Origin of the sequence: Mesorhizobium sp. M0751, assembly GCF_040320265.1 — a bacterium.
Lineage (GTDB): Bacteria > Pseudomonadota > Alphaproteobacteria > Rhizobiales > Rhizobiaceae > Mesorhizobium.
Genome location: NZ_JAMYPH010000012.1, coordinates 113142 through 170010 on the forward strand (window position 1 = coordinate 113142; position 56869 = coordinate 170010).

Annotated in this window: 52 protein-coding genes and 9 pseudogenes (1 of these 61 running past the window's edge); 33 read left to right on the top strand and 28 right to left on the bottom strand. The window is 60.3% G+C overall.

From position 1 onward, the window contains the following. Both ccoN and NKI19_RS19405 read right to left on the bottom strand, forming a co-directional pair. Positions 1 to 540, bottom strand: the 5' end (the start) of a protein-coding gene (ccoN, locus tag NKI19_RS19400; protein ID WP_352567102.1) for a cytochrome-c oxidase, cbb3-type subunit I. It extends 1092 nt beyond the left edge of the window; the window shows 540 of its 1632 coding nt (coding positions 1-540); its start codon is at positions 538 to 540; the stop codon falls past the left edge of the window. A gap of 592 nt (positions 541 to 1132) precedes the next feature. Continuing rightward, entirely contained in the window at positions 1133 to 1879 is a 747-nt protein-coding gene (locus NKI19_RS19405; protein ID WP_352567104.1) for a Crp/Fnr family transcriptional regulator, read from the bottom strand. Positions 1880 to 2033: 154 nt separating this feature from the next. On the opposite strand from NKI19_RS19405, the gene hemN reads away from it, so the two are divergent. Continuing rightward, complete coding sequence (gene hemN / locus NKI19_RS19410; RefSeq protein WP_352567106.1) at positions 2034 to 3377, top strand: oxygen-independent coproporphyrinogen III oxidase; 1344 nt, start codon at positions 2034 to 2036, stop codon at positions 3375 to 3377. A gap of 355 nt (positions 3378 to 3732) precedes the next feature. On the opposite strand, the gene NKI19_RS19415 is transcribed toward hemN, so the two are convergent. The 6 genes from NKI19_RS19415 to NKI19_RS19440 form a co-directional block, all read right to left on the bottom strand. Then, the gene (locus NKI19_RS19415) at positions 3733 to 3864 is read right to left on the bottom strand and encodes a hypothetical protein (RefSeq protein WP_352567108.1); all 132 of its coding nucleotides are present in this window, start codon (positions 3862 to 3864) and stop codon (positions 3733 to 3735) included. A gap of 26 nt (positions 3865 to 3890) precedes the next feature. Then, positions 3891 to 4145 (bottom strand): DUF5615 family PIN-like protein, encoded by a 255-nt coding sequence (locus NKI19_RS19420; protein WP_352567110.1) that lies wholly within the window; start codon positions 4143 to 4145, stop codon positions 3891 to 3893. Then, entirely contained in the window at positions 4126 to 4791 is a 666-nt protein-coding gene (locus NKI19_RS19425) for a DUF433 domain-containing protein (RefSeq protein ID WP_352508080.1), read from the bottom strand. The genes NKI19_RS19420 and NKI19_RS19425 overlap by 20 nt, the downstream gene beginning before the upstream one ends. A 402-nt stretch (positions 4792 to 5193) precedes the next feature. Then, entirely contained in the window at positions 5194 to 6750 is a 1557-nt protein-coding gene (dgt, locus tag NKI19_RS19430) for a dGTP triphosphohydrolase (protein WP_352508079.1), read from the bottom strand. Between the two features lie 193 nt (positions 6751 to 6943). Continuing rightward, the gene (locus NKI19_RS19435; protein ID WP_352567112.1) at positions 6944 to 8338 is read right to left on the bottom strand and encodes a hypothetical protein; all 1395 of its coding nucleotides are present in this window, start codon (positions 8336 to 8338) and stop codon (positions 6944 to 6946) included. Between the two features lie 207 nt (positions 8339 to 8545). Further along, a complete protein-coding gene (locus tag NKI19_RS19440; protein WP_352508077.1) occupies positions 8546 to 8854 on the bottom strand; it encodes a hypothetical protein in 309 nt (102 codons plus the stop codon). Positions 8855 to 8904: 50 nt separating this feature from the next. Here NKI19_RS19440 and NKI19_RS19445 point away from each other — a divergent pair, with 50 nt between their 5' ends. The 6 genes from NKI19_RS19445 to NKI19_RS19470 all read left to right on the top strand — a co-directional run bounded on the left by NKI19_RS19445 (position 8905) and on the right by NKI19_RS19470 (position 12920). After that, positions 8905 to 9681 (top strand): endonuclease III domain-containing protein, encoded by a 777-nt coding sequence (locus NKI19_RS19445; RefSeq protein WP_352508076.1) that lies wholly within the window; start codon positions 8905 to 8907, stop codon positions 9679 to 9681. Positions 9682 to 9829: 148 nt separating this feature from the next. Next, entirely contained in the window at positions 9830 to 10039 is a 210-nt protein-coding gene (locus NKI19_RS19450) for a hypothetical protein (RefSeq protein ID WP_352567114.1), read from the top strand. Next, on the top strand, positions 10036 to 11241 hold the full coding sequence (locus NKI19_RS19455) for a PfkB family carbohydrate kinase (RefSeq protein ID WP_352508074.1): 1206 nt from the start codon (positions 10036 to 10038) through the stop codon (positions 11239 to 11241). Before NKI19_RS19450 ends, NKI19_RS19455 begins: the two co-directional genes overlap by 4 nt. Then, complete coding sequence (locus NKI19_RS19460; RefSeq protein ID WP_352508073.1) at positions 11238 to 11834, top strand: 7-cyano-7-deazaguanine synthase; 597 nt, start codon at positions 11238 to 11240, stop codon at positions 11832 to 11834. The genes NKI19_RS19455 and NKI19_RS19460 overlap by 4 nt, the downstream gene beginning before the upstream one ends. A gap of 226 nt (positions 11835 to 12060) precedes the next feature. Next, the gene (locus NKI19_RS19465; RefSeq protein WP_352508072.1) at positions 12061 to 12495 is read left to right on the top strand and encodes a nitroreductase family protein; all 435 of its coding nucleotides are present in this window, start codon (positions 12061 to 12063) and stop codon (positions 12493 to 12495) included. A gap of 158 nt (positions 12496 to 12653) precedes the next feature. Next, positions 12654 to 12920 carry a hypothetical protein gene (locus NKI19_RS19470; protein WP_352567116.1) on the top strand — a complete coding sequence of 89 codons (267 nt, stop codon included), beginning with the start codon at positions 12654 to 12656 and terminating at the stop codon, positions 12918 to 12920. 110 nt (positions 12921 to 13030) lie between these two features. Here NKI19_RS19470 and queE read toward each other — a convergent pair whose 3' ends face one another. Genes queE through queC form a run of 3 tightly spaced genes read right to left on the bottom strand, consistent with a single transcriptional unit; the run spans position 13031 to position 14816 of the window. Further along, on the bottom strand, positions 13031 to 13765 hold the full coding sequence (queE, locus tag NKI19_RS19475) for a 7-carboxy-7-deazaguanine synthase QueE (protein WP_352567118.1): 735 nt from the start codon (positions 13763 to 13765) through the stop codon (positions 13031 to 13033). Further along, positions 13762 to 14118 carry a 6-carboxytetrahydropterin synthase QueD gene (gene queD, locus NKI19_RS19480; RefSeq protein ID WP_352549606.1) on the bottom strand — a complete coding sequence of 119 codons (357 nt, stop codon included), beginning with the start codon at positions 14116 to 14118 and terminating at the stop codon, positions 13762 to 13764. Before queD ends, queE begins: the two co-directional genes overlap by 4 nt. After that, positions 14118 to 14816 (bottom strand): 7-cyano-7-deazaguanine synthase QueC, encoded by a 699-nt coding sequence (gene queC, locus NKI19_RS19485; protein WP_352567120.1) that lies wholly within the window; start codon positions 14814 to 14816, stop codon positions 14118 to 14120. Before queC ends, queD begins: the two co-directional genes overlap by 1 nt. Before the next feature lie 611 nt (positions 14817 to 15427). On the opposite strand from queC, the gene NKI19_RS19490 reads away from it, so the two are divergent. The 4 genes and pseudogenes from NKI19_RS19490 to NKI19_RS19505 form a co-directional block, all read left to right on the top strand. Then, complete coding sequence (locus tag NKI19_RS19490; RefSeq protein ID WP_023722055.1) at positions 15428 to 15817, top strand: hypothetical protein; 390 nt, start codon at positions 15428 to 15430, stop codon at positions 15815 to 15817. A gap of 31 nt (positions 15818 to 15848) precedes the next feature. Further along, positions 15849 to 15977, top strand: a complete 129-nt coding sequence (locus NKI19_RS19495) for a hypothetical protein (RefSeq protein WP_023722056.1) — start codon at positions 15849 to 15851, stop codon at positions 15975 to 15977. Between the two features lie 515 nt (positions 15978 to 16492). Continuing rightward, a pseudogene (locus tag NKI19_RS19500) lies at positions 16493 to 17377 on the top strand (IS1380 family transposase); the annotation flags it as partial. A gap of 168 nt (positions 17378 to 17545) precedes the next feature. Next, positions 17546 to 17710 (top strand): annotated as a pseudogene (locus tag NKI19_RS19505) (LysR family transcriptional regulator); the annotation flags it as partial. Here NKI19_RS19505 and NKI19_RS19510 read toward each other — a convergent pair. Next, on the bottom strand, positions 17697 to 18902 hold the full coding sequence (locus tag NKI19_RS19510) for a beta-ketoacyl-[acyl-carrier-protein] synthase family protein (protein WP_352508066.1): 1206 nt from the start codon (positions 18900 to 18902) through the stop codon (positions 17697 to 17699). The pseudogene NKI19_RS19505 and the gene NKI19_RS19510 overlap by 14 nt on opposite strands. Continuing rightward, positions 18903 to 19178 carry an acyl carrier protein gene (locus tag NKI19_RS19515; protein ID WP_352458906.1) on the bottom strand — a complete coding sequence of 92 codons (276 nt, stop codon included), beginning with the start codon at positions 19176 to 19178 and terminating at the stop codon, positions 18903 to 18905. 575 nt (positions 19179 to 19753) lie between these two features. Between NKI19_RS19515 and NKI19_RS19520 the strand changes: the two are divergent. Both NKI19_RS19520 and NKI19_RS19525 read left to right on the top strand, forming a co-directional pair. After that, a pseudogene (locus NKI19_RS19520) lies at positions 19754 to 19855 on the top strand (LysR family transcriptional regulator); the annotation flags it as partial. 97 nt (positions 19856 to 19952) lie between these two features. Next, positions 19953 to 21293, top strand: coding sequence for an IS1380 family transposase (locus NKI19_RS19525; protein WP_352508064.1), 1341 nt, complete (start codon positions 19953 to 19955; stop codon positions 21291 to 21293). 694 nt (positions 21294 to 21987) lie between these two features. On the opposite strand, the gene NKI19_RS19530 is transcribed toward NKI19_RS19525, so the two are convergent. From NKI19_RS19530 to panB, 8 genes are all read right to left on the bottom strand, one after another. Further along, the gene (locus NKI19_RS19530; RefSeq protein WP_352566708.1) at positions 21988 to 22338 is read right to left on the bottom strand and encodes a helix-turn-helix domain-containing protein; all 351 of its coding nucleotides are present in this window, start codon (positions 22336 to 22338) and stop codon (positions 21988 to 21990) included. 326 nt (positions 22339 to 22664) lie between these two features. Continuing rightward, positions 22665 to 24488, bottom strand: a complete 1824-nt coding sequence (glmS, locus tag NKI19_RS19535; RefSeq protein WP_352566710.1) for a glutamine--fructose-6-phosphate transaminase (isomerizing) — start codon at positions 24486 to 24488, stop codon at positions 22665 to 22667. Between the two features lie 816 nt (positions 24489 to 25304). After that, the gene (locus NKI19_RS19540) at positions 25305 to 25715 is read right to left on the bottom strand and encodes a DUF2285 domain-containing protein (RefSeq protein WP_352566712.1); all 411 of its coding nucleotides are present in this window, start codon (positions 25713 to 25715) and stop codon (positions 25305 to 25307) included. Positions 25716 to 25773: 58 nt separating this feature from the next. Further along, a complete protein-coding gene (locus tag NKI19_RS19545; protein WP_352508062.1) occupies positions 25774 to 26148 on the bottom strand; it encodes a transcriptional regulator domain-containing protein in 375 nt (124 codons plus the stop codon). Continuing rightward, positions 26145 to 26795 carry an acyl-homoserine-lactone synthase gene (locus tag NKI19_RS19550; RefSeq protein ID WP_352566714.1) on the bottom strand — a complete coding sequence of 217 codons (651 nt, stop codon included), beginning with the start codon at positions 26793 to 26795 and terminating at the stop codon, positions 26145 to 26147. The genes NKI19_RS19545 and NKI19_RS19550 overlap by 4 nt, the downstream gene beginning before the upstream one ends. Before the next feature lie 93 nt (positions 26796 to 26888). Then, complete coding sequence (locus NKI19_RS19555) at positions 26889 to 27614, bottom strand: LuxR family transcriptional regulator (RefSeq protein ID WP_352566716.1); 726 nt, start codon at positions 27612 to 27614, stop codon at positions 26889 to 26891. A 94-nt stretch (positions 27615 to 27708) separates the two neighbouring features. Beyond that, positions 27709 to 28569 (bottom strand): pantoate--beta-alanine ligase, encoded by an 861-nt coding sequence (panC, locus tag NKI19_RS19560; RefSeq protein ID WP_352453543.1) that lies wholly within the window; start codon positions 28567 to 28569, stop codon positions 27709 to 27711. Continuing rightward, positions 28566 to 29426 carry a 3-methyl-2-oxobutanoate hydroxymethyltransferase gene (gene panB / locus NKI19_RS19565; protein ID WP_352453542.1) on the bottom strand — a complete coding sequence of 287 codons (861 nt, stop codon included), beginning with the start codon at positions 29424 to 29426 and terminating at the stop codon, positions 28566 to 28568. The genes panC and panB overlap by 4 nt, the downstream gene beginning before the upstream one ends. A 172-nt stretch (positions 29427 to 29598) precedes the next feature. On the opposite strand from panB, the gene NKI19_RS19570 reads away from it, so the two are divergent. The 13 genes and pseudogenes from NKI19_RS19570 (at position 29599) to NKI19_RS19630 (ending at position 42498) form a co-directional block, all read left to right on the top strand. Beyond that, positions 29599 to 30567: an NUDIX hydrolase gene (locus NKI19_RS19570; RefSeq protein WP_023722073.1), complete on the top strand. Its 969-nt coding sequence runs from the start codon at positions 29599 to 29601 to the stop codon at positions 30565 to 30567. Positions 30568 to 30633: 66 nt separating this feature from the next. Continuing rightward, entirely contained in the window at positions 30634 to 31608 is a 975-nt protein-coding gene (nadA, locus tag NKI19_RS19575) for a quinolinate synthase NadA (RefSeq protein WP_352508058.1), read from the top strand. Beyond that, positions 31605 to 33146, top strand: a complete 1542-nt coding sequence (locus NKI19_RS19580) for an L-aspartate oxidase (protein ID WP_352566718.1) — start codon at positions 31605 to 31607, stop codon at positions 33144 to 33146. Before nadA ends, NKI19_RS19580 begins: the two co-directional genes overlap by 4 nt. Continuing rightward, positions 33146 to 34000, top strand: a complete 855-nt coding sequence (gene nadC / locus NKI19_RS19585; RefSeq protein ID WP_352484146.1) for a carboxylating nicotinate-nucleotide diphosphorylase — start codon at positions 33146 to 33148, stop codon at positions 33998 to 34000. Before NKI19_RS19580 ends, nadC begins: the two co-directional genes overlap by 1 nt. 94 nt (positions 34001 to 34094) lie before the next feature. After that, on the top strand, positions 34095 to 35093 hold the full coding sequence (bioB, locus tag NKI19_RS19590) for a biotin synthase BioB (RefSeq protein ID WP_352566764.1): 999 nt from the start codon (positions 34095 to 34097) through the stop codon (positions 35091 to 35093). Beyond that, complete coding sequence (locus tag NKI19_RS19595) at positions 35090 to 36229, top strand: 8-amino-7-oxononanoate synthase (protein WP_352492860.1); 1140 nt, start codon at positions 35090 to 35092, stop codon at positions 36227 to 36229. The genes bioB and NKI19_RS19595 overlap by 4 nt, the downstream gene beginning before the upstream one ends. An 11-nt stretch (positions 36230 to 36240) precedes the next feature. Further along, a complete protein-coding gene (gene bioD / locus NKI19_RS19600; RefSeq protein ID WP_031194973.1) occupies positions 36241 to 36876 on the top strand; it encodes a dethiobiotin synthase in 636 nt (211 codons plus the stop codon). Beyond that, entirely contained in the window at positions 36876 to 38141 is a 1266-nt protein-coding gene (locus NKI19_RS19605; protein WP_352566719.1) for an adenosylmethionine--8-amino-7-oxononanoate transaminase, read from the top strand. Before bioD ends, NKI19_RS19605 begins: the two co-directional genes overlap by 1 nt. Further along, a complete protein-coding gene (gene bioZ / locus NKI19_RS19610) occupies positions 38138 to 39121 on the top strand; it encodes a 3-oxopimeloyl-[acyl-carrier-protein] synthase BioZ (protein WP_352566721.1) in 984 nt (327 codons plus the stop codon). Before NKI19_RS19605 ends, bioZ begins: the two co-directional genes overlap by 4 nt. 60 nt (positions 39122 to 39181) lie before the next feature. Continuing rightward, positions 39182 to 39514: pseudogene (panD, locus tag NKI19_RS19615) on the top strand (aspartate 1-decarboxylase); the annotation flags it as partial. 8 nt (positions 39515 to 39522) lie between these two features. Further along, positions 39523 to 39750, top strand: a pseudogene (locus NKI19_RS19620) (NrtR DNA-binding winged helix domain-containing protein); the annotation flags it as partial. A 625-nt stretch (positions 39751 to 40375) separates the two neighbouring features. Next, positions 40376 to 41032 carry an antitoxin Xre/MbcA/ParS-like domain-containing protein gene (locus tag NKI19_RS19625; RefSeq protein WP_352566723.1) on the top strand — a complete coding sequence of 219 codons (657 nt, stop codon included), beginning with the start codon at positions 40376 to 40378 and terminating at the stop codon, positions 41030 to 41032. A gap of 314 nt (positions 41033 to 41346) precedes the next feature. Further along, positions 41347 to 42498 (top strand): porin, encoded by a 1152-nt coding sequence (locus tag NKI19_RS19630; protein WP_352566766.1) that lies wholly within the window; start codon positions 41347 to 41349, stop codon positions 42496 to 42498. A 555-nt stretch (positions 42499 to 43053) separates the two neighbouring features. Here the strand turns inward: NKI19_RS19630 and NKI19_RS19635 are convergent. Then, positions 43054 to 43368 (bottom strand): S46 family peptidase, encoded by a 315-nt coding sequence (locus NKI19_RS19635; RefSeq protein WP_352474685.1) that lies wholly within the window; start codon positions 43366 to 43368, stop codon positions 43054 to 43056. Then, positions 43313 to 44262 (bottom strand): annotated as a pseudogene (locus NKI19_RS19640) (S46 family peptidase). The gene NKI19_RS19635 and the pseudogene NKI19_RS19640 overlap by 56 nt, the downstream one beginning before the upstream one ends. Before the next feature lie 196 nt (positions 44263 to 44458). Here NKI19_RS19640 and groES point away from each other — a divergent pair. From groES to NKI19_RS19655, 3 genes are all read left to right on the top strand, one after another. Continuing rightward, positions 44459 to 44755 (top strand): co-chaperone GroES, encoded by a 297-nt coding sequence (groES, locus tag NKI19_RS19645; RefSeq protein WP_352458515.1) that lies wholly within the window; start codon positions 44459 to 44461, stop codon positions 44753 to 44755. A gap of 65 nt (positions 44756 to 44820) precedes the next feature. Beyond that, positions 44821 to 46476: a chaperonin GroEL gene (gene groL, locus NKI19_RS19650; RefSeq protein ID WP_352566725.1), complete on the top strand. Its 1656-nt coding sequence runs from the start codon at positions 44821 to 44823 to the stop codon at positions 46474 to 46476. 1420 nt (positions 46477 to 47896) lie between these two features. Next, a complete protein-coding gene (locus NKI19_RS19655) occupies positions 47897 to 48979 on the top strand; it encodes an HPP family protein (protein ID WP_352474840.1) in 1083 nt (360 codons plus the stop codon). A gap of 972 nt (positions 48980 to 49951) precedes the next feature. Here the strand turns inward: NKI19_RS19655 and NKI19_RS19660 are convergent. Further along, positions 49952 to 50149: a hypothetical protein gene (locus NKI19_RS19660; RefSeq protein WP_352566727.1), complete on the bottom strand. Its 198-nt coding sequence runs from the start codon at positions 50147 to 50149 to the stop codon at positions 49952 to 49954. Positions 50150 to 50556: 407 nt separating this feature from the next. Here NKI19_RS19660 and NKI19_RS19665 point away from each other — a divergent pair, with 407 nt between their 5' ends. Further along, complete coding sequence (locus tag NKI19_RS19665) at positions 50557 to 52212, top strand: MFS transporter (RefSeq protein WP_352566729.1); 1656 nt, start codon at positions 50557 to 50559, stop codon at positions 52210 to 52212. Between the two features lie 32 nt (positions 52213 to 52244). Further along, positions 52245 to 52794, top strand: a pseudogene (locus NKI19_RS19670) (ABC transporter transmembrane domain-containing protein); the annotation flags it as partial. Here NKI19_RS19670 and NKI19_RS19675 read toward each other — a convergent pair. Both NKI19_RS19675 and NKI19_RS19680 read right to left on the bottom strand, forming a co-directional pair. Then, the gene (locus NKI19_RS19675) at positions 52769 to 53386 is read right to left on the bottom strand and encodes a cold-shock protein (RefSeq protein ID WP_352458545.1); all 618 of its coding nucleotides are present in this window, start codon (positions 53384 to 53386) and stop codon (positions 52769 to 52771) included. The pseudogene NKI19_RS19670 and the gene NKI19_RS19675 sit on opposite strands and share 26 nt — an antisense overlap. A 260-nt stretch (positions 53387 to 53646) precedes the next feature. Next, positions 53647 to 53863 (bottom strand): annotated as a pseudogene (locus NKI19_RS19680) (3-methyl-2-oxobutanoate hydroxymethyltransferase); the annotation flags it as partial. 147 nt (positions 53864 to 54010) lie between these two features. Between NKI19_RS19680 and NKI19_RS19685 the strand changes: the two are divergent. Next, positions 54011 to 54973 (top strand): NUDIX hydrolase, encoded by a 963-nt coding sequence (locus NKI19_RS19685; protein ID WP_352469024.1) that lies wholly within the window; start codon positions 54011 to 54013, stop codon positions 54971 to 54973. Positions 54974 to 54998: 25 nt separating this feature from the next. On the opposite strand, the pseudogene NKI19_RS19690 reads toward NKI19_RS19685, so the two are convergent. Continuing rightward, positions 54999 to 55346: pseudogene (locus NKI19_RS19690) on the bottom strand (transposase); the annotation flags it as partial. Positions 55347 to 55464: 118 nt separating this feature from the next. On the opposite strand from NKI19_RS19690, the gene NKI19_RS19695 reads away from it, so the two are divergent. Beyond that, positions 55465 to 55749: a hypothetical protein gene (locus tag NKI19_RS19695; protein WP_352452632.1), complete on the top strand. Its 285-nt coding sequence runs from the start codon at positions 55465 to 55467 to the stop codon at positions 55747 to 55749. Positions 55750 to 55915: 166 nt separating this feature from the next. Here the strand turns inward: NKI19_RS19695 and NKI19_RS19700 are convergent, their stop codons facing one another. After that, entirely contained in the window at positions 55916 to 56602 is a 687-nt protein-coding gene (locus NKI19_RS19700) for an isopentenyl transferase family protein (RefSeq protein WP_352474847.1), read from the bottom strand. Positions 56603 to 56869: the final 267 nt, after the last annotated feature.

Here is a 56869-nt window from a genome sequence, read left to right on the forward strand (position 1 = left end):
GGGCTCGGCGTATTCGCGGCTCTCGGTAATGCCGAGCAGGTAGCCGGTTGCCGCCATGACGATGAACAGCTGATAGCCCCAGAACACGAACCAGCCGAGATCGCCGCCGAACAGACGCGCGCGGCAGGTGCGCTGCACCACATAGAGAGACGTGCAAATCAGCGCGTTGCCGCCGAAAGCGAACACAACACCGGATGTGTGCAGCGGCCGCAGTCGGCCGAAATTGAACCAGGGCTGGATGTTGAGATCCGGGTAGGCGAGCTGCAGGGCGATGACGACGCCGACCAGCATACCGACGACACCCCAGAACATGGTGGCGATGGCACCGTAGCGGATCGGCCCATCCATGTAAGCGGCGGGGTCGATCGGAACTGTCGGCTTGAACTCCGTGTTGCGCAACAGAATCGCAGTGAAGCCAGCCACGGCGAAGAACAAAACCCACATATGCTGGCGAAAAGGTTCATCTACGCCGAAGCCGGCAGCCACCAGGGCCGCAAACGCAAACAGGCTTAGAAGGACGATCTCTGTGCCGAATTTCATCGCAAGCCCCGATTTCCGATTCCGGCGGGCGCCAAACCGCAGTGCCTTATTGCGCAGCCGTGGCCTGCTCGCCCTGATCCATGTCAGAGCCGCACGATTTTGCTTCGAGCAGCATCGAGTTCGGTGCGATCAGACTGTGGCGATCGAATGTGGAAGCGCAGCACCGGCCGCCACGCTTATGGACAGGCCCGGCGTCCCCGGTCTGGCCGGGTATGGAGGCGATCGCGGGCGTGTGGGAAGCGCGCCTTCTGTGACGCTGGAAAGTAGGCCGATGCCTTGCCGAACGTCGATCGTTTCAATGCCTTGGGACAGCCAGCGCCAGCGTTGCGCTGCCTTCGTGACATTCATGATTCGGGGGAACGGCGATTTTCCCCTGCGTATGAGGCGTATTGACTTCGGCCGAGTGCGATCCTGCCTGGAACAGCCGGTTACACGTCGAGCACCTCGAGATGGATGCTTCGCCGACGAGTTGGCCGAAACGCACCATCGGATGGAGAGCGGGCTGTCGCTATGCGATTTCTTCTAAGCCCAACGCGAGCATGCCCTGCCCCGAACGAAGTAGGTGACGGAGGCCATGCAGCTTCGGTGTCATTCAAACGGCGGTTGCGCCTCGGCCGCCGCAGCGCCGTTCCAGCCGGCTCATGCTGTCCACGGTGACACGGCGGTTGTTCTCGATCCGAATCACGCCGTCCATTCTCAGGCTGGTCAGCTGACGGCTCACGGTCTCGTTTGTAATTCCAAGGAAATCAGAGATGTCGGCACGCGTCATCGGCAGCTCGAAGCACGCCGACCTGGCCGCCGGGTTAACACTGGAATCGATGTTCCGGGCGATCATGAGGAGAAAGCTCGCCACCTTCTCCGGTGCGGTCTTGCGCCCCAGAGTAACCATCCATTCGCGTGCTTCGTCGAGTTCGTTCAGCGTCTGCTTGAGCAGGCGATGCACAAATTCCGGTGATTCCTTCATCATCCGTTCGATGGCCGCTCTCGGAAACGAGCATAGCGAGACAACTGTTGCCGCTTGCGCATTGATCGCGCTTTTCACCTTGAAGGGCCGTCCCAGAAAATCCGGCGCGAACTGGAGGCCGACGATCTGCTGGCGGCCGTCCGAAAGGCTCTTCGTCAGCTTCACCACGCCTGAAAGCACGTTTGAATAGCTGTCGACCGCCTCGGCGTCGCCGATCAGTTCGACCCCCGGCTCGATTTTGTGCCGCGATGAAGTCTTGGCTAGCCGAGCCAAATGGTCTGGTTCGAGCGCACCACAGACACCGCGGTGCCGTGCCTCGCAAGACAGGCAAAGAACGGGAATGCCGGAACTGTGAATATCCTGCCGTAATGTCATTCGATCGGTCTACCGGTCCAGTGCAGGCAGGATAGCAATCGACGGTAGAAAAATCCTTGCGGCAGTTTGTCCGTGCTGAAGGTTGATCGAAATCAGGGCTTAGGCTCATCCAAGCATCCACAGTTCCGGCGACGCAAACACGGTGGACCACGACATGCGACCGGAGCTAGCTGCCAGACTTGGCGAGAATGTCCCGCGCTATACCAGTTATCCGACCGCGCCGCATTTCCATGCGGGGGTCGATGCCGTCGTTTACCGAGGCTGGTTGGAGGCGCTCGAAGGTGGTGACGAGATCTCGCTCTATCTGCACATCCCGTACTGCGACAAGCTTTGCTGGTTCTGTGCCTGCCATACCAAGCAGACACGCCACTACGAACCGGTGACCACATATCTTCGCTCACTGCATGCCGAGATCGCCACCGTCGCCGGTCTTGTCGCAGGCAAGGGCCGCGTGCGTGCCGTCCATTTCGGCGGCGGTTCGCCAACGATGCTCAAACCGGAGGATCTGGTGGCGCTGGGAACCGCCCTGCGCAACAGCTTCACGTTTCTTCCCGGCGCCAAGATCGGCGTCGAAATCGAACCCAATGATATGGACGATGCCCGCCTCGACGCACTCGCCGAAATCGGCATGACCCGTGCGAGCCTCGGCGTCCAGGATTTTGACCCGAAGGTGCAAAAGGCAATTAACCGCGAGCAGGGCTTTTTGCAGACCAAAGCGGTAGTCGACGGCGTTCGTTCGCGCGGCGTCGAATCGGTCAATCTGGACCTGCTCTACGGCTTGCCACACCAGACCAGGGAGAGTGTCGCCTCCACCGTCGCGCAGGCACTGACCCTGGAACCGGATCGGATAGCGCTTTTTGGCTACGCCCATGTGCCGTGGTTCAAGAAACATCAGACGATGATCGACGAGGCATGGCTGCCGGGTCCGGCAGAGCGGTTTGCTCAATCGCAACTTGCGGCGCGGGCGATCGTGGACCAGGGATACGAAGCAATCGGGCTCGACCATTTCGCCAAACCGGGCGATGCCCTCGCGCTTGCCGCCCGCGCCGGAACACTGCGCCGGAACTTCCAGGGCTATACGGAGGATCGCTGCGAGACCTTGATCGGCCTTGGCCCGTCATCCATCAGCCAGTTTCGGCAAGGCTATGCACAGAATATGCCTTCGACCGCCGAGTATGGACGCATGGTTGCACAAGGAGGGCTGGCCGCTGTTCGGGGTATCGCGCTTTCCGACGACGACCGTGTTCGCGGCTGGATCATCGAGCGATTGATGTGTGACTTCGCCTTCTCGGCGATTGAGCTGGTGGAGCGCTTTGGCAAAGCCGGCCAAAGACTTCTCCTCAAGGCGAGTTCCACGGCCCTCCAAGATCCTGCGCGGTTGCTTGAACTTGATGGTGACCGCTTCGTCGTGCCTGCGGAAAGCCGGCCGTTTGTCAGGAGCATCGCGGCAAAGTTCGACAAATATTGTGGAAAGGCCAGGCATTCGGTAGCGGTCTGAGCACCGCTCAGGAACGGTGCGGTTTCAGTCAATCTTGAACCGATTGCGCTACATTTTTTGGCTCTTCATAGGCGAACGTCGCGTCAAGATAGGATTCAGAACGGACCAGTGCGAACGTCTTTGGCATAGCGACGATGTCGTCCAGTCGTGCCTTCCGGCGCCGTAGTTGTTGCGACCCGAGGGCTTGCTACCTTCTATGGCATGCCTAAGTGGTGTTTGTTTTTGTCGTCTGTTCGCGACAGTCTCACTCTGCCGCGGCCAGTCTCGGCAGGTGCCTGTTCGCGCTTCGCGACGACGACAGGACCATTGATGAGATCGGTCCTGCGCCCCCGGCTTGCGGCCTGGTTGGCTTCGATCATTCCTTCGGTAGCGCATAACGGACAACGCGCAACGTTTCCTCGTCTTCGAGGGTCACTTCAAGAACCTGGTTCACAAGATCATCGTCGTCGAGCTCGATCAGAGCCATTTCGAAAAGTTCGACCTGCATGTCGAGATCCATGCCTGGCGGGCCGTTTAGGCAAACAAGCCCTGCGTGGATGGCAACATCTGCATACTGTCTTTGGTGCCCGGATTATCCTTTGGCCCCCTAAAATCCACCGAGTTCTTGGTGACGAAGGTCCAGTCGCCTTCAAGAATGATCGGCTTGAGCTCCCAGTCCTTGAGCCCGGCGAGCCCCAGCCAGACAACGTGGCTGGTCTCGCCATGACCCTTCCCATGCGCAATTTTTGCAAGCTCGGGGGTGAGACATTCATCGATCAGGAACTTCATCCGCCTTCCTAAGTCGCGGAACACGGCGATCGGAAGTGATGACGGAGCCTTTTGGAAGGTCTCCAGTACGAGGACGCCCTCGCAGGGGGTTCGCCTCTGCATAAATCGCCGCGAGCCGTACCTTCTCCGCGTCAAGGCTCGGGTAGGCCCCAAGAATGCGCTCAACCGAATGACCGACAGTGACGGATGCCGCGACATCATACACTGGGACGCGAGTGTTACGGATAACGGGCGTGCCGCTGAGCACGTCATCCGACGACGTGACCATCTCGCGAGCCGCCTCGAGATCGGACAGACGTTCACTCGTGCTCTTCAGGAACGGCGTCAGATCGATCGTCAGAAAGTCGTCACGCACGGTCCAGTCCTCGCGCAGCAGTGCCGCCCAAGCGAGCGAGCGCGAGAGTGTTAGCTTGGGCTCAACCATCCTGATCGCAAACAATCGTTCTTCCGAGGTTAGACGTTTTGCGGTCTCGAAGTAGAAGCTGATGAAGGAGCAGGCTCCGGCCAGGACGTGCCGGCCGTTGTCAACCGATACGAAGGCATCGGGCAGGATGCGTTCATCGATTGCGCGATTGACATCTCGCAGGCTTACACGCGAGACCACGGCGGCCTCGCTTGCCTTCAGCATTTCGGCTACGGCTGCCATGGTCGCTCCTAAGTAAATCTTCCGACGCATCGGAAATATAGAATGAGAGAGTGCCTTTTTCAATGCCTAATGGCGCGGCTGGACGGCGAAACAAGAAAGCCGAACTCAGAGGCTCGGCCACTTGTGAAGGTAAAAATCGGAGCGCCGAGATGCATCCGCGGGCATGAACAAGATCGCGAAGCACCAAGGCGACGCCGCCCATAGAAACTCCAGACGGCGCCAGAACCCCAGGCCAAACTGGAATGAGTCAGGGGCCGTCCGGCATACAGGTCTTCCTAGTGAGCAATCGCCCAGTTCGATAGCGGAACGGTCGCTATGAAGTTGGCCCGCGCCAAGCACGCCGGTCAAACCTACTCGACGGCGTGACTCAAAGCCGCTCATCCTGAAATTCGCCGGTCTCTGTCAGATCGGCTTGAACATGCTTTCCGCTGAGTCGGATTTCAAACGCGCCCAGAACTCAATGGCATACCGATCAGTCATCCCCGCCACGAAATCGCACACTTCGCGGGCCCGTCCAGTGATGTTGTCTGCCTTGTTGAAACGCTCTCTGACGTCCTCTGGCATCAGAATATCGCCCTTGTCAGCCATCAGCGCTTCGAAAAGATCGGTCACAACATCGTAGCCTCGATATTCGCCCAGCTTCACGCGCGGGGCATAGATAGCGGCCTCATAGGTGTACTGTTTCAGGACTTCCTTTCGGCGCAATCGCCCTTTGGACAGCTTCACCTGGCTCTGAGGTGGACATTGCTCGTTGTAATCCAGCTCCACTGACGAGATGAATTCGTGCACCAACTGCGAAGACAACTCTGTGCGGTTGTATGCGTCATCACTGATCAGCCTGGACGTCTTATAAACAGCGGTAAATCGCCTGAACCCTTCCCGCTCGGCCTCCAGCTTCTGTCTTCTGGCCACTTCGGCTGGCTGCAGACTGTCGCCATCCTCTTGGTTGCTCATTTCAGCGCCATCCGGACTCCCAGTCGCATCCACCCCCACGCTACTTCCATCGTTATCGGGCTCGCCCTGGAACAGTCCGGCAAAAATATCGAAGAATACGTCGAGCACATCTTCCTTGCTGACGTCCTCCTTGATCTGCTTCGATACGCTCGCTGCCACCTTTTCCAACAGCGCATCCTTGGTCGCCAGGATCTTCGCAGGGCTTAGGAACCCGACCTTCAGGCAGTCTTCAAGATCGTAGACGGAATATGCAATGTCGTCTGCCAGATCCATTATCGAGCATTCGAGCGACTTGAACTCTTTTCCGCGCTTTAGTTTGAAGTCGCCTATTACTGAGCTTTTGATGTTCTCGACGATCCTTTTTTCCGTAGCGTAGTAGCCCTTCTCAACCTTTGAGCCTTCAGGGCGCACGGCTTTGATCATGTTGTCGTACTTCAGGACAGAGGCCAGCGTCCGATGGCAAAGGTTTAGACCGGCCCTTATATCGCCATCGCCATCGAGAGCTTTGGCGTATTTGACCTTCTTCTCTAGCCTGGTCAGGATTCGCAAGGTTTGGGCATTGCCCTCAAACCCGCCATATTCGAGCATCGCATTGTCGAGCGCCCGTTCACCGTTGTGACCGAATGGCGGATGGCCAATGTCGTGAACCAGACCAGCGGCGAAACACAACCTGACGTCAATAAGTTCAGGCAAAGTAGTCTTGTATGTGTGGTTGATGAACTCGGCTATTCCCTGGGCGATCTGGGCCACTTCAAGCGAATGGGTCAGCCGGCTCCTGAAAAAGTCGGACTCGCGGCTGGGGAATACCTGTGTCTTTCCCTGCTGACGGCGGAAGCTAGCGCTGTGAATGATCCGACCGTGATCTCGGGAGTAATTGTGCCGGTAGTCCTTTTCTTGGGGGTCCGCGCCTCCGCGGACCACCTCCCTGGTTTCATCGTTGCTCGTGTAGAGCTTAATCTTGCTTTTCGGCGCTGTTTTTGACGGGCTCTTTGGCGGTGTTGCCATCGTTCTCTGTCTCTTCTCTCATGCGGCGTTCGAAGCGCATGCGAAGAGCCCTATCCAAGGTTCCGAGCTGCGACTCAGCATCTTTACGAGCGTTTGCGACAGCGGTCAAAAGCATCTTCGTTTCCCTTCGTTTAGCATTGTGGATACTTAATATTTTATCGTGTTCTTATTATGTTCCGTTTTCCCACGAGCGTCAATTAGAGGCTTGGTCAGCAACCAGACGCATTCGCGTCGGCACACTGGCCTGTCGGACGACATCCGCGATGTGACTTGTCAGGCCGACCTCCCCCTCCAGTATCAGGCCATGGCCGAACGGAATCATTGTGAGAGCTACTCGTAGCGCTTCCAAGCCATCTCGAACATCGAAACTTTTCCATTCCGTAGCCTCTCCTGGGACAATTGTTGCACCAGATGAAACGCTGCGCCCCTTGTGTAGTTGCAGCAGCCACGCAGCGCGGCCGTCATATGCCCATTCGAATCTCACCGCACCAAGTTGAGCGGAAGTTCGTTGATAGAGAGTTTCAACTGCACTCAAAACTTCAGGTGGAAGTTCTTGAGGCGCCTTCTTCCCGAGCATGAAAGCGTCGCCGGCGCCAAGAACTCCCTCGACGTGGAGTTGCCCATCAGCGTCACAAATCGCAGCACCCGACCAGGTCGCGGGGACGCCTTCCTGCGCGATGACTGACGCAATTGCACGATGATCAGGGTCCTCCGCATTCAGGAGCTTGAACGGGTCAGTCCAACCTCGAACAGTCGTGAAATGGCCCGGCACCTGTTCGGTCGGACATGTCCGTGTCCAAATTTCGCGGGTGCCTGTACTCTCGCCGAACGAGAATGGAGCGACCCGGCGAGAAATAACTGTCGTTCGCGGCACGGGCACGCCGGCAAGATGACCGATCAGCAACCCGTATGCCTTGTCTCCAAGCATGCGCGAGAAGCCATTTGGCCACCTCGGCTCCACGTCAGCGGCATGCATAGCTTCATTCTCACCGAATTCCCAATATATGACGTGGGATTGACGATAGCCGCGCGGCTTGGGGTGAAGGCTGAACTCAAGGCGCGCGGATTTTGCTGACGCAAAATCGGGACCGAATCCGTAGACTATGTCGAACAGCCGGCGCGCCCAGTCAGAGCGTAGTGTCGCGAAACCCGCTTTCTCGACCCCGCGTGGCGTAACATCGGGACCAAATTCAACGATGTCATCAAGGATCACCCCCGAAACTCCGCCATCGCTGACATCGATAGTCTCGTTGACAATCGTGAACCAGCCTGCGGCAGAGAGACGCTCAACCGCAGCTACGACATCAAGGGGCGAGGAAAGTCCGTAGAGAAACTCGGCACTCTGAGGCTGGTGTTCATTGAAGCTCCGGACGTTGAGCGTGCCTTCGACGCTCCTCAAAAAGAGAGCCCCTATCGCCTCCGCCGGCGTATCGAAGTGCTGATCGGCCGGCAGCCCAGCGAGCCGGGCAAACTGCTGTATCGGAGCCCCGGCTTTCGGTGCGAAGCTAACGAATTGCGCGACATTGAATTGTTCGGCCAGTCGCGCCAGAACAGCATCCTTGCGGAAGGCAGAGGGGCGGTCGCTCATGTGGCTCGATCGATCAGGCATGGCAGTCGGTTCATTGTGCTGGCCCGGAAATGGACACGACGAGAAGGTGTAAGCCCGCCACCTTAGCGCCTTTTGTACGAACTGGACCACCAGCGACGGCTCTATCGTGTGGAAAGAGTGCTTCTTGACGTCGCAGGACGCCAAGTTGCCACCATGCGACGGCGGCCATTATAGACTCGGCGCGCCTCACGACATACCGGCCAGACCGCGAAGAATATTCATTATATGCATTCTTCTTTCCGGTTTTGCTCTAGCAAGGCGCTGAACGATTGCCTCGATCTCCGCACTGGAAACCGCTTCCTTCATAGAATGGGATGAAAGCCAAAATGTCAGCTTCCGCTCCAGCTTGTCGGTCATTTTAGCACGAAGATTCAGGACTTTACTGATGTATGATTGTGTGTAACCACAAGACAATGCCAGCTGGACCTGGCCTACCCCTAACCGGTCCATCGCCTCTCGTATCTCGTTCAGCAGAGCGGTGTTTTCCGTTGTCATTTTGATCAAAATTGGCTATGATTTTTATGAATAATGATTGGGACTGAGAGATGCAACAGGTTATTTCGCTGAAGGATGGGCAGCCGATCTTCCTGCATCTGCCGGATGCCGATGCCGAGGTTATGCCGTCGGTCCCTTGGGGGGATTTCGCGGCAGTGTTCACGCCGGCTTTCTGGGCAACGCAAGTTTGGATGGACGCGCTTGACACGCCTGACGAGAGCGGACTTGGCGAAACGCTTGCAGAGGAAGTGGTCGCGTGCCTTCTAGGCGGGCACGGCGCACCTGCTGAGGTTGGCCTTGCCGCATACGATCGCGTCCGCTCCTATATGCGCGTGAACGGTCCCCGCCTGACTCTAGCGCAGGCGGAATCACTGCTATCAGAACCGCTATCAGTCCTCGGACGATCCGTGAGATACCGGTTCGCAAAGCAACGTGCAGGCTACTTGCACAGATGCCTGGAAGGCGTTGCTATGATTGACGAGGCCCAGTTGAACGACAGAGAGTTGCGCGATAGCCTTTGTACCTTGCCCGGGATCGGTCCGAAGACCGCATCGTGGGTAGTTCGCAATCGTCGACGCAGCGATGATGTCGCTATACTCGACGTTCATATCATCCGCGCCTGCTGCCAAATAGGCGTTTTTCCTGCAAAGGCGAATCCAGCTACCGATTATTTCAGACTGGAGGAGAAATATTTGGATTTCAGCTCTGCGATTGGAGTCCGGGCATCAATGCTGGACGCCGTAATGTGGAAAGTCATGCGAAGCGTACATCCGCGCCTCTTACAAACGTTGATGAATGTTTCGAATCAGGCTCTAGTCCCGAACTAGGCGAGGAGGACCTGACATGAGCGGTGGCGGCGGAGGCAGTGGACGGAGTGATCTCGGTCCCGCTGTCGGAGGGGGATTCGATCAATGCAGCCGCGAGTACCAGGCTCCCGTTAACAGTCCGAAGCCTTCGGTCCTTGGACCGCTTAACGTGGGCAACGTTCTGGATGTCGACGTTGTGGCCATCGGTAGTTTTTCAACGCTTGTCGTACGGGATGCTGGCGGAAACCTCGGCGGGTCGCTCACGTTCGTTGGCTATCTGCAGGTGATCAACTGCATTGTTCAGCAGGCGGTGCTATACAAAGCTGAGATTCTGTCGATCTCCGGCGGCGTCTACACGGTCAGGGTCTACCCGGTGTGAGCCGCGACGTAACCGTTGCGGGCGGCGTCTACCATGAGCGCTGCCTGCAACCCGAATGGGATCGTGTCTTAGGGTCGGCAGGACGCGGCGCGTTTGCGATCGCGCAGCTTGCAGGTGGCCGCGTGCAACTACGAGGTTACGCCAACAGCCGGCTCAGCGATCGGATCGCTGTTGAGGCAGAACTTGCTGACGTCCAACTGAATCTCCTGGGTACCGAGCAGGCAGTCACTTTCGATTATGTCCATACGCTCTCGGTGCCACATATCTCGCCGCCACCGGCATTGCTGAAGAGACTTCCAGATATCAAGGTCGAGAACAACATCGTCATCCGCTATGGGATGATCGAATCAGACGTCATCGTGTCCGCGAACATAGCAGTGTATGACCCTCAATCTGCGTTCGACGCCCAACCGTTCAGGAGAAACGGTTCGTCGGCAGCTAGGCTCGGTGTGGTTCTCAACCGGTTGGAGATGCGGTCCATCACTGGGACCGACAATCCGCGCGAAGGCGCCAATTGGCTGTTTCATAATGACGGCGCCGAAGTCGTCGTCTTGAAGATGGGCGCGCTGGGGGCATTGGTCCTCACGCCCGAGCACCAACAACAGGTTCCACTCTACGAATCGGATTCAGTCTGGAAGCTCGGGTCAGGCGACGTGTTTTCCTCAACGTTTGCCGGTTTCTGGGCGATACATGGGAAGGAACCGGTCGAAGCCGCGGATTTGGCGTCGCGCGCAACCGCTTGGTATTGCAACTCGCGAACCCTTCCACCTCCCACTCCAGATATTTTGATGTCCGCCAGGGCAAAACCGATCAAGCCTGGCTCTGGACGCATTTACCTTGCCGCACCTTTCTTTGACCTTGGACAGCGCTGGCTGGTCGAAGAGGCGCGGCTCGCACTCATTGATGCGGGAGCAGACGTCTTCTCGCCCGTACATGAAATCGGACCCGGCAAGGCCGACGTCGTCGCTCCGGCGGATTTGATCGGTTTGGACGGTTGCGACGTCATCTTTGCGATACTGAACGGCATGGACCCCGGAACTGTCTTCGAAGTCGGGTATGCGAGAAAAAAGGGCATCCCGATCGTTGCACTGGCGGAGAACGAGAAGGAGGAAGACTTAAAGATGTTCGTGGGCTCGGGCACGATGGTCGCGCAGGACTTCGTGACCGCGATCTACAAGGCGATATGGAGCCTGCCTAAATGAAGACGGCATTGCTACTCTCTGGAGGCATGGACTCGGTCAGCATCGCTTGGTGGAAGCGTCCGAACGTTTGCATCACCATCGACTATGGGCAGAAGCCGGCTGAGGCTGAAATCGTCGCCGCTGGCCAGGTCGCGCGCCTCCTCAATATCCCTCACGAAGTCATTTGCGTCGATTGCTCGGCTCTAGGATCTGGGGACTTGGCGGGCAGTGCGCCGTCTGAGGTCGCGCCAGTGTCGGAGTGGTGGCCATTCCGCAATCAGCTCCTGATCACGCTCGCTGGCATGGCTGCGGTGAAGAGCGGCGTAAAACACCTCCTTATCGGCGCCCTCGCCACCGACGGCGTCCACGCCGACGGGCGTCCCGACTTTGTCGAGCATATCTCGAAGCTGCTGGCGCTTCAGGAGGGCGGCATCACTGTAGAAGCTCCGGCTATCGAGCTGGATGCGGTCGAACTGGTGCGAACCTCCGAGATCGACCAAGCGACCCTCGCCTGGGCGCACTCGTGCCACGTTGGGAATTACGCCTGCGGCAGATGCAGGGGCTGCGTGAAGCATTACAATACCTGGTCGGCTCTTGGCTGGACGCCTCACTGAAGAACCTGCTCCCAGGGAGCAGCCTGGTGACTGGTCTGCCTGGTTGCCGGCAGGCGCGGTAATACGTGAGCTTCCAAAGCCGGAAGAGCAGCGCGATCGATCATTTCTAGACGTAATGGAGTCGCGGCGATCTGCCATTGGGGCGCCTGTAAGCTGGCACGAGATTGAAGCATTGCTTTGGTACGCGTGCGGGACTCGCGAATTTCGTGGCATCGGACGTGCCGGCGTGCCTTTGGAACACCGGATTTCACCCTCCGCAGGTGGATTGCACCCCGTCCAGATCATTTATCAAATGTCGAACAGCGATCATGCGGCACGCGCCTATCTGCCCACGAGACACGCTGCAGCTTTCCTCGGCGCCTCATCCCAGGCAGCCGAACTCAACAGAGAGCAGGTGAAAGGGGTATTGGGAACCGCCCCAGGCTGCACCCTTCGGTTGGTGGCAGACCTGTCCAAAATCGATGCAGCCTATGTGAATGGAGAAAGCTTGGCCTGGCGCGATGCCGGTGTTGTTTGCGCGACCCTAAGTTTCGTAGCGGAGTGGCTTGGCCTGCGCTCCAACGTGCTGGGCTTTTCAGGCAACGCCTATCTACCCTTGATCGGGTTTCCAACAAACCGCTTCATGGCAGTCGGGGCTGTGCAAATCTCCAGTTTCGCTTAGCGGGTGCACCAAACGACAACCTGGAGATAGATGCATCGTCTGTGTGGACGCGGTTTTGGCAGTTGTGGCCCGTCGTTGATCCTAAGTGGCCAGTCCGATCCACACTCCCAATTCAACAATCAATCAACGTCTGTTCCGACGGGAACGTCTGAAAGTGAGTGACCGCTTCCCAGCCCATCGCGAACAAGTCTCACGCGCCTCCCTCGCTAAAAGATATCGACCTTGGCCAGACGATCCCTTCCCTAACCGAATATTTCGCAGCTGGTGAGCAGCACCTCTCCTCCTCCGGGCTGGCTCTGTCGGCGCCGCCGCTGCTACAGGCTATTTCGTATATGGTGAAGGCGATCCATTTCGCCGTTTGGTTGGGCATCGTCATTGGTCTGGCTATCGTTGGCCAGGTTTCGCGCCATCAGTCGCGTGATTAGAAAAACGGTCGTAGTCGAAAGCACACAGCGTTCAGTTGCCTTTTCCGGCAGATACCTGACGCATTCTAGCAGAACGTGGGCACTGACACGGCTCAGCGCATGGCCCCCGCCTAGACGCCTCTCTTGTTACCCCAGAGCATAACGTGCAACTGCGGCAGCACGCGGGCTTCGAACCACCTGTCGCGGGTCACCTTTTCAATCAGCCACTCCATGCGTTTCATTATTCCGTCAAGGTCGACAGGCGCGTCTTCATTTCCGGCGCGTGGCGGCGTGTGATTGCCGGGTTGCAGATAGATCGGAAGTCGCGGAAACCTCGCGGCGGCGTCTTTCGCGTAAGCGTAGTCACTGTCGTCGAAAACAACGAGCTTGAGCACGATTTGCGGCTTCTCCTGCGCCGCTTCGATGCACGCCTCGACAGCGGCCCAATCGGTCCTCATTTCGCTTGACGGCGGCTTCGGGCTGAGGACCAGCACGTCAAGGTCGGCAAACCAGTCCCTGACCACGGAACCTTGGGTTTCCAGCGCAAAACGGTAACCTTCACCATGGCCTCGCTCGATGAGCGCACGAAACGGCTGAATGGCAGGATTGCCGCCTGACAGTGACACCATCACTGGCCGGCCACCGGAAAGCGCAACGACGGTTTGCCACACCGTGTCGATTGACATCATCTCCCATTCATGGCGGAATTGATTATCCACCGCATGGAGGCTGTCACACCAGGAACAGCGATAGTCACACCCGCCGGTCCTGATGAAGACAGTCGGCAAACCAATGAGCACGCCCTCGCCCTGGATCGTCGGCCCGAAAATCTCGCTGACGCGAATTGCCGGATCGGTATGGGTCATGGCCGGTACTCCGCCCAGGTTTTCGGCGTTTCGCTGACCCGCACGGCCGAGGTCTCGGGCAGGCGTGCCTTGCACCATCCATAGAAATGTCTGGCCAGACATTCCGCCGTGACTTGCTCATGCCCCAGCACTTCGTTGAGATGTCGGTGGTCGAAGCTCTCGTCGATATAGCGTTTGAGCGGCGCCAGATCATGATAGTCGCGCACGAAGCCGTGCTCGTTCAGTCCATTCGCTGAAAGCTCCACTTCAACGATGTAGTTATGCCCGTGCAGGCGCGCACATTGGTGATCGGGTGGCAACGAGCTGAGCTGATGCGAGGCTGAGAAGTGGAATTCCTTGGTGATGCGGAACATTACGCGGTCCTCCTTCGCAGCGCATCGAGCCAGAAGTCGGAGTCCTCGTAGTCGGTGGGGTCCGGCTGCCCAGAGAGATGAAACGCCTCGCGCCGCTCGACGCAGGTCCCGCACCTCCCGCAGTGACGCTCGGCGCCCTTGTAGCAGGACCAGGTCTGCGCAAATGGCGTGCCGTATGCTGCTCCATTCCTAACAATGTCCGCCTTCGTGAGATTCACATAGGGTGCATAAACGCGAATCTTCGCGTAGCCGTCGAGCGCGTGGTCCTCCATCATCTGGAAAGCGTCGATGAAGGCCGGACGGCAGTCGGGATAAATGAAATGATCCCCACCATGCACGGCCGTCGCCACCGCGTCAGCGCCGTGCGCTGCGGCGAGGCCGAAGGCAATGGCTAACATGATGGCGTTCCGGTTCGGCACCACCGTGACCTTCATCGTGTCTTCGGCGTAGTGCCCGTCGGGCACGACCACATTATCGGTCAGCGCGGAGCCGGAAAGGCCGCCGCCGATCTCGTGGATGTCGATGATGCGGTGCGGGACGCTCAGTCGCTCCGCGCAAAGGGCGGCGAAGCCCAATTCCTTTCTATGCCGTTGGCCGTAATCGAAAGATAGGAGGCCGGCGAGTTCGTGCTCCGCTGCCACCTTGTGAGCAAGGGTAACGGAGTCCAATCCGCCGGAGCAGACGACGAGAGTCTTCATTTTTGGGTCCTTGTTTTAACCGGGTAGGCTGCGACCGGAGATTTCTCTGCGCTCCCAGTACTTCAGGAAATCCATTTTGTGAAGTGAACGGGGGACGAGTTTCATGCGCTGACGTGCAGCTGTGTGCAAGGCGCCCTCGCGGTGAGCCTGCAAGGAACACTGACTAGCGAAACGTCACGCTTCAGCGGAATGCTCAAAGGCGAGCGCACCAGAATAAGCTCTGCAGGAGGTCCGGACCTTCGTAAACAAAGTTCTCGACGATCAAGCGCCCGGCGGTCCCGAGCTTCGAGGGACGCCGCCGCGAGGGTTTCAGGTACTAGACGGCCCAAGGATGGGCTTGCCGCAAACAACGGACTTACCAGTGGGATGTTCAGCGACGCCGATGCAGATGTCTGGAATGATCACGACATCAATTGTCGCGGCAACTTTGGCTGGCCTGCTCCTCGGGTTCCATAGATCCAGCGTATTCCGCTTCAGGATCGGTTCGAACCGGAGCACTCCCTCGGTCAATGGACGTCCGGCAACAACCTGAATGATCGGTCGTGAGCCGACATCTGTGAACAAGCGGTGTGGTCGATTGCTATCACCCATGTGTTGCGCGCAGGGACCTTATGGCAGTGGATGAACTGGATTTGATGGTTTTACAGCTGGCGGTCGAAAGCGTCCGCTCGCTCTCCTTAAGCTTCGCTGAAAAGGCCGCCGAGGTAGCCACCAGGAGCCGCGGCATCCTGCTTTTCGACGTGCGGGTCGACGGTGATGCGGGGGTCCAGCGGGTCGCAGCCATCCGATATCAGGGCGACCAGATCGGCGTGCTGGCGTTGGACAGACAGGGCCTTGTTACCCACCATTGCATCGTCAACGGTACGTTCTCACATTTCATTGCGCCCTTGGAGAACTGGCACAGCATGCCTCTGTCGATGCAGGCCAAGATCGATGCCAACGGCCATGCCAGTCTCTTCCTAGGGGCCTTGCGAAATGCCGGACATTTGCTGGGCAGCTAGCATTTGCCAGAATGCATCTGTGAATTTTTGCATGCGCATCGCTGCCGACAGCGCCGGCATGATTGTCGTGCTCGAAAACGGCTGCGGCGATCGCGGCAAAGCGATCGCCGCGATGATGGCGATCTACGCGTGGGCGTTGCATCGATGCGCGATCGTTTAGACAGAGGTCTCCGCCTGGCATCGAGCAACATGCACGGAGGTACGCAAAGCGCAAATGCATCAAGTATTTGAAGGGACGAGCCCCTCGCGCAAATGGAGCTTGCGCTGCCGTTGTCGTCCCATCGTGCCGCCGAACTCGGGGGGCGTGACGATCGACCACGATGGCCTATTTTTTTGCAAAGCCGAATGTCCCGATTCCGAAGCCAAGGAAAAAACTCCGACCACAGCGAAGAATAGTAACAACACGGGCGACGCAAGCCGCCTTGCCCTCTAGCAGGGGAGGTGCTTGCGGTGCTCTCACCGACACAAGATCGCAAATGGCACGTGGGTGAGCACCAGAACTGGCGACACGCATGGTGATCGGCTTGACTCGCTGGAGGAAGCACAAGGCCTCAGTGGGCGGAGGCGCCAGCGACGGTCGAATACTGGCTGGCTGCTCGGGATCTGATCGTTGAAATGACGTAGGATTTGGTTGCTTAAGCCGATCCGAACCATTTCCCGGAGACCACACCCACCATGAACGATCTTGCGCTGCCGCTGAGCGGTTTGTCATCAGTCGGCGGCAAGTCCGTCGTCGCCCGTTTCGACGGCGGCATGCTGTCGTCCAACAGCGGCGTTCTGGCCTTGGCCGAGGTGGAAAAGCGGTTGCGGGTGGCCGAGCGTCTGGCGCGTTGCATCGACGATCCGCGCTGCCCGGACCAGGTCGTCCACAGCCTGGCGGACATGATCGGCTTTCGCATGAAGATGATCGCCGCCGGCTACGAGGACGGCAACGACGCCAACCGGCTGCGCCGCGATCCGGTCTTCAAGATGGCCCAGGATGCGCTGCCGTCGGGTCGGGATCTGGCGTCGCAATCGACGCTGCGCCGGCTGGAGAACCTACCCGGCGTGCGGGAGCTGGTCGCGATGGGACGGGCGATGGTCGATCTCTATTGCGCCTCGTTCCGGCAGGTGCCGAAGCGGATCGTACTCGACATTGACGACACCTTCGACGCTGTGCACGGAGGCCAACAGCTTCGCCTGTTCAATGCCCACCATGACGAGTATGGCTTCCAGCCGATCGTCGTGTTCGATGGTGCGGGACGGTTCGTCAGCGCGATCCTGCGACCGGCCAAGCGGCCGAGTGGGGCTGAGATCCGCCCCCACCTGCGCCGTCTGGTGCGGGCGATCCGGATCAACTGGCCGAACATTCGAATCCTGCTCCGCGGCGATAGCCATTATTGCAACCCGCAGGTCATCGACTGGTGCCGCGCCAACGACGTCGACTTCATCTTTGGCCTCGCGCCCACCACGACCCTGCGCAAGCATGTCGCGGATCTGGAGGCCAGCACGACGGCGCGCTTCGAAGCGTCGGCCAAGACAGGCAAGGTCCGCAGGTTCAAGGAGTTCGTTGACGGCGCCCGCGGCGCGACCGGGCCGGCAGCACTCAGGCGACTATAACGGGCGCAGAGCCGACCCTGCGGCTTCCAGACATTGTCGTGTACAGCTTCAGACCCTCAAGCCGAGCCCGCAGGGCCTCGCTTACCTTTTACGGGGCGGCGGTACGTCCAAGCCGCTTCAACAGTTAAGAATTTCGCAAAGACGATACCCCCGGATCGTCGAGCTTCCGCTGCCACTTCCCGCATTCGCCGAGGCGGTCAATGACCCGCCCTTCACAATAGTTATCCGGCAAGCATCTGGATGCGAGAGATAATGTTGCCGGAGGCATCTCTCATGGCTTCTACACCTGCCTGAACGCCAGAACCGCGTTCGTGCCGCCAAAGGCGAAGGAGTTGCTCAGTGCCACGCGCACCTTGCGCTCGCGTGCCACATTGGGCGTGACGTCGAGATCGCAATCGGGGTCCAGCTCACGATAATTGGCAGTCGGCGGCACGACGCTCTCGCGGATAGCCATCACGCAGGCGATCAACTCGAGCGCGCCGGACGCGCCGAGGCAATGCGCGTGCATGGACTTGGTAGAAGAAATGGACATTGAGAAGGCGTGCTGACCGAAGACGCGCTTGATCGCCGCCGTCTCGATCTGGTCGTTGGCCTTGGTGCCGGTGCCGTGCGCGTTGAGATAGTCGACATCCTCGGCGTCCAGCCTGGCATCGGCAAGGCAGGCCCGCATTGCTGCCTCCGGCCCCTCGACAGTCGGCGCGACGATGTCGGACGCATCGGCGGAAAGGCCGGCACCGGCAATTTCGGCAAGGATGGTGGCGCCCCGAGCCAGGGCATGCTCGTAGCTTTCCAGCACCGCCATGCCGGCGCCTTCACCAAGCGACAGGCCCTGGCGATCGGCCGAGAATGGCCGGCAAGTATCGGGCGAAAGCACGCGGATCGCTTCCCATGCCTTCAGCACACCCCATATGAGCGGCGCTTCGCTGCCGCCGGCAAGCATCACGTCGGCCCGGCCGAGCCTGATCTGGTCCACCGCGCAGGCAATCGCATGGTTTGCCGAGGAACAGGCGGACGTGACGCCGAACACCGGCCCGCGCAGGCCGAGACTCATGCTGACCTGGCCGGCAGCGGCACCCGGCATCGCCTTGGGTACAGTCAAGAGAGCGGCACGCTTACCGCCCAGAAGGATGGCGCGGTAGGTTTGCTCGATCGCATCCCACCCGCAGCCGCCAACGCCCACCGTCGCACCGAAGCGATACCTATTTCCCTCTTTGGAGGAAAGTCCGGCCTGACGCATGGCTTCGCGCGCCGCAAGCACAGCGAGCAGGCTGAAGCGGTCCATGGAGATGAGTTGCTTGCCGTCGATGTCATGCTCCGGCAGCGCCTTGATCTCGGCACCGATCCTGACCCTCAATTCATGGAGCTCGGAGTTGACGATTGGGCCGATGGCGGAGCGGCCTTCTCGCATCTCTGTCCAAATGGCGGCGGCGTTGGTCCCAAGCCCGCAAATACCGCCAATCCCAGTAATCACGACGCGCCTGTCCATTCACACCCCCTTAGCGAGCAAGCTGCGCACGGCTTCCACCATGTCCCCAACATTCTGGAGATCCGACCATGCCTCGGCCGTATTCATCTCGATCTGGATGCCGTAGGCCTGCTCCAGGTCCCAGAGAACGTCCGCCAATCCCAGTGAATCGATACCGAGCGAAGTCAGTCCCGTGGCAGCCGTTATCTCGCCGCCTGTGGCAGGCGCTATGCCGCCCTCCGACGCGGCGCGCTTCTTGATAATGGCGATTATTTCGTTGGCGAGTTGATCTGCCATCTTGTTCCTTTCCAGCTTGCGTTTTCGGCGTCGTTCAAAACCCGAGTCGCGTCGCGTTGCCAAAATTGCCCCTCATGGAGCCTGTGCGACCGACCAAGCCCAATGCCCATAGGAACCGGACGAGTTCCGGCTTCTGCGGCGTCAGCCCGATGATGAAGAAAAGTCGCCGGCCTCCCGCTTTTGCGCCAGCACATCAAGAATCTGCGTGTAAATGGATAGGAACCGTCGTCAAACGTCAGCTAAACGCTGCGACGGTGGGTGCTGTCAGCGTATTCACTCGGCACCTCATATGTAATCGAGATGTTTCATAGCTCCGGACCAGTTGCGATCAACTATTGTACCGGTCCGCCATTCGTCGGAGAGTTCGACATGATCGGAGCGCTGCTTCTCATTCCCAGTACAATCTCCACCGCACGCGACAGATTTCCTCTTTCGGGCTCTTCTCAAGGGACTCGCCACGCGATAGAGGCAGTGATCGGCGCACGTGAGGTCCTGCCAAGTCCATGCGACATTCCGGAAAATTGGTAAAATCGTTTGTTTCAATCAAATGCATCCACGCTATGGATAGCTAAGACATGCGTTTCAAAGGGCTCGATCTGAATCTTCTCGTCGTTCTCGACGCGCTGCTGAGCGAGCGCGGCCTCACGGCGGCGGCACGCCGCATCAACCTAACCAAATTCATGGGGGTTGGTGGATGTGGCGCAAGCCGTTGAAATGACGTAGGATTTGGTTGCCTAAGCCGATCCGAACCATTTCCCGGAGACCACACCCACCATGAACGATCTTGCGCTGCCGCTGAGCGGTTTGTCATCAGTCGGCGGCAAGTCCGTCGTCGCCCGTTTCGACGGCGGCATGCTGTCGTCCAACAGCGGCGTTCTGGCCTTGGCCGATGTGGAAAAGCGGTTGCGGGTGGCCGAGCGTCTGGCGCGTTGCATCGACGATCCGCGCTGCCCGGACCAGGTCGTCCACAGCCTGGCGGACATGATCGGCTTTCGCATGAAGATGATCGCCGCCGGCTACGAGGACGGCAACGACGCCAACCGGCTGCGCCGCGATCCGGTCTTCAAGATGGCCCAGGATGCGCTGCCGTCGGGTCGGGATCTGGCGTCGCAATCGACGCTGTGCCGGCTGGAGAACCTGCCCGGTGTGCGGGAACTGGTCGCGATGGGGCGGGCGATGGTCGACCTCTACTGCGCCTCGTTCCGGCAGGTGCCGAAGCGGATCGTGCTCGACATTGACGACACCTTCGACGCTGTGCACGGAGGCCAACAGCTTCGCCTGTTCAATGCCCACCATGACGAGTACGGCTTCCAGCCGATCGTCGTGTTCGATGGTGCGGGACGGTTCGTCAGCGCGATCCTGCGACCGGCCAAGCGGCCGAGTGGGGCTGAGATCCGCCCCCACCTGCGCCGTCTGGTGCGGGCGATCCGGATCAACTGGCCGAACATTCGAATCCTGCTCCGCGGCGATAGCCATTATTGCAACCCGCAGGTCATCGACTGGTGCCGCGCCAACGACGTCGACTTCATCTTTGGCCTCGCGCCCACCACGACCCTGCGCAAGCATGTCGCGGATCTGGAGGCCAGCACGACGGCGCGCTTCGAAGCGTCGGCCAAGACAGGCAAGGTCCGCAGGTTCAAGGAGTTCGTTGACGGCGCCGCTAGTTGGAGCCGGGTCGAGCGCATCATCGCGCGGGTCGAGGTCGGCGCCCAAGGTGGCGATATCCGCTTCGTCGTCACCAACCTTGCCGGTGGGAAGGCCAAGGCGCTCTACGAAGATGTCTACTGCCGGCGCGGCGCGGCCGAGAACCACATCAAGTCGTGGAAGACGCATCTTGCCGCCGACCGCACATCCTGCACCAGAGCGACGGCCAACCAGTTCCGGCTATTCCTGCATGCCGGTGCTTACTGGTTGATGTGGGGCTTGCGGGCCGCGATGCCGAGGCGCTCGAGCTTTGCCGTCGCCCAATTCGACACGCTGCGATTGCGCCTCATCAAAATCGCTGCGCGGGTGGTCGAGATGAAATCGCAAATCCGCCTGCACCTGCCGACATCGTGCCCCGACCAGCGCATCCTGCGCATCGTCCTCGATCGCATCCCCCAACTCGCGACATAACGATGGGGGCAGACGCCCCGAAACGAACCCGTCGACCGCAACCTGCAAACCCCCGCCTGCCATCACGACGGAGCAATCCCGGCGCCTGACGAGGCGCGTGGAAAAGCACCGCAACGGCGACCACAACGTCGCTTCAGGCCGTCAAAAGCTTATCGCCGTGCATCAAGGCGGCTAGAAGCGCGCCGGCAGCCTGGCGGGGGGCTTGGGGTTAGACTGCCGGCGCACGCCACTCATGAAGAGCGGCCCCTTTTTGCGGTTCCGACACCCATAGTCAACCCGGCAGCGTCTGGATGCCCGCTGTGCTCTTTTCAGAGCGGCTCGCGATGCCGGCCATGTCGGCCGATCCTGCCTAGGATGGGGGGCCACTCTCGTCGGCCGAGTTGATGCTCCAGCCAGTATCGCCTTGCCGACCAGCATGGGTTCGCCGTTAGCAATCCATCCTCGCGGGCCAATGCTATCGTGCACGTGTCGCAGCACTCCGGGCGGCTATATCGCCTAAGACAGCATGACGAAGCGTTCCAACTTCCTGTTCGGCGAGCCCGTGTGCAGTTCCTGACTCGGACAGTGGACGAGAATTCTCTTGGCGGTACTGCGCCAGAAGGCATTCGCGTCCAACGGAATCAAGCGACGACTATCAGCCGCAAACGTCACATCACAAGAGCGGTCTTCCACCCATTGCAGATTATCCGACTGATCAGGCGGCGTCCGATATGTCCGACTCTGCCTCAAGAATTCCCACAGGTATGGACAGCGATCTCGCTATCCGATTCCGATAGCCCTTATTGTACTTTAGACCCCGCTCGATGTTTTGGATTTCCTGAGCGGCAAGCCCGCACGCGACCGCGAGGTCCTCGATTGAATACCCAAGGTGCTCACGATAAGCGCGGATGATGTGGGTCCCCTGCGACATAGCCGTCAAGACTGGCTCGGGAATGCGCGAATCCTTCATAAACATCTCCAAGAAGATGGGAGCGCCTGACAAATCGGGAGATTTCCTCCCCGACCCTTGGCGCACACCCAGCAAATCAAAAAAATGGACGTCCATTCGGCCGGACCGGCCTCATCCATGGAATGGGCCACTTGAAATTGGCAGCCGGGTCGGAATATGGCGGCTCACCTGCTTCTGATCAAGTTCTAAGAACCTGCCCGCCATGAGATGGCCTGATCGGCTGTAGCGCATTCGACCTGCGATCCTACACGACTCATTCTCCCCGATCGCTTTCTTGAACAGCAACTCGAACTCTCACTGACGCCTCCAGTGGCTATTCGCGGCACCGTCCACCCAGCCTCGCGGACGCTGATACCTTCGACCAATTTCCACCGCCGATGCAGCGAAGATGGACAAGCATCGCCAGCTGTAAAGGTTCACAATCATTCGACCGTGACCGATTTTGCGAGATTGCGCGGCTGGTCTACGTCTGTGCCCATGAAGAGCGCCGTGTGGTAGGCAAGAAGCTGTATCGGCAGCGAGAAGATCATCGGCGCGATAATCTCGTCGACAGCCGGCAACACGAGCGTGTGCATGGTGTTGAGTTTCGATGCGGCTGCCCCTTTTTCATCGGTGATGAGGATAATCCGCCCTCCACGGGCAGCCACTTCCTGCATGTTGGAGACAGTCTTGTCGAAAAAGCGATCATGGGGCGCGATGACGATCACTGGCATGTTGTCGTCGATCAATGCGAGCGGACCGTGCTTCAATTCACCCGCCGCATAGCCCTCGGCATGGATGTAGGAAATCTCCTTGAGCTTCAGCGCACCTTCCATCGCTAGCGGGAAACTGGTGCCACGGCCGAGATACAGGACGTCACGACACTTTGACAGTTCGCGCGACAGGAACTCGATCTCCGGCTGGATGCTGTTGAGTACCTGGCCCATGACGCGCGGCACTTCGGCGAGGCTCCTGACGAGCGCCTGCAGCTCGTCTTCGGTTACGGTCCCGCGGGCTCTGGCGGCGCCGATGGCGAGTGCGGCTAGAACCGCAAGCTGGCAGGTAAACGCCTTGGTGGAGGCGACGCCAATCTCCGGTCCGGCAAGGATCGGGAAGACCGCATCGGCCTCCCGAGCGATGGTCGATTCGCAGGCATTGACGATAGCGCCAATTTTCAGCCCACGCTCCTTGCAGTACCTCAACGATGCGAGCGTATCGGCGGTTTCGCCGGACTGCGAAATGAAAAGAGCCGCCGACTGCGGCGACAACGGGATCTCGCGGTAACGGAATTCGGACGCAACGTCGATTTCAACCGTCAGGCGCGCATAGCGCTCGAACCAGTATTTTCCGATCAGTCCGGCGAGATAGGCGGTCCCGCAGGCCGAGATCGCCAAGCTCGGGATCCTGGCGAAATCGATGCCAGAAACCATGTCGGCGCGATTCTCTATGATGTTGCTATAGTGACGGAGAGCATGGGCGATGACTTCGGGCTGCTCGTAGATTTCCTTCTCCATGAAGTGGCGATGATTGCCCTTGCTGGCCAGATCGGCCGCGGCCGTGGAGGTATGGCGCGGACGCTCGACGGGATGGCCGTCGAAATCGAAGATATGGGCGCCCGATTTGCCGACAATGGCCCAGTCGCCCTCGATGAGATAGGTAATTTCATTGGTGAAGGGAGCAAGCGCGATCGCGTCGGAGCCCAGGAACATCTCGCCGTCGCCGTGACCGATCGCCAGCGGTGGTCCGTTGCGCGCCGCCATGATGGTCGACGGATCATCTTCGAAGAGGACGGCAAGCGCATAGGCGCCCCTGACGCGTTTCAGCATGGCACGCATCGCCTCTTGCCGCCTCATGCCCTCCCGGCGGTGTCTTGCCAAGAGATGCGCGATGACCTCGGTGTCGGTGTCGGTCTGGAACTCGGCGCCAGCCGCCGCCAATTCGTCCTTCAGCTCGGTGAAATTCTCGATGATGCCGTTATGGACGACGGCGACACCGTCGGCAAAGTGCGGGTGCGCATTGCGTTCCGTCGAGGCCCCATGGGTTGCCCAACGCGTGTGGCCGATGCCGATGTTGCCGCTCAGCGGCTCTTCCTTCAGTCTCCTCTCGAGATTGACGAGCTTGCCCTCGGCGCGCCGGCGGTGCAAGACACCTTCGGTGATCGTCGCAACGCCGGCGGAATCATAGCCGCGATATTCCAAACGCTTCAATGCGTCGACCAACCGATCCGACACCGTCTGTTGCCCAACGATGCCAACAATCCCGCACATGTTCGTCTTCCCATTCTTGCCGGCAGCTTCAGCCTACGCGAGACGGATACCCATCCGGCCGCTTTCATTGGGGGATCTTCTAGTAGTATTGGGTAATATTGGTATAATTGATTGTAGGGATAGCTATCATCCACCCCATGGATAAGCCGCGTTTGGGGCCCTGATCTAACTTCCTCGTTGCGCCTGACGTCCTCATGACCGAACGCAAGCCCACACCCCGCGGCACGAGGAACAATCGGCCATGCGCGATCATCCCGGCCACGCACCTGACCACGAACCGCCGCCGCTCGTGGTCACGCGGTGATCGGCATGATCACACAGCACTGTAGTTAGGCAGCATCAGCGACGCATGCGTCGGCATCATCATCATCGGCAACGTGGGCGCCGTCGGCATGATTCACGTGTTCGTCACGTTGATCATAATCATCGTCGCCGCCGATCTAGTTTCTGATTGCCTGCCGCTTTGACGCGGCTTTCGCCGGTAGAGCTTAGCCCGCGATGGCCTATCAATACGCTGTTAGTCGGCATAGCCGAAACCGAGAGTCAGGCGGCGCAGGCCACAGAGCACGTTCAGCGACCGTTTCAGTCAGCGCCGGCTTTGTCGGGGTTCGTAACGGTCATCAGGATTCTCGGGGCATGAATGCACTATCACGAAAACGTTGGTTCTCAGTGCTTCGTCCGTATTACTCAAACCCGATTCCCGCAGCGGAAGAACTAGGCGCGTGTCACGTCTTGTACAAGGCACAATAGCAGTGAGAAATGGAGATTGATGCCTGCGCCTTTTCGAATAAGACAATCACCAAGCTGTCACCCGAATTACATCAGGAACTGTCTATAGCCGCCGCCCATCAGGTAGCGGCCACGTTGGATGGCGCGACGCACCTGATCGCGAAGATGGCTACCTGGATGAGACCAATCGTCTTCGACACGGCGTCTCCCGAACAGGGCAATGGCGATCTCCTGATGAGATGCTCCCGCAAGCGAGCCGTCCAAAGCCTGGAGCACGATACGCAGACGCGCTCCGCGGGGTTCCGGCGGAAAGCAAGCAGCTGCCAGGCGGCCGCAACCATTGATGTCGTTCAGGAACTGAAGGGCAGCGACATGGAACTTCAGGTGCTGCGGCTGCACGATCGCGTCGACATATAGCCGCAACGGGCGGAGAACGGATGCACCGGAAAGGGCGATCTGCAGACTCCGGCAGTCCTCCCTCAGCAGCACGTGCTGCACGCCGGCAGGTGTCAGCAGGATGTCCTTGCAGCACGAGAGCGAAGAAAGATCAAGCGGTTCAAAATCGTGGTCGAGCCCAACCGGCTCCGCGGCCGCTCGTAGAATACGGGCGCAGTCGCGCGGATCCCAAAAGACCCTTGCCGACGTAGCGTCCGACTGTGGCGCGTCCGCGAAAAAGGAGGCTCCATTGTCTTAGGAAAGATGATCCTGTCGTCAACTCGATTATGTTCATGTCGGCCTGGGCTCCGACAATGCAGGCGGACGGTGCCATTTTGGCGTGGTCGCGCTGGAATTGTGGATTGCGCCGAAGAAACTCCCAGGCCCAGGCAGTGCGTGGCAATCGTCTGGCGTAGTGGTAAGCTTCGTGACGACGCCAGTCCGGCCAGCATACAAGACCGACCGTCGCTTCCTTGGGCAGACCAGCATCCTTCACGGCTCAGGTGTCCACAATGCCGACGGGGCTAGAACCGGTTGCCACAGTACCGGTCCGCTCAGACGTCCCCTGCTGCGGATGCGCAAAAGGCTCGCGCGGGAAATCTCGAGAAACCCGGCCACCGCCTCGGTTTTGCCGACGGACTTGGGTTGTCCGATGCGCGACAATGGCCACGTCGCGAGGCGAAGGATCCGTTCCATGCGCGTATCCGTCACCGTTACTATCCGGGTCAGATCCTTGGCCAAGCCGAACTCGATCATGCCCGCGAAGAGCTCGTAGGTTGCCTGGGCCAGTCCGCCCGCTGCCTTGGGCGCCGACGGAGGAAGATCGAGCGCGAAACGACTGCTCTCCCATATGTCGGAGGTCGAGGGCACGACGTCAGCACCCAGCAGCACCGGGAACGTGTCGCGCAACATTGTGGGTCCGGTGCTGGGCAAAAGACGCACGCAACCGCGAATTCGCCAGTCGGATCCCTTGAGGAGCAGATAGACAGGCTTCAGACCATCAAACGGGTCTGTTTCCATCTGGTCTTCGGTATCAACTTCCCAATCGAGCCTTTCCTTGAACACCCGAAACCTGAGCCCGTGCATCTCTTTGAGCTCGCTTGCGAACTCGTCGTAAAGGTCTGGTGTTATCAGCTGCATCATGGTCGCCTCCGTGCGGGATGTGTTCCCGCCATCGAAGGGCAAAGCCGGCAGCGATGCAGCCTGTAGAGGTTTACAGCTATCGTGGCCGACGAATCAGGATTTCGCCTGGCCGGAGGCAGCCAGTCGTGCAACGGCCTGGTTGATCGTTCGAACGCCAAGCTTTGCCTTGGCGTTTTCCAGATGAAAGGTCACGGTGCGCTTTGAGACGCCGAGAAGCTGGCTGATAACCCAAGCCGACTTGCCGCGCGCCGCCCATTTCAGGCACTCGAACTCCCGCGGGGTGAGCGTTACACCATCCACCACGCGATCGTCGGCGAGCCTGCGCCGGACATGGATATGAAAGTTGATGGCCACCAGCTGCAATGCTTTTTCGTAACGTGTCAGTGACCGCAACAGAGGCGGGCGGGACTCGTCGGAAGCAAAGGTCAGGGCAGCAAACCGGCCGCAATGATCATGCATGGACATCGTCAGGCCGCCGCGGATGCCAAACTCAGCCGCACTCTCCAGAATTTGTTGCTGCGAATTCGGCAGACAGTGCCGAGCGCGATCCACACCCCAATCAAAGGTATCCCAGCCTTGCAGCCCGCGCAGGATGACCGGATCAAGACTGTGGTACCGCTGTTGCAGATAACGTGATGTCCAGGATGAAGGATAGTTTGAGATCAATTGCGGGGCGTCGCCGGGGGCCGACGGGTAAGTGAAATAGGCGAATAGCGGAAAATCGAAGCCGGCTGCAGCGGATGCCATTGCCTCACGGAGATCGGCAGCATCAACACTTGCAGACAGTTGCTCAACGAAGTTCTCAAACACGCGATGCATTTGCGCTTTGCGTAACCTCCGTGATCGCTCGATGCCAGGCAGAGACCTTGTTTTAAACGATCCCGGACGGATACAGCGCGTGCCGAGAACCCCGTTAATCTGTTGAAACCCGTGATATTCTGACGTTGTCTATGAGCCGTGTGCCGCCGAGCCAGGCCCCGACAAGCAAGCGTGCAGGTCGGTCAAGGCTTGTCATGGGTCGCAGATCTGCCTCGTCGCGAAGTTCCAGGTATTCGACCTCGCGATAGCCCGCAGCCAGAATTGCTGCGCGCGCTTCGGCAAGCGTTGGCAGGACGGGCGAGCCGCGGGCAAGCCGCTCAGCCGTCTCGAGCAAGACCGATGATAGCTCGGGGGCAACAGCACGCTCTGCTTGCGAGAGCCGGACATTGCGCGATGATAGTGCAAGACCGTCGGCTTCGCGGACTGTCGGACAAGGAACAATGGTGATTGGAATATCCAGGTCCCGGGCCATACGCCTGACTAGCTGAAGCTGCTGAAAGTCCTTTTCGCCAAAGAAGCCGAAGTCAGCGCTGGTCTGCAGGAAGAGCTTGGCGACGACGGTCGCCACGCCATCGAAATGTCCCGGCCGGAAGGCACCGCACAGGCCCTCGCTGACACCGGACACCGAAACGGTCGTGGCGAAGGCCGCCGGATACATCTCCTCTGCGTCCGGCGCATAAAGCAGGTGCGCGCCAAGCGGTGCCAGCTTGGCGGCATCCTCGTCCTCGGTGCTCGGATACGCGGCGAGATCGGCCTCGCTGTTGAATTGCTTCGGGTTGACGAAGAGCGTCACGATCACCCGGTCGGCCTTCACGAGTGCCGCGCGCACCAGGCTGAGATGGCCCTCATGCAGGACGCCCATCGTTGGCACGACGGCAATCCTCACGCCCTCGCGGCGCCATGCGGCGACGATTTGGCGAAGCTGGGCAACGCTCCTGACAATCGGCACGCTCACGCTGCTTCTCCGCTCTTGGTGGCGTCCCCGTCGGCGGGCTTGGGCGCATCGGCAAACACGTGCTCGGCGGCCGGAAACTGGCGCTCCTTCACTTCCCGCGCATAGGCTGCGATCGCAGCCGCAGCGGCCTCCCCCAGTTCAGCATAGCGCTTGACGAATTTGGGCCGGAAGTCGCCGAAGAGGCCCAGCATGTCGTCGACGACGAGAATCTGGCCGTCACAGGCGGCCGAGGCACCGATGCCAATGGTCGGGGTCGCCACCTCCCCGGTGATCCGGCGGGCGAGCGCCTCGGGAACCTTCTCCAGCACGACCGCAAAGGCGCCCGCTTCGCTCACCGCAAGCGCGTCGCGCCTGATGCGCTCGGCATCCCCGCCTCTGCCCTGCACGCGGTAGCCACCGATGGTGTTGATCGACTGCGGCGTCAAGCCGACATGGGCCATGACCGGCACGCCGCGCGCGGCGAGGAAGCCGATCGTCTCTGCCATCGTTTCGCCGCCTTCGAGCTTGACGGCCGCGCAGCCGGTCTCGGCCATGACGCGCGCGGCATTGCGGAAAGCCTGCTCGGGGCTTTCCTCGAAGGAACCGAACGGCAGGTCGACGACCATCAGCGCCTGCTCGAGGCCACGGCGCACGGCCTGGCCGTGAATGATCATCATCTCCAGCGTCACACCGAGCGTCGAGGGCAGGCCGTGGAGAACCATGCCGACGCTGTCGCCGACCAGCACCACATCGCAATGGGGATCGACAAGCCGGGCGACTGGGGTCGTGTAGGCGGTAAGACAGACGAGCGGCGTCCCACCTTTGCGCGAACGAATATCCGGCGGTGTGATCGCCTTGGTGTCACCAAACGCACTCAATGGACCCTCCTTCCCCAACGTTACCAACCGCGGGTGTCGCGTTTGCCACATTTTTGTGCAAGTGCGAAGAGCTAAAAATGGCCGTGCAGCTGTGCGGTGTTGACGTGCGGACAGGCGCGCTTACATTTAATCGATTCAGGCGCTCCCGAGCTGGCCAACCACTTTCGCGAACATGGACGATCAGGCAAAAGGACCCAGGAAAGACAGAGCCGCCGTCAAGGCCGACGAAGTCAAAGTGGACCTGATCGCCTTTGTCGTCGCCGTAAACGACAGTGAACCCTGTGTCCTCACCATCGGCCAGGCGGACACCCTGCCCTCCGGACCATTTGCGCTTGAGCACCGATCGCTGCAATCCGGTTTGAGGGGGTGGGTCGAGCAGCAAACCGGCCATCCGCTGGGGTATATTGAGCAACTCTACACCTTCGCGGATCGGGATCGCATCGGCGCCGAGCGCCAGCAGCGCGTCATCTCCATCAGCTATCTCGCATTGACCCGCAAGGAACAGGCAGCTGGCTCGCCCAAGTGCGGCTGGCAGAGCTGGTATGAATATTTTCCATGGGAGGACCACCGCTCCGGCACGCCTCCGGTCGTGCTGGACGTTCTGCGACCGCGCCTGATTGAATGGGCAGACGGCGTCAGCGACGCGGCCACGCGACGTGAACGCTGGCAGCGGGCGACGATAGCCTTCGGCTTCGACGACCGCCTTTGGAACGAGGAACTCACGCTTCAACGCTATGAGTTAGTCTACGAAGCAGGCCTGGTCCAAGAGGCCGGAAGCGGACGGGACGCGACGCTGCCTCCGCTGGTGCCCAGCAAGTCTATGGTCGCCGATCATCGCCGCATCGTGGCGACCGGCATTGCGCGGCTGCGCTCCAAGATCAAATACCGGCCGGTCGTCTTTGAGCTGATGCCGCCGGTCTTCACGCTTTTGCAGCTGCAGCGAACCGTGGAGGCGCTTGCCGGCAGGCTCGTGCGTAAGCCGAACTTTCGCCGGCTGATCGAGCAGCAGGAGCTGGTCGAAGAGACCGGAGAGGCAACCGCGGAGACCGGCGGCCGGCCAGCGAAGCTTTACCGGTTCCGCCACGCCGTTCTCGACGAGAGGGTCATCGCCGGGACAAAATTGCCGCTGGCGCGGGGTTGACATCGCTTATACTCACAGCAAGTATATGCTGGTTATTTTCAACTAGAGTATAAGCTGGAGGGGTCGATGAGCGCCATGCTGCCTGCGACCGCGTTTCTCTACGAGCGCGTCCGACGAGTGATCCCGCCGATCGAATGGCCGGCTTTCGTCGAGGATATCGAGGCGATCCTTGCACTGAAGCGCGAGCGCAACGCCATCATCCTGGCGCACAACTATCAGACCCCCGAGATCTTCCATTGCGTGGCCGACATCGTCGGCGACAGCTTGGCACTGGCCCGCACGGCTGCGACGATCGAGGCGCAAGTCATCGTGCTGGCCGGCGTACATTTCATGGCCGAAACGGCCAAGCTGCTAAATCCGCAAAAGACGGTGCTCATTCCCGACCTGCGGGCAGGCTGTTCGTTGGCGGAATCGATCACGGCAGAAGACGTGCGCTTGATGCGCCAGCGTTATCCCGGCGTGCCGATCATCACTTATGTCAACACGTCGGCCGAAGTGAAAGCCGAGTCGGATATCTGCTGTACATCCGGCAACGCCAAGGCGGTCGTCCAATCCCTTGGCGTTCCCCAGGTGATCATGTTGCCGGACGAATATCTGGCCCAGAATATCGCCGCCCAGACCGATGTGCAGATCATCGCCTGGAAAGGGCATTGCGAGGTGCATGAGCGCTTTACACCGGCCGACATCCGCGAGTTGCGCGAAAGCCATCCCGGCGTGATCGTGCTCGCGCATCCCGAATGCCCGCCCGACGTCGTGGCTGAAGCAGATTTTTCCGGCTCGACCGCTGCCATGTCCGACTATGTCGAGAGGCAAAGGCCGGCACGTGTCGTGCTGATGACGGAATGTTCGATGAGCGACAACGTCGCGTTAGCGCACCCAGAGGTCGAGTTCATCCGGCCCTGCAATTTGTGCCCTCACATGAAGCGGATCACGCTTGCCAACATCCGCATGGCGCTCGAGCAGAACCACCATATCGTAACCATCGAACCCGGGATCGCCGGGCGCGCGCGGCTTGCGGTCGAACGGATGCTGGCAATTTGAGCGCCGATGTCCGCAGCATCTTCGGGCGGCCGATCATCATCGGCGGCGGCATCGCCGGACTGATGACCGCGCTTCAACTGGCGCCGGAGCCGGTGCTGCTTCTGTCCAGGACGCTGCTGGGAGCTGACAATTCGAGCACGTGGGCACAGGGTGGTCTGGCTGCAAGTTTCGGCGAAGACGACGATCCGGAACTGCACCTGGCCGATACGCTTGCCGCCGGGGATGGTCTCTGCGACACAGACGTGGCGAGCCGCATCCTCCAAGCCGCGCCCAAGGCGATAGAGGGGCTTGCGGGCTTTGGGGTTCCCTTCGACCGTACGTCGAAAGGATCACTGTGCCTCGGATTGGAGGCCGCACACAGCCGACGTCGCATCGTTCATGCGCATGGTGACGGCACCGGGCGTGAGATCATGCGTGCCCTGATCGCGGCTGTGCGTTCCACTCCGTCGATTGTTGTCGTGGAGGGCGTGGAAGCGCGCCGACTGGCGGTGCGAGAGAATGCGATCCGAGGCGTCTGGGCGAGCGGTTCGATAGGACCTGTCTTCTTCGGCTCACGGCGGGTCGTCCTCGCCACCGGTGGGATCGGGGGACTGTTTCTCGACACCACCAATCCTTCGGGCAGTTGCGGACAGGGCCTGGCGCTTGCGGCCCGCGCTGGAGCTGTCCTTGCCGACCTCGAGTTCATCCAGTTCCACCCGACCGCGCTTGACGGCCCGGAACGCCCTATGGCGCTGGTCAGCGAGGCCGTCCGCGGCGAAGGTGCTGCCCTGATCGACGAAACCGGCCAGGCTTTTCTCCAGAGCGTGTCAGGGGCGGAACTTGCGCCTCGTGATGTCTTGGCGCGCGCCGTCTGGAACCATCTTGCGAACGGCCACCGTGTTTTTCTCGACGCGCGGCAACGGCCTGGCCCGGAATTTGCTCGACACTTCCCGACAATTGCATCAGCCTGTCGTGGAGCCGGCATCAATCCCGCGCGCGATCTCATCCCCATTCGTCCGGCCCAACACTACCACATGGGTGGCGTTGCCGTGGACGGCTCCGGTAGGACGTCCGTCAAGGGGCTGTGGGCCTGCGGCGAAGTCGCTTCGACAGGACTGCATGGCGCCAACAGGCTCGCCAGCAATTCCTTGACCGAGGCCGTCGTGTGCGCGCGCTGGGTCGCTGAAAGTGTCGCCGGAACGCCTGCTCGCAGAACAAGGCCTGCGGTTGCCGACGTTTACCCATCGCCCGCTCCGATACCCGTGCGTGTTTTCCTGTCGCGTGCACTGGGCATCGTCCGGGATGGTGAAGGTCTGAAAGCAGCCGCACGTGCCTTATTGCCGCTCGCCGAAAGCCTGGACGCGGCCTCGGATGCGGCGGCTGTCGGGCTAATGATCGCGGTTGCCGCCTTGTTGCGCCAAGAAAGCCGCGGCGCTCATTACCGGACAGATTTTCCTCATCATGCGACTGTCGCCCGACGGTCCGAAATCACCCTCGAAGCCGCCTTGGCCGCTGCGCGGGAACTCGGAAACTCGCCAAGCCTCGAAGGGGCAAAGTGATGACGCTCTCACCGCTTCCCACGGTCATGCTTGAGCCGCTTGTAAGGGCAGCTCTTCTTGAAGACCTTGGCAGAGCCGGCGACTTGACCACGGAGGCCATCGTGCCGAAGGCACACCAAGCGGGAACCGTGCTGGCGGCGCGCCAGTCCGGAGTTGTCGCCGGCCTCGATCTGGCGATGCTCGCTTTCCGCTTGATTGATCCTGATGTCGAAATCTCGGTGGAGCGGGCAGACGGCTGCAATGTCATGGATGGAGAGGTCATTGCAACGGTGAGTGGTCCGGCCCGGGCCATTCTCACAGCCGAACGGACGGCGCTCAATTTTCTCTGTCATCTGAGCGGCATCGCTACAGCAACGGCATCGATCGTCGCTGCGGTTCGTGGATATGGCGCGAAGATCGTCTGCACGCGCAAGACGACGCCCGGATTGCGGGCAGTCGAAAAATATGCCGTGCGCGCAGGTGGCGGATCCAATCACCGCTTCGGCCTCGACGACGCAATTCTGATCAAGGACAACCACATCGCCATCGCAGGCGGCGTTCGCCCGGCGCTCGAGCGAGCACGAAGACGGGCCGGTCATCTCGTCAAGATCGAAGTCGAGGTCGATACGCTGGCCCAGTTGGAGGAGGTACTTGGCTTCGCTCCCGATGCGGTTCTGCTCGACAACATGTCCCTCGCCGATCTTCGCCGCGCCGTCGCAATCGTTGGCGGCCGTGCTATCACCGAGGCTTCTGGCGGGATCGCATCCGATACAGCGCGAGCGATTGCCGCGACCGGCGTTGATCTGATTTCAGTCGGCCGACTGACCCACAGCGCGCCGATCCTGGATATCGGCCTCGACTATTGGGGCCCATGATTGCCTGAGGGACGAACAGGATCGAATCAACTGTCTTTCCGATCGTCATCAATCAGACAGCAAAGCAAGGCAGAACCGGAGGAACAGCATGGACATGCAAACAGCCAGTCCAACGCAGACATCGCCACAGGCTCAATCCCCTGACCCTGGAGCGTGGACCCTGGAGAAGGCTCGGGCACTTCACGATGCCCCCTTCAACAATCTCCTCTTCCTCGCGCAAACCGTGCACCGCCAGAATTTCGATCCCAACAAGGTCCAGCTCAGCCGGCTGCTCAGCATCAAGACGGGCGGATGCCCGGAGGATTGCGGCTATTGCAGCCAGTCGGCGCATCACGAGACCGGCCTGAAGGCGTCGAAGCTGATGGAGGTCCGGCGCGTCGTCGCCGAGGCGACCAAGGCGCGTGACGCCGGCGCAACCCGCTATTGCATGGGCGCGGCCTGGCGAAACCCCAAGGCGCGCGACATGGATGCGGTGGTGGCGATGGTCGAAGGCGTCAAGGCGCTGGGCATGGAGACCTGCATGACCCTCGGCATGCTCGATCTTGAGCAAGCCGCTCGACTGAAGCAGGCTGGTCTCGACTTTTACAACCACAACATCGATACGTCGGAACGCTACTATAGCGAGATCATCAGCACACGCAGCTTTGCCGAGCGGCTCGAGACGCTCGAGCACGTTCGCCAATCCGGCATCAAGGTCTGCTGCGGCGGCATTGTCGGCATGGGCGAGGAGCCGGTGGACCGGATCGGCATGCTGGTGACGCTGGCCAACCTGCCGGAACATCCGCAAAGCGTTCCGATCAATATGCTGATCCCGATCCCCGGCACCCCGCTTGCCGACGCCAAGCCCATCGAGCCGATCGAATTCGTGCGCGTGATCGCGCTGGCGCGCATCATGATGCCGAAATCGCATATCCGTCTTTCCGCCGGCCGTACGGCCATGACCGACGAGATGCAGGCGCTGTGCTTTTTTGCCGGCGCCAACTCGATCTTCGTCGGCGACACGCTGCTGACGGCGGACAATCCCGGTGAGGACAGGGATACCCTGCTGTTCCGGCGCCTTGGCATCGAGCCGATGGAACTCGAGGCGCAATGAACGGGGCACCGCTTGCCCGCTATGAGGCGACCTTGCAGGGACTGGCGCGCAAGGACCGGCTGCGGACGCTGAAGCCATGCGCCGGGCGCGACTTCTCGTCGAACGACTATCTCGGGCTTGCCGCCTCCAAAAGACTTGGCGAAGCGGTTGCGGCGGCGATTGCGCGTGGCACGCCGGTTGGCGCCACCGGGTCGCGGCTGTTGCGCGGCAATGCGCCGGAACACGAGCAGCTCGAGGCAGACGCGGCGGCATTCTTTGGAGCCGACCGCGCGCTGTTCTTCGGCAGCGGCTACATCGCCAATTTCGCTCTGCTGACGGCGCTGCCGCAGAAGGGCGACCTTTTGGTCCTCGATGAGCTCGCCCATGCCAGCATGCATGAGGGTGCGCAGGCCGGGCGCGCACAGTTCGTGCTGGCCGCGCACAACGACGCCAACGCTGTCGAGGATGCGATCACGCGTTGGCGCGCCGAAGGCGGCATGGGATGCGTCTGGATTGCGGTGGAAAGCCTATACAGCATGGATGGCGACTGCGCGCCTTTGGAGAGCCTGGCCGCGCTTGCCGATCGGCACAACGCATTCATCGTCATTGACGAGGCGCACGCGACCGGCGTCTGGGGACCGGACGGCCGGGGGCTGGCCGCCGCTTTCGAGGGCCGCGACAACATCGTCGCGCTCCACACCTGCGGCAAGGCGCTCGGCGCATCTGGTGGGCTCGTGACCGGGCCGAGGACACTGTGCCAGTATCTGATCAACCGTTGCCGGCCATTCATCTACGCCACCGCGCCATCGCCGCTGATGGCGGTCGCGGCGCGCGAAGCGCTCGCAATGCTCGCCGACGAGCCTATGCGGCGTTTTCAGCTGCATGAACGCGTCGCCCTCGCAGGCCGCCAATTGGTCGATCGCTGCGGCGTGATACCAAGTGGCTCTCAGATCCAGCCTTTGGTGATCGGCGATGTCAGGCGCACCATGGCAGTGGCGGCGCGCCTGCAGGCCCGCGGCTTCGACATACGCGGCATTCGTCCGCCGACCGTGCCCGAGGGCACGTCGCGGCTGCGCATCTCACTGACGCTCAATATCGGCGAAGCCGACATTTCCGCCATGGTCGAGGCGCTCGTCGAGGTGTTGGCCCAGACATGACCGGAGGCGACATGACCAAGCGCATCGTCATCACCGGAACAGACACCGGAATTGGCAAGACGGTGTTTTCGGCCGGGCTTGCCGGCCTGCTTGACGGTTTCTACTGGAAGCCGGTGCAATCGGGCCTCGACGGCGAGACCGACAGCGAGGCGGTTGCACGGCTTGCCGGGCTTCCGTCGGGGCGCGTGCTGCCGGAAGCCTACCGCTTGAAGAGCCCGCTTTCGCCGCATCGTTCGGCCGAAATCGACGACGTTTCGATCGAGGCTGCCGATCTTTCGTTTCCGGTCCTGCCGACACCGCTCGTCATCGAAGGCGCGGGCGGGCTGATGGTGCCGCTGAACCGCCGGACAAGGTTCATCGACATATTCGAGCAATGGCAGTTGCCGGTCATTCTGTGCGCCCGCACCGCGCTCGGAACAATCAATCACACCCTGCTGTCGATCGAGGCCCTGCGGGCGCGCGCTATCCCGTTGGCTGGCATCGCCTTCATCGGCGATGAGATGACCGATACGCAACGGACGATCGTGGAATTCGGTGACGTGCCGCAACTCGGCAGGCTGCCGCACCTCGATCCGCTGACGGACAAAACGCTGAGACAAGCGATGATTGCCGGCTTCGACCTCGCTTTGATTGCCGGAGGCGGATGATGCCGCAATCCCGTGTGTGGCATCCCTTCACCCAGCACGCGCTCGAGCCGGCAATCCCTGAAATCGTCCTGACTGAAGGCGCGTATCTCCACAAAGCCAATGGCGCGCGCATTCTGGACGCCATTTCCTCCTGGTGGGTCGTCACCCATGGCCACCGCCATCCCCGCATTATAAAGGCGATCGAGACGACCGCCTCGAGCCTCGACCAGATCATCTTCGCAGGTTTCACGCACGAGCCTGCCGAACGCCTGGCCAAGGCGCTTGTCGGGCTCGCTCCCGCCGGACTCGACTGGGTGTTCTATTCCGACAGCGGCTCGACCAGCGTCGAAGTCGCGCTGAAGATGGCGCTCGGCTATTTCCGCAACATCGGCGCGCCGCGCTCGCGCATCGTCGTCATGGAGCACAGCTATCATGGCGACACGATCGGCACGATGAGCGTCGGTGCCCGCGGTGTGTTCAACGCCGCCTACGAACCCTTGCTGTTCGAGGTCGACACCATTCCCTTCCCTGCCGCCGGGCGCGAACAGGAAACGCTAGATCGTTTCGAGGCCCTCAGCCGCGACCAGCGCGCCGCCGCGCTGATCGTCGAGCCGCTGGTGCTTGGCGCCGGCGGCATGCTGATGTATCCGGCATCGGTTCTGTCCGAATTGAAGAGGATCACTGAGGCCTCGGGCACGCTGCTGATCGCCGACGAGGTGATGACCGGGTGGGGGCGTACCGGAACCATGTTCGCCTGCGAGCAGGCGAACATCTCTCCGGACATGCTGTGCACCTCGAAGGGCCTGACCGGTGGCGCAATCCCGCTGGCCGCCACGCTTGCCACGGATGCCATCTTCCACGCTCATTATTCGGCGGATCGCAAGAATACGTTTTTCCACTCGAGTTCCTACACGGCCAATCCGATTGCCTGCGCGGCAGCACTCGCCAATGTCGAGATCTGGCGTGACGAGCCGGTGGCCGAGCGGATTGCCACCCTGAGCGCGAGGCAGGCCGCCGGCCTTCGGCGCTTTCGCGACAATGCCAACTTCACCGACAGCCGGGCGATCGGCACGATCCTGGCTCTCGACCTGCGCGCCGGCTCTGCCGGCTATCTGGCCGAGATTGGACCTAAGCTGCGCGCGTTCTTCCTCGACCGTGGGCTGCTTGTGCGCCCGCTCGGCAATGTCCTTTATCTCCTGCCGCCCTATTGCATCACCGGCGACGAGCTCGATCGGCTCCATGACGCCATCGAGGAGGCCGGCGAACGTTTCGGTTCGAGGCCATGAGCAGGTCGTCGCGCCTTCTCGGGTTTGGCCATCATGCGCCTGGGCGAAAGGTGGCGAATGCCGAAATCGAGAACAATCTCGGCCTCGAACCGGGCTGGATCGAGCGGCGTACTGGAATCCGGTCGCGCTTCTGGGCAACGGACGAAGACACGCTGTCTGGTCTTGCTGCCCAGGCCGGCGCCATGGCGCTGGCCAGCGCCGGCATTGCGCGCCACGACATCGGTCTGCTGCTGCTTGCCACCTCGACGCCCGATCACCTCCTGCCGCCCAGCGCGCCCCTGGTCGCACATCGGCTGGGGCTCGGCCGCGCCGGCGCTGTCGATCTGACCGGCGCCTGCGCCGGCTTCATCTATGCGCTGATGTTTGCGGACGGATTTACCCGCCTGCACGGCAAAGCGAGCCTTGTTATCGCCGCCAATATCCTCAGCCGCCGCATCAATCCCTCTGAGCGCGCCAGCGCCGTGCTGTTTGCCGATGCCGCCGGCGCCCTCGTGATCGGTCCGTGCGAGGATACTGATCGGGGGATTCTCGGTGCCTCCGTGGATTCGGACGGCTCGCGATACGGGCTGATCCAGATTCCCGCAGGAGGAAGCAACAAGCCGTTCCACGGTGACCTCGACCTCGCGCAAACGCGAATGACGATAACCGACGGCCGCGAAGTATTCGCCAAAGCCGTCGAGATGATGACCGATTGCTCGATAAGCGCGCTAGCCGCTGCCGGAGTGCGACCACAGGATGTCGACCGGTTCGTGCCGCATCAGGCCAATGCTCGCATTTTCGATGCTGTCGGGAGTAACCTCGGCATAGCGGATCAAGCAATTGTCAAGACGATTGCCGAATACGGCAACTCTTCGGCCGCGACGATCCCGCTCTCACTGTCGCTCGCCAATCAAGCGGAGCCGTTTCGGCCGGGCGAGAAAATACTCCTGGCGGCGGCAGGTGCGGGACTCAGCGGCGGGGCGCTCGTCGTCGGGATTTAGCATAGCGAAGCTGCTCAACATCAGGACTGGCTCCGTGAGATGAATAGGACAACGGGACCAATGCGAAAAATAGTCGCCGGCAAGCTGCACGGCATCCACGTCACCGAAGCAAACCTCAACTACCACGGTTCGATAACGCTCGACCCTGACCACTGCGAAGAAGCCGGGATCCTTGCCAATGGATTCGTGGAGACATGGAGCAAGACTTCCGGCGCGCGGATTTCGACCTATGTCATTCTGGGCAAACGCGGCTCGCGATGCTGCATCCTCAACGGAGCGGCCGCCCGCACCTGCCAGCCAGACGACCAGATCATTGTCTGCAACTCCATCTACCTTGATGAAGCGCATATCACCTCGCTGAAGCCGCGGGTCGTTACGTTCGTCATCAACAATGTCGTCGGCTTCTCGCCGATGGCAATACGCTGACGCGGACGGCGTTGACGATTACATCGGCAGGGGCGCTTCAGCAGAACTTTCGCCGGTTGATGGAGCAGCAGGAACTGGTGGAGGAGACCGGCGAAAGTGCTTTTGATACCGGCGGCCGGCCGGCGAAGCTTTATCGCTTCCGCCACCATGTCCTCGACGAAACGGCGGTCGCCCGGACAAAATTGCCGCTGGCGCGGGCTTGACATCCTTTATACTCAACGTAGAAATATACCCTTATAATCAATTCGATTATAACGAGAAATTCATTCGCACCGTCCGAACCTACGGTCTCGCTCGGGAAGCCCGTATGAGTGGATCGAAGTGATCTTGGAAATGAAACGCCCGAGGACGGGCTTTCAACCTTTGTCGTGAAGGAGGTGCCGCGCGCCTGGGCCAATGCCTTGCGGCAACGGTGAAGGATGTATACCGCCAGTAAACGCGTGCGTCAAAGTCGCTGTCGAATGTACAGTTCGTCCAAATGTGCGATACGTTCGATTTGTGCAAGTAACACTTGGAAAGTGTTGCATAAAAGAAACGTCTAATTATATAAAGCTGACAAGCTAAACTTTAAACTTGCACAAATGAGCGTCGCGGATAGCGTCCCACTGTGAAGCGTGCACTGCGATGTGCGTCTGTTTCGATCGTGGGGGCAAGACGGTCGTCCATTGATGTTCTTCCCTTTTTTATTGAGAGGCAAAAGTTGAAGCCGCAAGACGGCTGCTAGGTTGCGCGCATACGAAAACGCAACACATCGCCGTCCCCCCAAACTTCATGTCTTCAACGCTCTTTCGGAGGCTTGCTGAGGGAATGCTATTGGGAAAGCCAGATATGTCCGCGTCGAGTGATCTTGGGGATGAAAAGCGCCAGACCGAGCTTTCAAGCTTTGTCATGAGGGAGGTGCAGCGCATTCTTGCCCAATGCGATGAGGCGAAGCAGGGTGACAAGGCTGCTGTTGCGCCTTCGGGTTCTCCTTCCAACGAATTGACCGCCGTGGCCGCCGAATTTCTTGGTAGGCTCGAGGCCGAAGCAGCGCGACGGCTAAACGCCCAGGCGGGTGAGATCGCTTCGCGACCCCGGGCAGCCGATCATCCGCTCGGGCATCCGGTTCTGAAAGATTGCCCGAGAGAAGGCGCGCGCATTGCTGAATGGGCCGGTCCAGTTGCGGGGTCGACGCATCTCGAGAGACGTTTTGGAATACCGCGGTCCACTTTGTATTGGTGGCAGCAACACAATGATGTGGTTGCCTTTCGGAGAGGCTCCCGTAAGCATGTATTTCCCCTAGCTCAGTTCATCGACGGCAGGCCTATGCCTGGAATCAGGCAGGTCCTTTCCTCGATCTCCGATCCCAGATTGGCTTGGCTGTGGCTGATCAGCCCCTCGCCTCTTCTCAAGGGTCGCGTCCCTATCGAATTGCTCAGAGAAGGTATGAACACAGAAGTTGTTTCATCCGCCGCCCAGGCTGTTTCTCTGATTGAATCTATCTGACAATTGGCCGGATGCCGATGGCTGTCCGCGCATTATGTAAGTGCGCACAAGCAGATGTACCAATTGTGCGATTTGTGCAAATGTATAGTTGTTCAATTTGTGCAAGTAATATATAGATTTAGTGGCAATAATGCAACGGATACTTCCATATATGGTTGGCAGACGGAATTTGAACTTGCACTAATTCGCCCAGCGAATAGCGTTCGAGCCGGGAAGGATGCATCGCGATGCGCATCTTTTTCGATCGTGGGGACAGGGAGCGGTTCGTCCATCGACGTCCTCGCCCTTTTCAAATCATTGAATGGAGATCAATTATGAACATCAAGAGCCTTCTTCTCGGCTCAGCTGCGGCTCTGATCGCAGTTTCCGGCGCCCGCGCCGCCGACGCGGTGACCGTCGCCGAGCCGGAACCGGCTGAATACGTCAAGATCTGCGACGTGTACGGCTCGGGCTACTTCTACATCCCCGGCACCGAGACCTGCCTGCGCATCGGCGGCTATGTCCGCTACGACATCGGCGTCGGCGACGTTGGATCCTACGACGGGGCGCGGACCCACGACGTCCAAGACGGTAGCGACCAGGGCACCTGGCGCAAGAACGCCCGCTTTGACCTAAGGACTTGGACCGGCCAGGAAACCGAACTCGGTACTTTGAAGACATACACCGAGACCAAATTCAATTTCGGTAACCGCAACGCCTATTCGGGTCCCGACAGTCCCCAGAACTATGCCTTCAACAAGGGCATCACACTGAACTTCGCCTGGATCCAGCTTGGCGGCCTGCGCGTCGGTAAGGACGAATCGGCCTTCGATACGTTTATCGGCTATGCCGGCAACGTCATCAACGATACGCTCGTTCCCTACGGCGATTTTGACACCAACGTCGTGCAGTACTACTTCGACGCAGGCAATGGCTTCTCCGCCGTGGTATCGCTCGAAGAGGGTTCTGGCGTCGTCGGCACGATCGACAGCTACGTTCCGCATCTTGTCGGCGGCGTGAAGTACACGCAGGGCTGGGGCGCCATCACCGGCGTCGTGGCTTACGACAGCAACTACGAAGAGGTAGCCGGCAAGGTCCGCTTGGATGTGAACGCCACCAACGAACTGTCGCTGTTCATTATGGCTGGCTATGGGACCGACGACAACCTAACCGATGGGACCTACGCTATTCCTGCCGGCGGTCGCGGCTTCTACAAGCAGTGGGGTGGCAACTGGGCCGTCTGGGGCGGCGGCACCTACAAGTTCAACGAGAAGACCTCTTTCAACCTTCAGGCGGCGTATGACGAGTGGAAGAACCTCGGCATTGCTGCCAATGTCGCCTACGATATCGTTCCTGGTCTGACGATCACGGCCGAAGTCGACTATCTCCGCGCTGGCAAGTTCGGGGATGTGGACTTCTCTAACTGGACCAATGCCGACAAGAAGAACAGCGTCGGCGGTCTGCTCCGCTTCCAGCGCTCGTTCTGAGGATTGAAGAGCCCGTTGCCGCGTTCGGAGCGGTAACTGCGAGCCTAATTTGCGGCCGAACCATTGTGGTGAGGCTTGTAGAGGTTTCGGCGAATTGCTTGATCACGGACCTCCAATCCGAGCATTTCGTCGATGAGAAGGGCGCCCTGTTCCCGGGCGCCCTTTTTTAAGGGTTATCATCAGACTCTCTCCCGGGGGAACTGTGGGTAAGAAACAACGCATCGTCCTGCAGGCAGCTGTTTTGGCGTCTGCCTTTGGCTTTTTTTTGCTGATCCTGATCCTGCAGATGGTCAGTTTTTTGGTTGACTCAGGCACGCGCAAGCGGGATGAATCGCGCAGAGACACGCGGAAGTTTTTTTCGCCAGCGAAACCCCGACGACCTGATGGGGAGTCACGCCAGCAGGGTGGGCGCCACGTCCAGTGCCACCGACCATGCGAGATGCCGATCGTTGGCGCGTCTGTCAGTTCGCGCGGCCATATTCATTCTGGTGCCGATCTGTTGCCTTTTCTGCTTTTCCCATGCGTTTTAGGCCGAGCCATTTGTGAAGCGGGCGGTCAATGGATCTGCGCCTCGCGATTGCCTGCCGTTGCTTGGTTGATCTGGGCGGCATAATCCGAGAGCGAACGCTGCAACCGCGGTTCGAATTGCGCGAAGTTGAACCGGACTTCATCCGCCGTCAGAAACTGGTGGGTTGCGCCGGGAAAGCCGGCGACCATCACAAGGTCGCCTTCCTTGATGCCTTCACAGGCTATGGGTAGCCAACTCTTCGGCCGGTAAGGCACATTGTCGCGCGCATATGGCCGGGAGGAACCATCAGGAGCGACATAGGCGCGATAAAAGCCGAAGTCGCCTGTGTGGCGCGGCCACATCCAGTTGTCCGTTTCGCCGCCGAAGGTTACCGATGCCGAGCGCGGGCGCATAGACAAGGCGCACGTCCTCGATTTCGAGCTTCTGCTGGAGATAGTAGGAGGCGCCGCCATAATAGGCCCCTACGTCGCAGCGGCGATTGGGCTGTCCTTCACATGCGGCGATCAGGGCCTTGCGGTTCGTGGCGAGCCGCTCATAGCGGGCAAACTCATTCAGCTTGTCCGAGACGCCCTTGAGCATTTCGGCGGTCACATCCCGCACGTCCTCGATCACATAGATCGGCTGCCTGGCGCCGCGGGCAATTCTTCACCCAGGGCTCTTCGCCAGAAAGCCGTCTGTGAGATAGCCCTGGCCCTCCTTGCTGTGGATTGGATGGATTCGAACACGCAGTGATGATTGGTTGCGACCAGCCCTTGTGGACTGACGAACGAGGCGGAGCATCCGCCCAGTGATACGATCGCGTTGAGCGGGTCAGCGTCCAGACGGCCCAGCTGGGCGGGATCGATCTGGAGCCCATCCGCGCGCATGGCCGCGCCCACTTCCGCAGTCTGGCCCGGCATCCACATACCTTCGTCCGCCGACGTAGCCTTGACCGTCCAGAGCAAGGCGATGGCAGTTGCTTTGGCCAAACATTTCAAATTCGAGTTCATGCTGACTGTCCCTCTCATCTTGCCTCCTGTTCTCCGCAGATTGGATTGGTGACCATCGGGTGGCCGGAGTCCTGGCGCCCGCGCGGCGGCCACACCGCAAATACCGAGTGGACCGTTAACGCAGGAATCCTGATGGCGCTCACCTCTCATTATATCGGTCGCGCGCAACGTTTGCGGATCATCCGCTGCACCGATCGTGCCAAATGAATAAGCCTTCAAATACAAATGGTGAGCCTCCCCATCCATGTCCTATCTCCGACGTCTTTCACGTAAAAGGCTCGGTGCTTCCACGCTCGTTTGCTCTTCGCCCGTCCCTCTTCCGTCTTGACTAGCAGGAGCCTACGGCCTATCTCACTGCCGCGTCAGCACTCGCTTCTGGTGAGTGCTAACCACGCTCCGGCAACGGAGAACCGTTCAACATCCGCACCAGGGAAATCCAAAAATGGCAAAGTCGAATTTCCGGCCGCTGCATGACCGCGTGGTCGTTCGCCGCGTCGAGTCCGAAGCGAAGACCGCCGGCGGGATCATCATCCCCGATACGGCGAAGGAAAAGCCGCAGGAAGGCGAGATCATCGCCGTCGGTTCCGGCGCCCGTGACGAGGTCGGCAAGCTCGTCCCGCTGGACGTCAAGGCCGGCGACCGCATCCTGTTCGGCAAGTGGTCGGGCACCGAAGTCAAGCTCAACGGCGAAGACCTTCTGATCATGAAGGAAGCGGACATCATGGGCGTCATCGGCTGACACGCCGCCGCCTTTCATCCGCACCATCCAATCTGAATTTCGGGCGAAATGCCCAGGAGTAAAAAATGGCTGCCAAAGACGTAAAATTCTCCCGTGACGCTCGTGAGCGCATGCTGCGCGGCGTCAACATCCTCGCCGACGCGGTGAAGGTCACGCTCGGCCCCAAGGGCCGCAACGTCGTCATCGACAAGTCGTTCGGCGCACCGCGCATCACCAAGGACGGCGTCACCGTCGCCAAGGAAATCGAGCTTGAAGACAAGTTCGAGAACATGGGCGCGCAGATGGTTCGCGAAGTTGCTTCGAAGACCAACGACATCGCCGGCGACGGCACTACGACCGCGACCGTTCTGGCACAGTCGATCGTCCAGGAAGGCCACAAGGCGGTTGCCGCCGGCATGAACCCGATGGACCTCAAGCGCGGCATCGACCTCGCCGTCGCCGACGTCGTCGCAACGCTGATCAAGAACGCCAAGAAGATCAAGACCTCGGAAGAGGTTGCCCAGGTCGGCACCATCGCCGGCAATGGCGACGTTTCGGTCGGCTCGATGATCGCGGAAGCGATGCAGAAGGTCGGCAATGAGGGCGTCATCACGGTCGAGGAAGCCAAGACCGCCGAGACCGAGCTCGAAGTCGTCGAAGGCATGCAGTTCGACCGCGGCTATCTCTCGCCCTACTTCGTCACCAACGCCGAAAAGATGGTTGCGGATCTGGAAGACGCCTACATCCTGCTCCACGAGAAGAAGCTCTCCAACCTGCAAGCCATGCTGCCGATCCTCGAGGCTGTCGTGCAGACTTCGAAGCCGCTGGTCATCATCTCCGAGGACGTCGAAGGCGAGGCCCTGGCCACGCTGGTCGTCAACAAGCTGCGCGGTGGCCTGAAAATCGCCGCCGTCAAGGCGCCGGGCTTCGGTGATCGCCGCAAGGCCATGCTGGAAGACATCGCCATCCTCACCGGTGGCCAGGTCATTTCCGAAGACCTCGGCATCAAGCTCGAGAATGTCGGCCTCAACATGCTCGGCCGCGCCAAGAAGGTGTCGATCTCCAAGGAGAACACCACCATCGTCGACGGCGCCGGCAAGAAGGAAGAAATCCAGGGCCGCGTCGCCCAGATCAAGCAGCAGATCGAGGAGACCACCTCGGACTACGACAAGGAGAAGCTGCAGGAACGTCTCGCCAAGCTGGCGGGCGGCGTTGCCGTCATCCGCGTCGGCGGTGCGACCGAGATCGAAGTCAAGGAAAAGAAGGACCGCGTCGATGACGCCCTCAACGCGACCCGCGCGGCCGTCGAAGAAGGCATCGTTCCCGGCGGCGGCGTCGCCCTGCTGCGCGCTTCGCTGGCCATCACCGTCACTGGCGCCAACTCCGACCAGACCGCCGGCATCGCCATCGTGCGTCGCGCGCTGCAGGCTCCGGCCCGTCAGATCGCGGCCAACGCCGGTGCGGAAGCATCGATCGTTGCCGGCAAGATCCTTGAGAACAAGGGGGCAACCTTCGGCTACAACGCCCAGACCGGCGAATATGGCGACATGATCGCCATGGGTATCGTCGATCCGGTCAAGGTTGTGCGCACGGCTCTGCAGGACGCGGCCTCGGTCGCCGGCCTGCTGGTCACCACCGAAGCCATGATCGCGGAGGCTCCGAAGAAGGAGTCGGTTGGCGGCGGCATGCCGGCTGGTATGCCCGGCGGTGGCATGGGCGGCATGGGCGGTATGGATTTCTAATCCAGCCCCCTATCAACCTACAGCGGAAAGGGCGGCAGCAATGCCGCCCTTTTTTGTGTGCCGAGCATGATCGACAGCTTTAGACGTGCAAGTCCTCTACCCAGCCTGATGGCGGCGAAGCGCAACGGCGTCGTCGTGAGACGGGGTCTGGCCGTGTCCTTTCGTTCAGCCGCTGGTCGAAACTCGTGCTGCCTTCCGCCGTGCCGTCGATCTTTACAGGGCTGAAGGCCTTGCCAACGGCTGGCGACCCTGGTTGCGGTAGAACTCATCGCATCGTTCGAAAGGCTCCGATACCTGATCGCCTATGGTCGTCAGCTCTTTCAATTGGAACTCGTTCTTTCGGCCATGATCGTGGTCGGCCTGACCGGATTGGGACCCACGGCCTGCTCACGCTTGCCTAAAACCATCTGCAACGCTGGCGTCCGGAGACCCAGATGAGCCTGATCACGATTACAGGTCTGGATAGGCTGTCGCACGGCGCTTCCATCGCACCGCCGCCCTTCCGCTTCATCGGCCGACATCTGCGGCCGCTTGCGGAGCCGATGGCGCTGCTCGCGATTTTGGGAGTTGCTCGGCCCATGCCGGCGCTGCTGACCCACGTTTTCTACCGCGGCTGGAGAGGTGGTGGCCCGCGGCATGGCAGAGTCCAGCCGCGGTGGCCTCGGCTCCAATCTGCTGGCGAGCCTGGTGCGTGACCTGATCGGTTTCGTGTGTGGCAGTGTGGCGGAATCGCGCTTGGTCTGGTGATCGGATTTTACCGCCTCATCGAACGCCTGAGAGGCTCGTGGTCGCGGTTGTATTACCGCTATTACGTGACCTGATCACGTTGACGATGCCAGCACCTTCATTGGCCACTTTCTGGACCATGTACGTCACATCAGGCTCCCCCGCCCGATCGACACGAGCCGGCTCTGTAACCACGCCGCCGTCATATAGCGGTTCCACGACGGCACTGGCGGCAGTCGTCTTCTCAGCGGCTACTGGTGGACGTTTCAGCAGCCAACGAATCCGATGGTGGCAAGGACAGGCAGACCAAGCACCGCGTAAAAGCCGTACTCCGCTGGAGTTCGCCTCGGAAGTGGAGCGACAAGGGCCTGATTTGTCTTGCCATGCCGACATTATCAGCACGCTTTTCGAAGCCTCTGAATTCCTTAGTGTCCATCCCAGCTCGACCTCCGACCATCCCCATTTCCGGCTGCCCGCGGCACGACAGCCCTTGGCCTCTAGCTGCGCTCGAGCGGATCAGCGTGCCGTCCGCCTCCTCTGCCTGATCAAAATGTCTGCACCCATTTGGCAATGGCCGTTTCGCGCAAAAGTATTCCCCCGTGAGCCGGCTTTCCGAATTGGCTTAACTTCCAAATCTGTGGCTTTGCCTGCATTGCGGAGCGCGGAGTTCCGACCACTCGCCCAAGGGTATGCCATGGCGTTTCGTCTCTTTGTTCCGATCCTTGCCGGTGCAACGCTGCGCGAGCGGCTGCTCGCCTGCATCGGGGCCATGATCGGCATCGCATTGACTGGCGTGATCAGTGCGCTGGCGAACGGGTCTGGCCCACATGTCGCACTGCTGGTTGCTCCAATGGGAGCATCGGCCGTGCTGCTCTTTGCCGTGCCTTCAAGCCCGCTCGCGCAACCTTGGTCGATTATCGGTGGCAATACGATTTCGGCGCTGGTCGGGGTGATCGTGGCGCATTTCGTGCATGAACCCGTCCTTGCTACCGGCATTGCGGTGGCGCTGGCCATCGCCGCCATGTCGTTCACGCGCTGCCTGCATCCGCCGGGTGGCGCCGCCGCCTTAACCGCGGTGTTCGGCGGACCGGCCGTCTTCAGCTCGGGCTTGCTGTTTCCCTTCGTTCCGGTAGCGCTGAACTCGATCGTGTTGGTCGCACTCGGCTACGGCATCCATAAACTGTCGCGGCGCAACTATCCGCATGTGGCGGCCCCCGCCTTTAAAAGCGCGCATGGAACCATCGATCCGCCGGCGCGGGAGCGGGTCGGCTTCCAGCCCGAGGATGTCGATGCCGCGCTCGGCGCGCTGGAGGAAACCTTCGATATCGACCGCAACGATCTTGAGCGGCTGCTACGGCAGGTCGAGTTGCAGGCGATGGTGCGCTCCCACCGGACCCTGCTGTGCGAGGACATCATGTCGCGCGATGTGATTTCGGTCGATGAACATGCGCCTGCCGACCAGGCGCGGCATTTGCTGCTCGATCACAACATCCGGACGCTGCCGGTGACCGACGCCGAGGGCGGGCTGGTCGGTGTAGTTGGCCTGCGCGAACTGACGAAGGCGACCGACACGGTGAGGGCTGTGATGTCGAAGGCTAGCACCGCCTCTCCCGATACGCCGGCGATGAGCCTGCTGCCGGTGCTCACCGACGGCCGCAGCCATGCCGTGGTCATCGTCGATACCGAGCGACGCATTATTGGGCTGATCACCCAGACCGACCTGCTGGCAGCGGCAGCGCGCGTGCACATGGCCGACACAAGGCTGGCAGCGGCATAAAATAGTGATCCGGACTTGCTCAATCCGGGAACCCGATGGGGCGCCAATAGGATAGCGGTATTAAGTGCGGCCTTCCGCCTAAGACAATTCCTTTTTACGAGTAGATCAACCCTGAAACGCGACCGCGTGCTCAGGCATCTGGTTCACGTAGGCCAAGTACGACTGCAACAACGGAACACTCTTCAACCTTGCCGGTGGCCAGAGCCAGTCCGCTATGTCGACCAAAGGCGTGCGGACTACAAGTGCAACCATCTGGTGGACGGCTCCTCTGCAACGATGGTAGCGCGGTTCGCGTGTCCAAGGCTGGGTTGAAGCTCTACGTCGCGGGTTGAGTGATCGTTGGCAAGGGTCGCGGCTCAGACGCCGAGGACGCGGTTCGCAATTCCATGCAGGTGGTCCTTTCCTTTGGTTCCTGCATTTCGCCTATGGTGAGGCGCCGCCGACTCCCGTCATGCATCACGCCGACGACCGCCGCTTCCTCGCCGCGCCAAGGGTTTGACTAGGCCGACGATAGACCATGCGATAAGCAATTCCGAAACGATGTGGCTTCCTTGCGCGAAGTCGGCTCTGTCGAACAGCGATGTCAACATGATCCTGTTCCGAGGGTTCGCCGCGCATCAATCCTATAACCTTGATGACGTTCCTGACTAGGAGGATGAGGCTGCTCCAACACGTCCACGGTGTTAGGAATTGCCATTGCACGAGTTGATCTCGGACTTCTTCGTCGCGCATCGCCAATTTCCAGCCCAATACCGCGCCTACGCTTGGTACCCCAACCACGCGGCCTATCGCCCTCATGCCCACTTCGAGGACCCTCCAGGATCCTTCGGATAGGTGTGGGAGGCCGAGGCATCAGAGGGAACGGCCAGACGCTACCATGAGGATGCGCCATCTGCCGAAGAGCCGTACCGTTACCTTCGTCACTGTGCGGAACGCGGGGCGACCGTCGCGTCAGCCATCCGGCTTTGGGTGTCATTTCTCCCCTGGCGGCGTCCACCGCCCCGACAAAAGCCTGACCTTTGCCAGTCTTCTACGGGCAAGCGTTCGCGCCAAAAGTTCAAAGCCGTGTCCATAACATTCAACAATGAAAGCCAGCCTCATCAGATCGAGCAGAAAGTCGTCGATGGCATGTGTGAGCGCGTCAGACTTTTGTTCAAGCTGAAGCAGCAAGGCGCGCGCCTCTTCGATCGCGGCCCGGCAACCGTCTGCGTTTATCAGGAATCAATCCTGTCTAAGATCTGCAAGCCCTCACCTCGCCCCAAGCCAGACTCAGCGCATCGAACGCCGTTGGAGAGAGTTTCCGACGAAAGAACATCGTCGCGTTTCGCGAAAAGGCATCGCTCGGCAAAGTGCCCGTTGATGAAGCATGCTGCGTCAAACGACAAGCAAGATCCGGGCTCCACCCAGTGATGTCCTCGAAGGCGGGGTGAGCCGGCTCGGGCATGCGTCTCGGCCGCAACCCTTAATCACGAGGAACTGTGCCGCAAGGCAAACAGTTTCTCTCTATTCTTCTAGCCGCCACGGTTCAGCCTAGATTACATGGGAAACGACAATAACGGAAAGCAAAGGGTCGCAAAATGAGTAGGGTGGCTGGATTAAACGAAGATTTGGCTGCACCAACGACCTTTGGGCCACTTTTGCAGCCCACCTTTCGTTCGATCTGGCTCGCCACGCAGGTTTCGAGTCTCGGCTGGCTGATGCAGACTGTCGCCATCAGCTGGCTGATGGCAACGATCTCGACTTCGCATCTGATGGTTGCGCTGGTGCAGGCATCATCGAACCTGCCCGCTTTCGTCTTGTCCGTCTTCGCCGGGGCTCTCGCCGACAATTTCAGCCGGCGCCGGGTCATGTTCGCCGGTCGGTGCCTTATGGTGATTGCGTCCGCGATGCTGACCGCGTCCGTGGCGCTGGGCTTTGTTAGTCCGTGGATGATCCTTGGCTTCAGCTTCTTGATCGCAAGCGGCGGTGCTCTCAATGATCCGGCCTGGCAAGCGTCGGTCGGCGATATCGTGGACCGACGAGATGTTCCCGCTGCCGTCACCCTGCTTTCTGTTGGCTTCAACACTGTCAGGACTGTGGGCCCGGCGCTCGGCGGCATTGTGGTTGCCTCATTCGGCCTCATGGCGGCATTCGCCGTGACCACGCTCACCTATTTCGTACCCTTGGTCACTATTTGGCGCTGCAAGTGGAAGGTTCGCTCGTCCCCTCTTCCACGCGAGTCGATGAGGACGGCGATCTATGACGGACTGCGCTTCACGGCGATGTCATCGGAAATCAAGGCAGCGATCGCGCGCGGAACCCTCTTTGGCTTGGCGAGCATCGCCATACTCGCGCTGCTGCCGGTGGTTGTCCGCGACCAGCTGGGAGGAGGTCCGCTCGCCTATGGCGCGCTCATGGCTGGCTTCGGGACCGGTGCCGTCTTCGCCGGCCTCTCCAACAGCCTGTTCAGACGGAGCTTGTCGCAAGAAAGGCTGATGAGGCTCTCCTGCCTCGCCTGCGCGGCGTGCTCCCTCTCCCTGGCTCTGACCTCTTCGATCGCTGTGGCGGCAATTGCACTCGCCCTGGGCGGCGCCGGTTGGGTCACCGCCTGGTCGGGGGTTGGCGTGAGCGTGCAGCTGGCGAGCCCGCGCTGGGTCGTGGGTCGCACAATCTCGATCTACTACGCATTGATAGACGGCGGCATCGCGGCCGGCAGCTGGGTATGGGGCACGGTTTCCCAGAACCATTCGCTGACCTGGGCGCTCGAGGGTTCCGCTGTAGCCCTTCTGATCGTCGCTGCAGCCGGCGTTCTGTTTCCTCTTCGCGAGCGCCGCGAGTCCGAGCCCGATCCTTTGGAGGAATTCGACGCCCCAGCTGTCGCTCTCAGTTTGAAGCCGAGAAGCGGCCCGATCGTGGTCAAGATCGAATATCTGATAGCCGAGAGAAATGTCGAGGCCTTCCTCGACCTCATGCGGCAGCGGCGTCATGTACACAGCCGCGTCGGTGCTCGGAACTGGACGCTCCAGCGCAACCTTCAGAAGCCTATGCAGTGGACAGAAACGTTCCGCACGCCGACCTGGACCGACTACCTTCGCCTCAATTATCGTCTCACGGAAGTAGACAAGGAACTGGACGAGCGTGTCTTCCAGTTACACGCGGGAGAAGAAGCGCCTCAAATGACGCTTTCGATTGAGCGGCCGACAAGCTCGGCCCGGAAACCCGACCAGTCAATCCTTCACCTTCCCCGTCATTGAAGCCTGACCTTCCCATATCTGGGCATCAGCGATCGTTAAAGATCCGGGTGATGGATGAGAATCTCGGCGGCATCCGTGTCGTGCGTGCCTTCGCCGCGCAGCCGCACGAGCTGGAAAAGTTCGACCGCGCCAAGCAGGACGCGCCTTGATCTCGCCAATGAGCGCGTCGACATCCGTGTCGGCAACACCAGCGCCATGAATTTCTCGTTCCTGACCGCCATGGGCCTGGTGCTCTGGTTCGGTGGCCAGAAAGTGATCGCAGGTCAAATCAGCGTCGGCACGCTGGCCCTGTTGCTCACCTTCATGACCATTCTGCAGATGCCGGTGCGCCAGCTCGGATTGATGGTCAACTCGTTCGCGCGCGCCTCGACCTGCGGCACGCGGCTGTTCGAGTTGCTCGACGCCGAACTTGACATCGAGGACGCGGCGGGCGCCAGGGATCTCGTCGTCACCGACGGCGTGCTGCGCTTCGACAATGTCGGTTTCTGCTACGCGGGCTCGGGCGGCCGCCCGACGCTCTCCGGCATCTCCTTCGAGGCGAGCAATGCCTCGCCGTCTAGGCAAGGCGAATGCTCCGGACTTCCCAGCCTTTCTTGCCTTGCCCGCATTCGACAAACACCTTCTGTCCCGCCACCAGCACGCTGAGCCCTGAGCGCGTCAGGGCGCTGGCATGAACGAAGACGTCCTTCTCACCGTTGTCAGGAGCAATGAAGCCGAAGCCCTTTTCGGGTTTGTACCACTTGACCGTGCCCCCGCTCTCCAGCTGCGCACCGGTTTCAACGAAGGTCCCTCCAGCGACGCGCGTATGTGACGGAGTTTTCGCGCGGTGATCGCCGATCTCCAGCACCTGCGCGACTTGATGACCTTTTGGACTTTTTTCGACCGTGATCTTGAGAGGCGTTCCCGCGGCAACATCCCGGCTTCCGGCCGCCTCTAACACTCGCACGTGCAGATAGGCCTCCGTGCCGTCCGACAGTTTGACGAAGCCAAAACCCTTGCTGACTGTGAACCACAATACCTCCGCATCGACAGGATCTGCCGTCACGGTCGGCGGGCGCTGAAAATAGCTTGGCTCGGAAGTCCGTTCCGAAAAGGAAACGGGGTCATCGTCATAGCGATGCCGGCGTGGCTCGCGATGGTCTCGATATTTGCCCATGATCATCTCGACTGGCATGGATGGCGCACTGCGCTACCGTCAAGATAATCTCAATCGGGCGACGCGTTTATGTCAAAAAGGCCGTGAAGACCGCAGCTGTGCCCGGCTATCGGCCGAACCCTTTGAAACTAGATTCATTTCCCCTGAAACAATAGTGCCGGCGAGTCGATTTACTGACTCGCATAGGTTGTGTTGGAGCGAGAGTGCTATGATGCTGGCGCGGGCGCACTGGAAGGGCTTTATCAGGCATTGCGGAAAGCCTGCTCCGGGTTTCTTCAAAAGGAACCGAACGGCGGGTCGACGACCATTTGCGCCGGCTCCAGGCCACGGGGCAGGCCTGACCGTGCATGATCATCATCTCCAGCGTCACGCCCAGCGTCGACGCCAAGCCGTGGAGAACCATGCCGCGCTGTCGCCGACGAGAACAACGTCGCAATGTCGATCGACGAGCTTTGAATCGGCGCACTCAATGGGCCTCCTTCCCCAAGCACGGATGTCGCGTTGGCACTTTTTGTGCAGCTGCGAAGAGCTAAAATCGCCACGACGGGTGGTGTTGACGCGCCGACAATTATCAGACAAAAACGGAATTCAATCGGTTCAGCCGCCTACGCGGCAGGGCTCTGCTCAACGACGTCGGGGACCATGGACGATCGCGCAAAAGGGATTAGGAAAGGCGGAGCTGGAGGCAAGGCCAACGACGTCAATGCGGACTTGATCGCCGTTGTGGTCGCCATGGACAGCAGCGCCCCCTGCGTTCTGACCATCCCGCAGGCAAACGCCCTGCCCTCCGGCCCGTTCGAGCTTGCTCACCGTTCGCTGCAGTCGGGCCTCAGGGGATGGGTGGAACAACAGACCGGCCAGCCGCTCGGCTATATCGAACAGCTCTACACCTTCGCCGATCGCGACAGGGTTGGCGCTGACGACCGCGTGGTCTCTATCAGCTATCTGGCGCTCACCCACCAAGACGAAGCTGGCGACCCGGCCGGGCGACACTGGGGAAGCTGGTACGACTATTTCCCGTGGGAGGATCACCGCTCCGGCACACCGGCGGTCGTGTTGGACGAATTGCGGCCGCGCCTGATGGAATGGGCGGATGGCACTGACGACGGTACGACACGCCTCGACCGACGACGGCGGGCGGCGATCGCCTTCGGCTTTGACGACCGCCATTGGAACGAGGAACTCGCGCTTCAACGTTATGAGCTGCTCTACGAAGCCGCCCTGGTGGAGGAAGCAATACGCGCCGGACATTCCGCTGCGCCCACCTCGGTGTCGGGCAGATCGATGATCGCCGATCATCGTCGCATCCTGGCGACCGGCATTGCGCGGCTGCGCTCCAAGATCAAATACCGGCCGGTCGTATTCGAACTGATGCCGCCGGTCTTCACGCTTTTGCAGCTGCAGCGCACCGTGGAGGCGCTTGCCGGCAGGCTCGTGCGTAAGCCGAACTTTCGCCGGCTGATCGAGCAGCAGGAGCTGGTCGAGGAGACCGGTGAGACAACCGCGGAAACCGGCGGCCGGCCGGCGCAACTTTATCGCTTCCGTCACGCCGTTCTCGACGAGAGGGTGATAGCCGGAACAAAATTGCCGCTCTCGCGGGCTTGACCCGCCTTGCGCCAGCAGCCCTGACGATGTCGCGGACGGCTTGGCCCTTGTGAGAACCGGGATTGTCGAGAATGACGATGTCGCCCGGCTTCAGTGTTTTGTTGAGTTCGGTTTCGACATAGACGCGAAAAGCCTGCGTATTGATGGGTCCGTCAATGACCCAAGGCGCCTCCACCCGATCATGCCGCAGCGCGGTGATGAAGGTCATCGTCTTCCAATGGCCATATGGTGCGTGGGCCATCAGCCGCTTGCCGCGCACACCCCAGCCGCGCAACGGCGCCATGTTGGTCTTGACCCATGTTTCATCCAGGGAGACCAGGCGCGTAGGGTCAATGCGGGTCTGATAGCGCATCCATTGCGCACGCCCGCGCATCAGCTTTGGCTTGAGCTGCTCGGCCGGCAGAACGGTTTTTTGAAGCTCTTGCCCTCGCGGTGCAGGAAGCGACCGACGCTCGCAGGAGACCACGTTCAGCCAGTGCCGCCGTCAATTGATGAAGCGTCATGTTGGCATCTCGCTCAACCTCGCCCAGGACGAAAGCACGGTGCTCCCCGTCGATCAGATAGGTCCGATGACCACCCATCTTGCCGGGTGCCGCACTGCCACGGCGACGCTTGCGGCCTCGGGCGTTTCCTGGGCGAAGGCGGTGGCGATGAAAGCCGAGACGACGCCACAGACTGGGCTGGCGGATAGTAGTTCGCGAGTCAGCCACGGTAGCGGTCGCTACGAAGCGCGCAGCACTTTGTCATCGGTACATTCCGTCCCATGCCTGAAATGAGCAGTGCAGCCATGTCGCCTCCTCCGCAGTCACCGTGGCGAAAGCAATCCTTCCGCTGCCACACGGACCTATTGTCGCCTGGCACTAGCTTGCTTCAGCAAACCACTTAGCGCAATTCTCAGGAGCTACCGTGCCCGCATCGCAGGCGAGGTCCGGGGAGGCTTGCTCACTCAGTTTGCCATTCTGGAAAGTCGCGTTCTTGCCAACGCGCATATTCGAGATATTCTCTCGCAATCGCCTCTACAAGATCTTGTTGGAGCTCTTTGCGAAGGCACGGCATTTCGCTGATTGCCAAGCTGTGCTCTCTCGCAAAATGAATGGCGCAACGATATCCGTCAACGTCTTCCAAAGTGGGACGGACTGCATCTTCCTTCCACTGATCGGCAAGTTCCTGCAGCAATGAAGGTTGTCCTTCTCTTGTGACAAACATGTCTGTGACCCGACGCTTGGCTCTCTCCAGAAAGGCGTCCGAGTTGCCGAGCCGCAACCGCCTTACATGCCACCGAAAAGCGCCATCCCAATGCTGACTTCGCGCCATTAAATTGAGAAGGGAGATCGAACCGCCTTCGAGGATGAGCCCCGGCTGGGAACTACGCTCATCCACTTGCATTATCAGCTTACGATGGGCGGTCTCGGCGTCGATGATGCCCGCGGTTAGCGGGCGCGAATCCAAGTAGATCCGCTGGGTAGATTGCAGTTCGGAATCCGAGGGACGCCCGCTCCCGGTGGCGATTTGAGGACAGCATTGTACACGATCCAGCGCAATGACCGGCCATCCGGTCTCTCGTGCAATTTGGATTGCCGCGTCTGTTTTGCCGCTGCAGGTCGGCCCGTAAATCAAATAGATTAGCATGTGTATGCCGCATAGTTTATCGGAACTAACCGCCCCCCAAGCACAAGATACTCGGTAGGCTTTCACCGGACTTGTCGCAAACATTTTGACAAGCGGCGATTATGCCCTGAAACGACGCCATTTTCGAACTTTGTGAAGTCCGAAAGGGCGCAAGCAGCCCGTTCTGGTCGTTCAGTCCAGTCACCAACGCCTCTGTTTGACGTTTGACGACGGTCCACTTTGCACATCTCATGCCGACTGTGACGCAACGCGGCACCGCAGGATGGT

Excerpts from the sequence above, each read along its gene's own strand:
- groES (WP_352458515.1), top strand. The coding sequence starts at position 44,459 with ATGGCAAAGTCGAATTTCCGGCCGCTGCATGACCGCGTGGTCGTTCGC.
- bioB (WP_352566764.1), top strand. The coding sequence starts at position 34,095 with ATGCAAACAGCCAGTCCAACGCAGACATCGCCACAGGCTCAATCCCCT.
- bioD (WP_031194973.1), top strand. The coding sequence starts at position 36,241 with ATGACCAAGCGCATCGTCATCACCGGAACAGACACCGGAATTGGCAAG.
- NKI19_RS19595 (WP_352492860.1), top strand. The coding sequence starts at position 35,090 with ATGAACGGGGCACCGCTTGCCCGCTATGAGGCGACCTTGCAGGGACTG.
- NKI19_RS19515 (WP_352458906.1), bottom strand. The coding sequence starts at position 19,178 with ATGGCAGATCAACTCGCCAACGAAATAATCGCCATTATCAAGAAGCGC.
- NKI19_RS19420 (WP_352567110.1), bottom strand. The coding sequence starts at position 4,145 with ATGAAGTTCCTGATCGATGAATGTCTCACCCCCGAGCTTGCAAAAATT.
- NKI19_RS19445 (WP_352508076.1), top strand. The coding sequence starts at position 8,905 with ATGCAACAGGTTATTTCGCTGAAGGATGGGCAGCCGATCTTCCTGCAT.
- NKI19_RS19435 (WP_352567112.1), bottom strand. The coding sequence starts at position 8,338 with ATGAGCGACCGCCCCTCTGCCTTCCGCAAGGATGCTGTTCTGGCGCGA.
- bioZ (WP_352566721.1), top strand. The coding sequence starts at position 38,138 with ATGAGCAGGTCGTCGCGCCTTCTCGGGTTTGGCCATCATGCGCCTGGG.
- NKI19_RS19415 (WP_352567108.1), bottom strand. The coding sequence starts at position 3,864 with ATGCAGGTCGAACTTTTCGAAATGGCTCTGATCGAGCTCGACGACGAT.
- hemN (WP_352567106.1), top strand. The coding sequence starts at position 2,034 with ATGCGACCGGAGCTAGCTGCCAGACTTGGCGAGAATGTCCCGCGCTAT.
- glmS (WP_352566710.1), bottom strand. The coding sequence starts at position 24,488 with ATGTGCGGGATTGTTGGCATCGTTGGGCAACAGACGGTGTCGGATCGG.
- NKI19_RS19665 (WP_352566729.1), top strand. The coding sequence starts at position 50,557 with ATGAGTAGGGTGGCTGGATTAAACGAAGATTTGGCTGCACCAACGACC.
- queD (WP_352549606.1), bottom strand. The coding sequence starts at position 14,118 with ATGTTCCGCATCACCAAGGAATTCCACTTCTCAGCCTCGCATCAGCTC.
- NKI19_RS19550 (WP_352566714.1), bottom strand. The coding sequence starts at position 26,795 with ATGATGCAGCTGATAACACCAGACCTTTACGACGAGTTCGCAAGCGAG.
- NKI19_RS19685 (WP_352469024.1), top strand. The coding sequence starts at position 54,011 with ATGGACGATCGCGCAAAAGGGATTAGGAAAGGCGGAGCTGGAGGCAAG.
- nadC (WP_352484146.1), top strand. The coding sequence starts at position 33,146 with ATGACGCTCTCACCGCTTCCCACGGTCATGCTTGAGCCGCTTGTAAGG.
- NKI19_RS19635 (WP_352474685.1), bottom strand. The coding sequence starts at position 43,368 with ATGTGGCCGCGCCACACAGGCGACTTCGGCTTTTATCGCGCCTATGTC.
- NKI19_RS19495 (WP_023722056.1), top strand. The coding sequence starts at position 15,849 with ATGCGCATCGCTGCCGACAGCGCCGGCATGATTGTCGTGCTCGAAAAC.
- NKI19_RS19490 (WP_023722055.1), top strand. The coding sequence starts at position 15,428 with ATGGCAGTGGATGAACTGGATTTGATGGTTTTACAGCTGGCGGTCGAA.
- NKI19_RS19675 (WP_352458545.1), bottom strand. The coding sequence starts at position 53,386 with ATGCCAGTCGAGATGATCATGGGCAAATATCGAGACCATCGCGAGCCA.
- nadA (WP_352508058.1), top strand. The coding sequence starts at position 30,634 with ATGAGCGCCATGCTGCCTGCGACCGCGTTTCTCTACGAGCGCGTCCGA.
- NKI19_RS19555 (WP_352566716.1), bottom strand. The coding sequence starts at position 27,614 with ATGCATCGCGTGTTTGAGAACTTCGTTGAGCAACTGTCTGCAAGTGTT.
- NKI19_RS19460 (WP_352508073.1), top strand. The coding sequence starts at position 11,238 with ATGAAGACGGCATTGCTACTCTCTGGAGGCATGGACTCGGTCAGCATC.
- NKI19_RS19525 (WP_352508064.1), top strand. The coding sequence starts at position 19,953 with ATGAACGATCTTGCGCTGCCGCTGAGCGGTTTGTCATCAGTCGGCGGC.
- NKI19_RS19405 (WP_352567104.1), bottom strand. The coding sequence starts at position 1,879 with ATGACATTACGGCAGGATATTCACAGTTCCGGCATTCCCGTTCTTTGC.
- queC (WP_352567120.1), bottom strand. The coding sequence starts at position 14,816 with ATGAAGACTCTCGTCGTCTGCTCCGGCGGATTGGACTCCGTTACCCTT.
- queE (WP_352567118.1), bottom strand. The coding sequence starts at position 13,765 with ATGACCCATACCGATCCGGCAATTCGCGTCAGCGAGATTTTCGGGCCG.
- NKI19_RS19695 (WP_352452632.1), top strand. The coding sequence starts at position 55,465 with ATGAAGCGTCATGTTGGCATCTCGCTCAACCTCGCCCAGGACGAAAGC.
- NKI19_RS19630 (WP_352566766.1), top strand. The coding sequence starts at position 41,347 with ATGAACATCAAGAGCCTTCTTCTCGGCTCAGCTGCGGCTCTGATCGCA.
- NKI19_RS19425 (WP_352508080.1), bottom strand. The coding sequence starts at position 4,791 with ATGGCAGCCGTAGCCGAAATGCTGAAGGCAAGCGAGGCCGCCGTGGTC.
- NKI19_RS19530 (WP_352566708.1), bottom strand. The coding sequence starts at position 22,338 with ATGGACGTCCATTTTTTTGATTTGCTGGGTGTGCGCCAAGGGTCGGGG.
- NKI19_RS19570 (WP_023722073.1), top strand. The coding sequence starts at position 29,599 with ATGGACGATCAGGCAAAAGGACCCAGGAAAGACAGAGCCGCCGTCAAG.
- NKI19_RS19655 (WP_352474840.1), top strand. The coding sequence starts at position 47,897 with ATGGCGTTTCGTCTCTTTGTTCCGATCCTTGCCGGTGCAACGCTGCGC.
- dgt (WP_352508079.1), bottom strand. The coding sequence starts at position 6,750 with ATGGCAACACCGCCAAAGAGCCCGTCAAAAACAGCGCCGAAAAGCAAG.
- groL (WP_352566725.1), top strand. The coding sequence starts at position 44,821 with ATGGCTGCCAAAGACGTAAAATTCTCCCGTGACGCTCGTGAGCGCATG.
- NKI19_RS19625 (WP_352566723.1), top strand. The coding sequence starts at position 40,376 with ATGTCCGCGTCGAGTGATCTTGGGGATGAAAAGCGCCAGACCGAGCTT.
- NKI19_RS19605 (WP_352566719.1), top strand. The coding sequence starts at position 36,876 with ATGCCGCAATCCCGTGTGTGGCATCCCTTCACCCAGCACGCGCTCGAG.
- NKI19_RS19510 (WP_352508066.1), bottom strand. The coding sequence starts at position 18,902 with ATGGACAGGCGCGTCGTGATTACTGGGATTGGCGGTATTTGCGGGCTT.
- NKI19_RS19700 (WP_352474847.1), bottom strand. The coding sequence starts at position 56,602 with ATGCTAATCTATTTGATTTACGGGCCGACCTGCAGCGGCAAAACAGAC.
- NKI19_RS19440 (WP_352508077.1), bottom strand. The coding sequence starts at position 8,854 with ATGACAACGGAAAACACCGCTCTGCTGAACGAGATACGAGAGGCGATG.